This is a genomic window from Mycobacterium sp. AZCC_0083 (assembly GCF_014202335.1).
Classification (GTDB): Bacteria; Actinomycetota; Actinomycetes; order Mycobacteriales; family Mycobacteriaceae; genus Mycobacterium.
Window position 1 is genome coordinate 1 of record NZ_JACHGP010000016.1, and the last position, 56,284, is coordinate 56,284.

Sequence of the window (56,284 nt, forward strand, 5' to 3'; positions counted from 1 at the left end):
TCTACAACACCGGGCGTCCGCACCAAGGGCTGCCCGGGCGTGTCACGCCACTGGTCGCGTGGGAAGCGACCCCCAAGGCTGATCCACCCCGACCCCGACTTGACCGGCCGGTCTACGAGGTGCCCGTCCCGAGCCGATCCCAGTTCCCCCGCGCGCAGCCGCCCACTGATCTGCCCGCCGGCACACGGGTCAGAACGATGACTACAGCCGGGACCATCACGCTGGACTCAGTCACCTACAAACTCGATGCGCAACGCGCCTTTCACCAGGTCCTCGTCGTCAGCGAAGGCGACACGATCATCATCACCGACCTACAGGGCGAGGTCCTCGCCGAGCACACCCGACCCGCACCCGGCACCAGCTACGTCGGCAACGGCCAGCCCCGCGGCCCACGCCCCAAAACCGAGGAAACCGTCACCGAAGTCCTGACACACCCACCGTCACCGATCTCCTGATGCAGAACTGTCACCGATGTCCCGAGACATCACACAGTCGATCGGCTACCACGGTCAGCCCGTCCAAAAGGCGTTCCGCCGGGTCGATCCGCCGATCGCCGTGTTCGTCGACCTGACGGTGGTGTTCCCGCGCGAACCGCACCGCGCGGGTGGGTACAACCCGGCGGGCCTGCAGATGCACACGATCGTCGACGGCCGGCTGAGCTGCTGGGGTCTGTGCGAACAGGGCTATTGGTGGGGATGGGTGACCTATGAGGTGGCCTACGGCACGCAACGCCGGTCCGTCACGCACTGGATCCCTGCGTGGACGCTCAAGCGCGCCGCCCGCTGATCCGTCACTAGGTTGGAGACATGGCTCGCACGTACGCCACCGCGAATGCGGTTGGCCTTCCCGAACTGATCGACTTCGTCCGGCCGCGGCACCACATGGTCCTGACCACCCATCGCGCCGACGGCTCGTTGCAGAGTTCGCCGGTGACCGGGGGCGTGGACGACGCGGGCCGAATCGTGATCGCCAGCTATCCGCAGCGGGCGAAGTCGGCCAACCTGCGCCGCGATGCCCGCGCCAGCGTGACGGTGTTGTCCGACGAGTTCAACGGCCCCTACGTCCAGGTCGACGGCGACGCCGAAGTGGTGCTGCTGCCGGACGCCGTCGAGCCACTGGTCGACTACTTCCGCGCCATCGCAGGGGAGCACTCCGACTGGGACGAGTACAGGCAGGCGATGGTCGATCAGGGGAAGCGCCTGATCAGAGTTACCCCCACCCGATGGGGACCGGTCGCAACGGGAGGGTTCCCGCCGGCCTAGCCGTCAGGCCGGCTCCAGCTCGAGCGTCACCGACCCGGCAGGGTCGGCGCGGAACGTGCCCTTGCCGGTCACTCCCTTGAGTTCGTCGGTGCCCGACACGATGCGCAGGGTCGCGGTCGCGGCGCCGTCCTTGAAGTCGCCGTCGTGCAGCAGCACCAGGCTGCCGTGCTTGCCGTGGACGGTGCCCTTGATCCGCTCGATGCCCACGAACGTCGCGGTCTTGTCAGGCGCGTAGGTCATCAACCACTTGGTGGTCGAGGTGGCATCGATGCCACCGGAGTACTTCTTCGCGACCAGGGCCTCGGTCAGTTTCGCGACGCCGACGCCCTCGTCAAACGGTGTCTCGTCCCAGCTCGCGATCTCGAACTCAGCCTTGACTCGTGTCGTCATGATTCCTCGATTCGTCTCCCTGACGGCTGGGGTACCCGCAGGGCACGGTCCGGAATCCACGGGCCGTGCAGCGCGACTACGACGGCGTCGGGGTACCCAGGTGGAGCGCCCCGCGTTGCGGTGGCTAGACCGTCAAACTATAGTCTGGACACATGTCCAGAGCCCTGTCGTCGACTCTGGCCGCGGTGAACTGACCATGCGGATCGCCCTCTTGTCGTACCGGAGCAAGACCCATTGCGGGGGGCAGGGCGTCTACGTCCGCCATCTCAGCCGTGGTCTCGTCGAGCTCGGTCACGACGTCGAGGTGTTCTCCGGTCAGCCCTACCCTGGCGGTCTCGACCCCAGGGTGCGGCTCACCAAGGTGCCCAGCCTCGACCTCTACCGTGAGCCCGATCCGTTTCGCGTTCCACGGCCAAGTGAGATCCGCGATCGCACCGATCTGCTCGAGCTGCTGACCATGTGGACGGCGGGCTTCCCCGAGCCGCGGACCTTCTCCACGAGGGTGGCCAGGATTCTCGCCGAACGTCGCGACGAGTTCGACGTCGTGCACGACAACCAGAGTCTCGGCACCGCACTGCTCTCCGTGGCGGGCCTGGGGCTGCCCCTGGTCGCCACCGTGCATCACCCCATCACGAGGGACCGCGTGCTCGACGTCGCCGCGGCCAAGTGGTGGCGAAAGCCGTTGGTGCGCAGGTGGTATGGCTTCGCCGAGATGCAGAAGAGAGTGGCGCGTCAGATCCCCGAGTTGCTGACCGTGTCCACGACGTCGGGGGCCGACATCGCCGAGGACTTCGGGGTGTCGCCCAGCCAGTTGCACGTGGTTCCGCTTGGCGTCGACACCGAGCTGTTCCAACCGTCCGAGAACCGGGTGCGCAACCGGATCATCGCGATCGCCAGCGCGGACGTGCCGTTGAAGGGTGTCAGTCATTTGCTGCACGCCGTCGCCCGGCTGCGCGTGGAGCGCGACCTCGACGTCCAGCTGGTGTCGAAGCTCGAGCCCAACGGACCGACCGAGAAGCTGATCGCCGAACTCGGGATCTCCGACATCGTGCACAGCTGCAGCGGCATCAGCGACGAGGAGCTCGCCGGGCTGCTGGCGTCGGCCGAAGTGGCGTGCATCCCCTCGCTGTACGAGGGGTTCTCGCTGCCCGCCGTCGAGGCGATGGCCAGCGGGACGCCGATCGTGGCCAGCCGCGCAGGCGCGCTGCCCGAAGTGGTTGGCACCGACGGCGAATGCGCCCGACTGGTTCGCCCAGGGGACGTCGACCACCTGACCGCCGTGCTGGGCGAACTGCTCGACTCGCCGATGGAGTTGCGCCGCCTCGGCGCTGCCGGCCGCCGCCGCGCGGTCGAAGTATTCAGTTGGGAATCCGTTGCCGCGCAGACGGTTTCGGTGTACGAGCGCGCAATGGAGCGGACCAAGACATGTTGACCGTCGACTTCGACCGGCTGGGCGTCGGCCCTGGCACCTCAGTGATCGACGTGGGCTGTGGCGCGGGCAGGCACTCGTTCGAGGCGTTCCGTCGCGGTGCCGACGTGGTGGCCTTCGATCAGGACGGCGAGGGGCTCAACGACGTCGACGCGATCCTGCAGGCAATGCAGGAGCAGGGGGAGGCGCCCGCGTCGGCCAAGGCCGAGGCGGTCAAGGGCGACGCACTCGACCTGCCGTGGGTCGACGGCGCCTTCGATTGCGTGATCGCCTCGGAGATCCTCGAACACGTTCCCGAGGACGAGCGCGCGATCGACGAACTGGTGAGGGTGCTCAAGCCCGGTGGATGGCTTGCCGTCACCGTGCCGCGCTGGCTGCCCGAGAAGATCTGCTGGCTGCTGTCCGATGAGTACCACGCCAACGAGGGCGGCCACATCCGGATCTACAAGGCCAACGAGCTGCACGACAAGATCGCGCGGTGCGGGATGAGCTTCGACCACAGCCACCACGCGCATGCGCTGCACTCGCCGTTCTGGTGGCTGAAATGCGCAGTGGGCGTTGACAAGCCGGACCATCCGGTGGTCAGCGCCTACCACAAGTTGCTGGTGTGGGACATGATGGCGCGGCCGTGGCTGACCCGCAACGCCGAAGCTGCGCTCAACCCGCTGATCGGCAAGAGTGTCGCGCTGTATTTCCAGAAGCCGGCGGCCGGCATTTGAGGGCTCACGAGATCCCCGGTGTCCCAGGTGTTCTGACACCTGCGCAGTGCCTGCAGACCGCGGAGTCCATCGCCGCGACCCAGGAGTCCACCGGTGCGCTGCCCTGGTTCGACGGTGGCCACACCGATCCGTGGGACCACGTCGAGAACGCGATGGCGCTCACTGTCGCCGGGCTGTGGGAGCCCGCACGAGCGGCGTACCACTGGTGCCGCAACGTCCAGCGCGCAGACGGGTCGTTTCCGATCCAACTGCGCAACGGCGTCATCGAGGACGCCAACAGCGACAGCAACTTCTGCGCCTACGTCGCCACCGGCGTCTGGCACCACGTGCTGATCACCAGGGACCGCGCATTCGCCGAGGCGATGTGGCCGGTGGTGAGCCAAGCCATCGACTTCGTGCTTACCATGCAACTCGACGGTGGTGAGATCGCCTGGGCCAGAAGTGATTCGGGAATTCTGCCCGAAGCGCTACTGACCGGTTGCGCCAGCATCTACCACAGCATCCGGTGTGCACTGGCGCTGGCGACCTACCTCGGGGAGTCGCAACCGGAGTGGGAGGTCGCAGTCGGCAGCCTTGGCCACGCGATCGCCGAGCATCCGGAGTCGTTCCTGCTCAAGGACACTCACTCGATGGAGTGGTACTACCCGGTGCTCGGTGGCGCAGTGCGCGGTGCCGCGGCCAGGGCGCGCATCGACGCCCGCTGGGACGAGTTCGTGGTGCCGGGTCTTGGCATCCGGTGCATCGACCACCGGCCATGGGTCACCGGCGCGGAGACCTGCGAGCTGGTGATGGCGCTCGACGCCATGGGCGACTCGGTCCGCGCACACGAACAGTTCGCGAACATGCACCACCTGCGCGAGACCGACGGCTCCTACTGGACCGGCCTGGTGTTCGCGGACGGCAAGCGCTGGCCCGTCGAGCGCACCACCTGGACCGGTGCGGCCATGATCCTCGCGGCCGACGCGCTGTCGTCCACGACGCGGGCCAGCGGCATCTTCCGCGGTCGCGATCTACCCCGCGGTTTGGAAGGCGAGTTCGACTGCGCCTGCGCGGCCAGCGAACGGTAGCTCAACCGCCGACTGTGCGGGTTGTCGTCGAGAATTCGCCGGCTTTCGCGCCAAACCCACACACTCGGCAAGCCACGCGGGTGGGTACTTTTTGCGTCCAGTCAGGTCGGATCGCTCGGTAGGGGCGCCGACGGCTCGAGGGGCGGCACCGGGTCGCAGGGTGAGACGGGCAGCTCCGGCGACCGTTAACCGTCCGGCGCGAACTCGTCAGCGGATTCGACCGGGCCCGGCTCCTCAACCGGCGCTTCGGGTTCGGGCTCGTCCGCGGCGTCCGCGGGTTCCTGCTCCTGCGGCGTCTCCACAGATGACGCGGCGGGCGCGGTGGCGACGTCCGCGGTCGGTGGAGCCGGTGCCGGTGCGGCGGGTTGACCGTCGATCAGTAGCCCGGTTCTCGCGCTGCCCACCAGGATTGCCCATCGGCCTCCCGGTTCAGCCGAACCCAACCGGCACGCGACCTGACGGCTTCCCGCCGCCCAGCTGGCCGCGCTGATCGGTGTGTAGCGCACGGTCAACGACGTCGCAGCCGCGGAGTCGGGAGGCAGATAGGCCGCCGTCGTGGCCGCACAGCCGTCGCGAACCACGTCGTCCTGAGCGGCGATCGCGGGCGGCGGTCCGGTGAAGACGTCGGCCAGGCTGACCGCCCCGGTGATCTCCATCGAGTGTGGCGCGGCGCAATCCACCGGCACGTCGGTCGCCTTGCCGTCCAGAATTCCGAGGCACGTCCCGGCGGGCCAGATCGCGGATTGGTCGAGGTCCCGCACCCTGCCCTGAAACGTGCTCGATGCTCCGGGATGGCTCAGCTGCAGGCCACACAGCAACAGTCCACCCGATTGGGGTTGGGGTCCGGCCGGCGACCAGACCATGCCGACGCCGAACTTGCCCTCGGGGTCGAAACGGCTTCCCAGATAACGGTTTACCGCAGCAGGGCAGACGTCCCGGAAGACCCGATCGAGGTGGGCGGCGGGGTCGGCGCCGGATGCGTCGGTCAACGTGTCGATCTCGACGGCATCGGCCACCTCGAACAGATGGTCACCGCGGCAGTCGACGGCAGCAGGTCGGTCGGGTTCTCCCGACGGCCAGGTCAGGCAGTCACCGCTTGTCGCGTGCGTGGCGAGCGCGCGGGCAGTTGCGGAGTCGTGATCGTCCAACTGCAGGGCGATGGCGATCGAGCCGGCAACGGTGATGGCCGCGACGACGATCAGCAGCATCAGCATGCGGAATCGCGGTGATCCGACGAACCGGGGCGGCGGCGAATCGGCCTGCGCCTGGGCCATCGCGGTCACGACTGCCTCGGCGACGGACCGGACCTCGTGCGTAGCGAATCCACCGGGCAGTACCAGGGGCTGGGTCGGGGCGTCCACTACGTCCCGCCTGCGCGACGTCACCGCGTCATTGTGCGCTGAACTTCGTCGCTTTACCACTGGAGCAAAGATTGTTCATCTCGCTGACCCGGTGAGACACGGTCCTAGCAATGATTCATCCGCGAATACGTTCGTAGCTAGGTGCCCAACGCCTCGCCCGGCGTGCCCGACGTCCGCTCCAGCAGGCGCATCGAACCGGTGGCGGCGACCTCTCGGAACGCACCGGTGTCCAGTGCGCGACGGTAGATGCGGTACGGCGCCTGCCCGCCGTCGTTGGGGTCGGGGAATACGTCGTGGATGACGAGCGCACCACCGACGGCCACCCACTTGGCCCAGCCGTCGAAGTCCTTCTGCGCCGCCTCGTCGGTGTGGCCTCCGTCGATGAACACGAACTGCAACGGGGTTCGCCACGACCGCGCGACGAGAGCGGACTTGCCGACGACGGCGATCACGTTGTCGTCCAGTCCCGCTGCGTCGAGGGTGTGACGCAGGGTTGGCAGCGTGTCGAACAGTCCGGTCACCGGGTCGACCATCGAGGTGTCGTGATACTCCCAGCCGGGCTGGTGTTCCTCGGAGCCGTGGTGGTGGTCGATGGTGTAGACGAGGCCACCCGTCTGCTGCGCGGCGGCGCCGAGCAACACCGTCGACTTGCCGCAGTAGGTACCGATTTCGACGCCGACGCCGTCACCCAGGTAGCGCAGCGCCGCGTCGTACAGTGCGCGACCCTCGTCGGCGGGCATGAATCCGATGACGTCCTCGGCGAGCGTGAACAGGCGCGCTGCAGCGCTCGGCAGGTCGGTGTCGGTGGGGCTCATGCGGGCCAACTTACCGTTGCCGGTATGCCCGGGTTGTAGTAGCGTCCGGACACGTGTCCGATCCGGCCTTGGAGTCGACTCGGCGCCGTCTGACCGCCAAGCAGGCCGACACCGTCGAGCGGCTGGGCAAGGCCGCGGTCGAGCTGCTGAACAGCGAGGGCTTCGCGGGTCTCACGGTGCGTCGGGTGGCCACGGAGGCGGGTGTCGGCGCAGCCACGGCCTACACGTACTTTTCCTCCAAGGAACACCTCGTCGCCGAGGTGTTCTGGCGCAGGCTTGTGGCTTCACCGCCCGCCGCGCACGACTCCGGCGATCCCGCCACGCGCGTCACCGACGTTCTACGCCACATCTCACTGTTGGTCGTCGACGAACCGGAGTTCGCCGGTGCGGTCACCACCGCCCTGCTCGGCCGCGATCCCGACGTCGAGGTGTTGCGCCAGCGGATCGGCCGCGACATCCGTGATCGGCTGAGTTCCGCGCTCGGACCCGACGTGGATCCGGACGTCATCGACTCGCTGGAGATGCTGTACTCGGGCGCCCTGGTCCGCGCCGGGATGGGGTACGCGTCCTATCAGGACATCGCCCGCCGACTGGAGAAGTCGGCGCGACTCATGCTGGGCTGACGCCGGCTCCGACGATGGCGATCCCCGCGATGTAGGCGGGCTCGCTGATCTCGTGAAGGTCGCTGCCGCGTTCGACCACCTGCGCGGTCAGTTCCCGCAACCCACCCAACAGGATCAGCGCGAGGGGGCGAGATATGGGTGACAGCCCCGCACGCCGGAATCCTGGGCTGTCGGTGAGTACCACCAACATGTCGGTGAGCTGTTCCATGGCGATGCGGTGCAGCGGCTGAGCGACCGCCTCGAGTGCGGGCGCCTCGCGGATCCAGCTCAGCGTGATGGCAGGCCGCTGCGAGATGTGATCGACGTAGGCGCGGACGGCGCTGCGGATCTGCTTGTCCCACTGGGCATCTGGATCGACGGAAGCCTGGATTGCGGTGATCAGCGCGTCGTTGTTGGTTCGCAGGAGCTCGACGAAGCACTCCTCCTTGCTGGCGAACTCGCCATAGAAGGTGCGCTTGGAGGTCTTGGCATTGCGGACGACGTCGGCGACGGTGGTGTCCCGGTAGCCGCGCTCGACGATCGATTCGGCGAGGCCGTCGAGCAGCCGCTGGCGGAAGGCGTGCGCACCGGAATCCGCCTTGGCGGCTTCGATCACAACGGACGACATGCCGTCACCTCCAAACCCTTGCGCGTGTGCGGTACCAAGCGGTACCGTACAATACGAGCCGATGGTACACCGTAGTACCACCAAGTGGGTTGGAGAGTCCTGTGAGCCAAACGACCATCGATGAAGCTTCCACGGCAGCCTTGACCCGCGCCGTGAATCTTCCGCCCCGGCCGCGTCTTCCCAAGCTCGTGCAGGCCGTCGGGTTCTCGGTGTCGCGGCGACGGACCGTGGACTACATCGCCCGCAAGCATGGTGACGTGTTCACGCTCGACCTTCCGGTATTCGGCAAGACCGTGATCGTCGCCGAACCGCTGCTCGCCAAGCAGCTGTTCACCGCCAACATCGACGACGTCGGCAACATCCAGCCCAATCTGAGCCGGATCCTCGGGTCCGGCTCGGTGTTCGCGCTCGACGGCGCGGACCATCGTCGGCGCCGCAAGCTGCTGACCCCGCCGTTCCACGGCAAGAGCGTCAAGAACTACGAGAAGATCTTCGAAGAGGAGACGCTGCGCGAGTCCGCGACCTGGCCAGAGGGGCAGGAGTTCGAGACCACCGAACCGATGATGCGGATCACGCTCAACGCCATCCTGCGCGCGGTGTTCGGCGCCGACGGCGAGCAGCTCGACGAACTGCGCCGGATCATCCCGCCGTGGGTCACGCTGGGCTCGCGCCTGGCGGTGCTGCCCGTGCCGTCGCGGACGTACGGCCGGTACAGCCCATGGGGCAGGCTCGCCGCGTATCGGCGCAAGTACGACGCCGTCATCGACCGACTGATCGACACGGTGAAGGCCGACCCCGACTTCGAGGCTCGCGACGACGTCCTCACGCTGCTGCTGCGAAGCACCTACGAGGACGGCTCGGCGATGTCCCGCCGCGACATCGCCGACGAGTTGCTTACGCTGCTGGCTGCCGGCCACGAAACCACGGCGTCCACGTTGGCCTGGGTGTTCGAGCGCATCATCAGGCATCCCGACGTGCTGGCCAAGCTCGAGGCCGAGGCAGCGACCGAGGAAAACGAGTACCGCCAGGCCGTCATCCTCGAGGTGCAGCGGGTCCGCACCGTCATCGACTTCGCAGGCCGACACGTGTACGCACCGACATTTCAGTTGGGCGACTGGGTGATCCCCCGCGGCTACTCGATCGTGGTCCCCATCGCGCACATTCACGAACGCGAGAACGACTACGCCGATCCGGACCGCTTCGACCCGCAGCGCTTCGTCGGGAGCCGGCCGTCGTCGTCGTTCATCCCGTACGGCGGGGGTACCCGGCGCTGCGTCGGTGCGGTGTTCGCCAACGTCGAGATGGACGTGGTGCTGCGAACGGCATTGCGGCACTTCGCAATCGACACCACCACCGCACCCGACGAGAAGGTGCACTCCCGTGGCGTTGCCTACACGCCCGCCGCAGGCGGCCGCATGATGATGCGCCGCCGCGTCACCCCGCTGGCCTGACGGCGCGAACAGACGCAAAAGGCCCTGAATCGGCCCGAATGAGGGCGTTTTCTGTCTGCTCGCGAAGGAGGTGACTAGTTGGCCGCCGTCTCGCGCTTGGGCAGCTTCCAGCCCGCCCGCGGGAAGTGGCAGGTGTACCCGTTCGGGTACTTCTCCAGGTAGTCCTGATGCTCGGGCTCGGCCTCCCAGAAGTCCACTGCAGGAGTCACTTCGGTGACCACCTTGCCCGGCCACAGGCCGGATGCCTCGACGTCGGCGATGGTGTCCAGCGCGACGCGCTTCTGCTCGTCGTCGGTGTAGAAGATCGCCGATCGGTAGCTGGTCCCGACGTCATTGCCCTGGCGGTCCTTGGTCGTCGGATCGTGGATCTGGAAGAAGAACTCGAGAATCGCGCGGTAGTCGGTCACCGCGGGGTCGTACTCGATCTCGATGGCCTCGGCGTGCCCGGGATGGTTGCGGTAGTTGGGGTGGTCGTTCTTGCCGCCGGTGTAGCCGACGCGCGTCGCCACCACACCGGGCTGCTTGCGGATCAGGTCCTGCATGCCCCAGAAGCAGCCGCCGGCCAGGATCGCGGTCTCGGTGTTCGTCATGCCTGTGCCTCCTGGTTTGAAGTGTTGAATTCCCCGGTCGCTTCGCTCTGCCCACCGAAGAGCGTCTTGTACTCGCCGTAGCCCTCGGTCTCGAGGTCGTCGAGGTGGATGAATCTCAGCGAAGCGGAGTTGATGCAGTAGCGCAACCCACCCGCCTCACGCGGCCCGTCGTTGAACAGGTGGCCGAGATGGCTGTCGCCGTTCGTCGACCGCACCTCGGTGCGCACCATGAACAGCGAGCGGTCGCGCTTCTCTGTGACGTTGGTTGCCCCGTCGTTGCCTCTGATCGGTTTCGTGAAGCTCGGCCAGCCGGAGCCGCTCTCGAACTTGTCCGTCGAGGCGAACAACGGCTCGCCGGAGACCACGTCGACGTAGATGCCCGGTTCGTGGTTGTCCCAGTACTCACCGGTGAACGGACGCTCCGTGCCGTTCTCCTGGGTGACCTGGTACTGCTCGGGTGACAGGGCCTGCACGGCCGCGGGGTTCTTGTTGTATTCCTTCGCCACTCGTCCTCCTAGTGTTGGCACTTCTATAACCGCGGGTGCCGTTTAGAAGTTCCTCCGTCACGGGCGTCCGCGCACCTCGTCGACAACCGTCACGATTTGGTCAGCAATGGCCTGCGGTTGGTAGAGCATCTGATTGTGCCCCGTGCCCGGCACGATGACGTTCGTGGTGCCGAGCGCGGCGGCCAGCAGGTCGTTCGCCTGGTGGACCTGGGCCTGGGTGTAGTTGTCCGGCTTCAGTGCGGCCGGCGCCGGGAACTTGTCTGCACTCAGCACGATGGCGGGCACCCGCGGCAGCGGCGGTGCGGCGGCGATCCTGTCGAATGCGTCGTCGGCAAGGATGGTCTCGTCCCCCGGATCGGCGACCTGGGCGTCGGCGTTGAAGGTGCTGTTCTGATCGGGCCTGCCGACGGTTCGCAGGAACTCCGACGTGGGTTCGGTGAAGACCATCCCGCTGACCAGTTCCGGCTGGGTGCGCGCGAGCAGGTCGAGGACCAGCCCGCCGTACGAGTGCGCGACGAACACCATCGGCGTCGGAAGATGTGCCGCCGCAATCAGATTCACCACGTCGTCGACGTCGGACTGCACGGTGTGGGGCTGGGGGATGGGCGTCGAGCGGTCGCTGCCGTCCGGCCTGGTGTTGGGCCTGTCGTAGGTGCAGATCCGCGTCGTCTCGGCCACCAGCGGCTGTGCCGAGATCGGACTGGGGCCCAGCTTCGCTTCCTCGATCACGTCATACGGCGACGAGCGGATCGGGTCGCCGGGCGGGACGGCGGCGTTCCAGGCGTCGGCGTAGCTCCCCTTCCCCGGGATGACGAACACCGTCGGCGCCCCTTCGCCCTGGCAGTTCAGGAACAGGCTGCGGCCATCGCCGAGGTCCACCAGACCCGCGGTGTCGTCGGCGTGTGCGAGGGGCGGGCCGAGGGCCATGGCCGCGACGGCGAGCAGGACCGCGAGGGGAATCCTCATGCGGGTCGACGTTACGGTGGCCGCTCGACAAAGGACGGTAGAACGTGTTCTAGTTCTGAATGTGACGGGTAGCACTTTCAGCCGCGACGAACTGGCAGACGCATTCGCTCGATTCGAGGCAACGGTCGCACGGGCCGCCGAGACGCGCGACTGGGATCCCTGGGTCGACCAGTACACCGACGACGTCGTCTACGTCGAGCACGCCGCGGGAACCATGCGCGGCCGCGAACAGGTGCGGCCCTGGATCTGGCAGACCATGGAGAGCTTCCCCGGCAACTACATGACGTCGTTCCCGTCGCTGTGGAAGGTGATGGATGAAGCGCGAGGCCGCATCATCTGCGAACTGGACAACCCCATGCGCGACCCCGGTGACGGCACGATCATCACCGCAACCAACATCTCGATCGTGACGTACGCGGGCGACGGGCTGTGGAGCCGCCAGGAGGACGTCTACAACCCGTTGAGGTTCGTCTCCGCGGCGATGAAGTGGTGCAAGAAGGCCAAGGCGCTCGGCACGCTGCCCGATGAGGCGGAGGCGTGGATGCGGCAGGTCGCGCCATGACCGCACTCGTCATCGGCGCGAACGGATACCTCGGCTCGCACGTCACCCGCCAGCTCGTCGCCGACGGGCAGGACGTCCGGGTGATGGTGCGGCCGAACGCCACCACGATCGGCATCGACGATCTGAAGGTGACGCGGTTCCTCGGCGACATCTGGGACGACGACGTGCTGCGCGAGGCGATGGCCGGTTGCGACGTCGTCTACTACTGCGTCGTCGACACCCGTGGCTGGCTGCGCGATCCGTCGCCGCTGTTCCACACCAATGTGGACGGCACCCGAAACGTGCTTGAGGTCGCCAAGGGTGCTGGACTCAAGCGCTTCGTCTTCACCAGCAGCTACGTCACCGTCGGGCGCAAGCGGGGCCGGGTGGCCACCGAGGACGACCCGATCGTCGACCGGGGTCTCACGCCGTACGTGCGGTCGCGGGTGCAGGCCGAGAACCTCGTCATGCAGTACGCACGTGACCACGGGGTGCCCGCCGTCGCGGTGGGCATCTCCACGACGTACGGCAGCGGCGACTGGGGCCGCACCCCGCACGGTGCGATCATCGCGGGCGCGGCGTTCGGCAAGCTGCCGTTCGTGATGAAGGGGATCCAGCTGGAGGCAGTCGGAATCGACGACGCCGCACGGGCGATGATTCTGGCGGCCGACAAGGGCCGCGTCGGCGAGCGCTACCTGATCTCGGAGAAGATGATCACCAACGCCGAGGTCGCCCGCATCGCCGCGGAGGCGGCAGGCGTACCGCCGCCTGCGAAGACCATCTCGATGCCGGTGGCGTATGCGATGGCGGCGCTCGGCAGTGCCAAGGCCCGGCTGAAGCGCACCGACGAACAACTCTCGCTCGACTCGCTGCGGCTGATGCGCGCCGAGGCCCCTGTCGACTGTAGCAAGGCCAGACGCGAACTCGGTTGGCAGCCAAGGCCCGTCGAGGAGTCGATCCGCGAGGCGGCCACGTTCTGGGTCGGCCTGCGCGAGGCCAAGCGCAAGAGCAAGCAGGCCGGTTAGCCGAGTCCGAGCGGCGTTGGCCTCCAACGCCATTCGGTTGAACGCCACGCCGGGTAGTGTTCAGTGAATAGACCCCGCGATCAGCATCGGACTAGCGTCGGATGACATGACCGACAAACTGCACGTCGACCTCAGCGGAGCACCGCAGACGATGCTGGCGACGTTCTATGCCAAGGCGCTCGACGCCGGCCTCCCCGACCCGATCCTCGGCGACCGGTTCGCGAAGGAGATCGTCGACCGCATCGACTACGACTGGAAGAGAACCTCGATCACGGCGGCCAACTCGCCGTCGGTGACGACGAGGTCCGCGCACTTCGACGACTGGGCCCGCCAGTTCCTGGCCGTGCACCCGAAAGCTGTTGTGCTGCACCTGGGGTGCGGTCTGGACAGCCGGGTGTTTCGGGTCGACCCAGGGCCCGACGTGGAGTGGTACGACGTGGACTACCCCGAGGTCGCCGACCTGCGCAGGCAGCTCTACCCGGCCCGCGATCACTACCACGTGATCTCGGCCTCGGTCACGGACCCGGCCTGGTTCGCCGACATTCCCAGAGACCGCCCGATCCTGATGGTCGGCGAGGGCCTCACCATGTACCTGACCGAGGCGGACGGCGTGGCGCTGCTGCGCCGAGTGGTCGACCACGCACCATCCGGCGAGTTGCAGTTCGACGCGTTCAACACCTTCGGCATCAAGTCGCAGTGGATGAACCCCGTGGTGCGCCGTTCTGGGGCGACGCTGCACTGGGGCATCGACGGGCCCGCTGACGTCCTCGACAAGGTGCCAGGTACGCGGCTGCTCACTTGGGTGTCGGCCATCGAGCAGGACACCTTCAAACAGTTACCCGGGTATTACCGGTTGATGGTCAACGTCATGTCCAGGGTCAAGGTGCTGCGCTACATGGCGCAGTACCACCGCTATGCGTTCGGCCCCGTCAACGCCTCGATGACCTCGCCGTAGAGCCGCGCCTTGATGGCGCCCATCGTCGGTCCCGCCTTCGCGGCCCGCTCCTGCGCCCGCGCGACGGCGATGTCGAGGATCTCGTCCTCGGTGCCGACACCCGCGACGATGCCGGCGGCGTGGGCCTCCTCGCCGCCGTAGCGGCGCCCCGTCGTCATGGACTCGTGGGCGGTCTCGATCGGCAGCCTGGCGCGGATCAACGCGTTCATGCCAGGTGTGAAGGGAATGCCGAGATCGACCTCCGGCAGACAGAAGTAGCCACGGTCGGACCGCATCACGGCGAGGTCGTGCGCCAGCGCCAGCATCGCGCCCGCCGCGAACGTGTGCCCCTGCAGCGACGCCACGATCGGCGCAGGGAACGCCAGCACCCGCGCGAACAAGGCGTGCACGCCGCGCAGGTTGGCTTCTGCGGCATCGGGATTGGCGCCCATGAAGTCGAGGTCGAGGCCGTTGGAGTAGAACTTCCCGACCCCGGTGGTGACCACGGCCTTCGGTCCTGGCGCAGCGTCGACCTCGTCGAGAGCGGCGTTGATGGCCGCCAGGCGGTCGGGATGGAATCGGTTCTCGTCGTCGCCGAGGGTCAACACGAACACATCGCCGCGACGGTGCAGGCCGGTCATGGGCTGATTACACCACGCGCGAATTGACCGTTGACCGGTGCTGCAGAATCGTTCGGTGCCCACCCCGTTCGCGCCGACCCCGCTCAACGGTCACGTCTCGCATTGGCACGACGAAGTGTCGCGCAGCAGGCCACCACTTCCCGGCGACCGCGACGCCGACGTCTGCATCGTGGGTGCCGGATACACCGGACTGTGGACGGCGTACTACCTCAAGCGCGCCGACCCGCATCTGCGCATCGTGGTGCTCGAGGCGGAGTTCGCAGGCTTCGGCGCCTCTGGCCGCAACGGTGGCTGGTTGTCGGCGCTGGTGCCCGGCGACCGCAACGCGATGGCCCGCCAGCATGGCCGCGAGGGCGTGGTGGCGTGGCAGCGGGCACTGATCGAGTCCATCGACGAGGTCATCGACGTCGCCGCGCGGGAGGGCATCGACGCGGGCATCGTGAAGGGCGGCACGCTCGACATCGCGCGCAACCGGGCGCAGGCCAGCCGTCTCGCCGCCTCGTTCGAGGAGGAGCGCAGTTGGCAGGTCGACGGTATCGAGCCGTTGACGGCCGACGAATCGGCGAGGCGCATCGGGTTCTCCGGTGTGGTGTCGGCGTACTTCAATCCGCACTGCGCGCGGATCCAGCCTGCGCGGTTGGCCCGCGGACTCGCCGACGCCGTCGAGCGGCTCGGCGTCCCGATCTACGAAGAGTCACCGGTCACCGAGATCAGTCAGGGCCGCGCGGTCACGAGGTCCGGCACGGTCAGCGCGCCCATCGTGCTTCGCGCCACCGAGGCATTCACCGCCGCACTGCCGGGCCTGCGCCGGCGCTGGCTGCCGATGAACAGCTCGATGATCGCGACCGACCCGATCAGCCCCGAACTGTGGGCGAGCATCGGCTGGAATGGCCGCGAGACCGTCGGCGACGCCGCGCACGGATTCTTCTACGGCCAACGCACCGTCGACGACCGCATCGCCATCGGTGGCCGCAGCGTGCCGTACCGCTATGCGTCGCGCACCGACGTCCGCGGCCGCGTTCCCGAGCGCGCCATCGGGCAGCTGAGCCGGGTGCTGCACGACGTGCTGCCCCAGGTGCGCGACGTGCCGATCGCCCACGGCTGGTGCGGCGTCCTCGCGGTGCCACGCGACTGGGCGGCGTCCGTCGTGCTGGACCGTGCGACGGGGCTTGGCTGGGCGGGTGGCTACGCCGGGCACGGGGTAACGGCGACCAACCTCGCCGGGCGCACGCTTGCCGATCTGGTCCTCGATCAGCGGACCCGGCTCACCGAACTGCCATGGGTCGGCCACCGGTCGCGCAACTGGGAGCCAGAGCCGATGCGGTGGCTTGGCGTGCGCGGCCTCTACATCGCGTACGGGTTGGCCGACCGACACGAAGCCGGTGGCCGCGCCACGACGTCGCCGATCGCGCGCATCGCGGACGCGATCACGGGCAAGCCCTAGGGCGCCTCGGCCTTGTCCTTCAGTCGCTGCAGCGTGAGCTTGATGTGTTCGGCGTTGGTCGTCGGGCGGTCCATCACGCCCGTGGCCACACCGCCTGGCTTCACGAACCAGCCGGGGCGGTGATCCCACATCTGCTCGGTCACATGACATCCGCCATCCGCAGGAGCGATCTCGTAGCGCCAATGTGAGACCGGGATCCCGAGGTAGGAGACGTCGAAGGCGAATGCGCTGCCGGGTTCGGCGTCGGTGACCGTGCACACGGTCGTCCATCGGCGGATTCCGTTGCGGTTCGTCCCCTTGAACACTGCTCCGGGAGCGGCCTTGTCCCCCTTTCGCCACTTCATCACCGTCGCCTCCTCGGCCAGCGACGACAGTGTCGGCAGGTCGGTGATGAGGCCGTACACCTCGCCGCAGGGGGCGGAGATGCTGACGGAGGCTTGCGCGCAGGCCGGACCTGGTTCATTCATGCGGCGATCGTAGTGAGCGGGCGCGGAATCCGGGGCGGGTCCGCGGACGTTGGGTTCTGTATGACCGAGCGCACCGTGTTGCTTCCCACCGCCGAACATCCGATCACCATCACCCCGACCGGCAAGCACGTCACCGTGCGGGTCAACGGTGAAGTGGTCGCCGAGACCGACGCGGCATTGACGCTGCAGGAGTCGACGTACCCCGCCGTGCAATACGTACCGCTTGCCGACGTCGTCGGTTCCGCGTTGCGTCGCAGTGACAACACCACCTACTGCCCGTACAAGGGCGAGGCGAACTACTACCACGTGGTCACTGGGGCGAGCGAAGCGACGGGGAAGGACACCGTGGGCGGCGACACCGTCGACGACGCGATCTGGACCTACGAACAGCCGTACCCGGCCGTCGGCGAGATCGTCGGTCACGTCGCGTTCTACGCCAACAAGGCCGACGTCACGGTCGGTTAACCTGGGGCGATGCCCAGCTCCGCCAGCGTGACCTTCGGCGGACCTGCAAGCCCGTCGATGACACTGTCGCCGTTGCGGCGCGGTCCTGGTGACCCCTGCTACCAAGTCGTCGACGGTGCCATCTGGAAGACCAGCCTGATGGCCAGCGGTCCGGTCACCGCCAGGATCGCCGCGGCGGCGCGCAACGTCGTCGAGTGCGAGGCGTGGGGCGACGGCGCCGACGAGTTCTGCACGCGACTGCCCGCCATACTCGGCGTCCACGACGACGCGACGGGGTTTGCGCCCGTCGAACCGACCATCGCCGAGGCCCATCGCAAGGTGCCGCACCTTCGGCTCGGACGCACCGACCGGGTCCTCGAAGCACTGATCCCTGCCGTCCTCGAACAGCGCGTGTCGGGCAAGGACGCGTTCCGTGCGTGGCGCCTGTTGGTCACCAAGTACGGCAGCCCAGCGCCAGGGCCGACGCCCGTGCGGATGCGGGTACCTCCGTCGGCCGACGTGTGGCGGCGCATCCCGTCGTGGGAGTTTCACCTCGCCAACGTCGACCCCAGCCGGGCCCGAACCCTGGTCGGATGCGCGCAGCGCGCCGAGTCCCTCGAACGGCTTTCCGGCCGTTCAGCCGAGGAGGCGCGCACCGCGCTGATGTCGCTGCCGGGTGTCGGGGAGTGGACCGCGGCCGAGACCGCGCAGCGCGCGTTCGGGGATGCCGACGCACTGTCGGTCGGCGACTACCACCTGTCGAACGTGGTCGGGTCCACCCTGCTCGGGCATCGGATCGACGACCCGGAGATGATCGAACTGCTCGAACCGTTGCGCCCGCATCGGCACCGCGCGGTACGGCTGCTCGAGGTCAGCGGATTGGCCCGCAATCCCCGGTTCGGGGCTAGGCAGGCCATCCCGGATCTGCGCGCCCTCTAATCACCCAAACGAGCGGCGACCCAGTCGACCAACGGACGGGCGGCCTTCCAGTCCGCACGGACGGCGTCGACGAGCTCGGCGGTATGGATGACCGGCTCGAACCCGTAGTCCTTCCCGATCGTCAGGGATCGGTGCCGGAGGAGGTCGATGCGTGGGTGGTCGGCGTCGTAGCCGCGCGGTGAGGTCTTGAGGCGGTCTCCGCCGACGGTGAAGCCCGCCCGCTTGAGCTTGGCCAGGATCTTGCCGAGTTGATCGCCGGTCAGCTCGTTGGCGATCGAGGCCCGGATCCGGCCGAGGTCCGAAGCGCTGGCCTCGTAGAAACCCGCTCCTGAGCGGAAGCCGCGCGCGGAGATCTCGACGTACCACCCGCAGGCGGGACCGGCTGCGACGAAGGCGCCCTGGTGTGTCTTGTAGGGCGTCTTGTCCTTCGCAAACCGGACGTCGCGGAACGGCCGGAAGATCTTGGCGTTGCCGAACTGCGGCTCGAGCGCAGTGACCAGCGCCGTCATGGGTGCTTTCACGCTCGCCTGATAGACGTCCTTGTGCGCCTCCCAGTACGACTTGGTGTTGTCCATCTCCAGGTCGTCGTAGAAATCGAGCGCAGCCTCGGTGAAACCGGTGAACCCGAGTGGCGACTCCGTCATCCGGCGAGCGTAGCGATGTGTAGCCCCGCGCCGACCCGGGTAGGCCTCCTCGTGAGCAATCACAAAGGAGTCACCATGCCAGGATTCACCGTTCCCGGAATGTCGGACAAAGATGGCCGCGAGGTCGCCGACCTACTGCAGAAGCAGCTCAGCACCTACAACGACCTGCACCTGACCCTCAAGCACGTGCACTGGAACGTCGTCGGCCCGAACTTCATCGGCGTCCACGAGATGATCGACCCCCAGGTCGACCTGGTCCGTGGCTACGCCGACGAGGTGGCCGAACGCATCGCGGCACTCGGGGTATCCCCTCAGGGCACCCCAGGCGCGATCCTCAAGGACCGCACGTGGGACGACTACTCGGTCGGCCGCGACACCGTGCTGGCCCACTTGGCCGCCCTTGACTTGGTCTACACGGGGATCAACGAGGACACCCGCAAGGCCATACACCGGCTCGAGGATCTCGATCTGGTGTCCCAGGACATTCTGATCGGCCACGCCGGCGAGCTGGAGAAGTTCCAGTGGTTCGTGCGTGCGCATCTGGAGAGTGCGGGCGGTCAGTTGTCGAACAAGGGCGCCGCGACCGAGAAGCAGGCTGCGCGAAGCGCGAAGAAGAAGACCCCGGTCAAGTAGTCGGCCGGAAGCGGGCCCGCATCCCGGTGGGGGGTGCGGGTCCGACCTCGCCGTCAGTTGACTGCCCCGAGGGCGTCGTCGCGGACCGGCCGGTCGGCCAGTTCCTCGTTGCGGCCGAACAGGAACGGGTAGGCGATCCCGGCGATCGCCGCGCCGATCAGAGGTGCCAGCCAGAACACCCACAGCTGGGCGGGCGCACCGGCGCCGTTGAAGAAGGCGACGGCGGTGGACCGCGCGGGGTTGACCGACGTGTTGGAGATCGGGATCGAGATGAGGTGGATCAGCGTCAACGTCAGCCCGATTGCCAATCCCGCGAAGCCCTTCGGAGCGCGATCGTCGGTGGATCCGAGGATGACGAGCAGGAACACACCGGTCAGCACGATCTCCGCAACGACCACCGCGAGAAACGAGTAGCCGCCGGGCGAGTGGTCGCCAAAACCGTTGGCGGCCATGTTGCCGGTGGCCGTCCAGCCGTCCTGCCCCTTGGCGATCACGTAGATCACCAGGCCGCCGACCACGCCGCCGACCACCTGGGCCACCCAGTACCCGGGCACGGCCCGCCACTCGACCCGCCGGGCCAGCGCGGCACCGAGGGTGACCGCGGGATTGAAGTGCCCGCCCGAGATGGTGCCGAACGCATACACGCCGGTCAACACCGTCAGGCCGAATGCCAGTGAGACACCGAGGAATCCGATGCCCACTGACGCGCCGTCGGAGACGAACTTGGCGGCGAACACGGCACTGCCGCAGCCTCCGAGGACCAGCCAGAATGTTCCGATGAACTCCGCGGCCAGTCGATGCGACATCGTGGGTGCAGTCATAGCGGTAACCTCCCTTGGCATCTGTCGTTGAGTTGCCAGTGACGCGAGGGTCGCACGTACTCAGCCGGTTTCGGCCGGTCGTGGCCGAATCAGCCCCCGATCGTGACCCGCCGCTACCAGCGCGTTACTCGCCCATTGCATGCGCGTCGACGGGATTGTTGCGCGTCACGATGAGCGGATCGGCCTTGGTGAAGGGGAATTCGGGCAGATCGTCGATGTGCACGTTGAACGTCGCGGCGAGGACTTCGCGCGAGTAGGCGCTCGCCGACGCCCGGTAACCGATGTCGCCAGGGGTGGTCTGATCGAAGAAGATCGCGAAGTGCATGTCGGGGGCGTCCACCACCTCGATGTGGTGCGGGTAGGCACGCGGGATGAAGTAGACGTCGCCCTCCTTGAGATGCCAAGTATCAAGTGTGCCATCGGGATCCATCACCGTCATGCGCGCCGACCCCTCGTGGACGTAACCCATTTCGGCGGTGATCGGATGCCAATGGGGTTCGCGCATCCCGTCTTCGCGGATGCGTAGCGAGTACATCGACAAGTCCTTCAGCGCGGGCCAGAACTGCAGGCGGGCCAGCCGGGCGGAGCCGACCGCGATTCCGATCGGCGGGCTCTGCGCCTCGACGGCGAACTTGTGCGGGTCGTCGAAGTGCGCGCTGGCCGGGACCACGGGATCGCCTGCGCGGGCGGCGAGCCTGCGATCGACGGTGTTGCGGCGCATGGTGGCGAAGTCGGACGCGGGGAGGTCGTACGTGTTGCCAAGAACCGCGTCGGTCATTGCGCCGAAAGCCGCTGCCAGACCGAAGTCCTCGGGCCGCTCGCTGCGAAACGCGAGGATGAACTCGGCGGGTTCGTCGCCGATGTTCTCGATGTGGTGCAGCGAGCCCGAGTCGATGTGGAACATCTCGCCGGCGCTGACCGTGAAGCTGGAGAACTTGCTGGACGTGTCGAGTACGGACACCAGCGAGGTGCCCGAGACGCAGTAGGTGAGTTCGTTGCAGTCCGCATGCCAGTGCGGCGTGCGCATTGCGCCCGGGTTGACGACGATCCGCTTGATCGACATGCCGGACAGGATCGGGAGGGTGTCGGCCGTTACCCGCCTTATCGAGCCGAGGTCGTTCTCCTCGACGATCTCGCCGTTGATCAATGACGTGGCATGTCTAGTTGTCATGACTAAACGCTAACCGCGACCGCGGTCCTCGATGGACGCTTCGTCGGGCATTCGCGCTCGAAGGCTGTCATAGATTGGCGGCGATCCCAGGACGTTGGCGACGAGCACGGCGGCAGCGGTGGCGGCCATCATGGGCACGAGCACCTCGGTGGTGGCCGTCATCTCGACCACGAGGACCAACGCCGTCACGGGCGCACGCACGGTGGCGCCGAAGAACGCCGCCATGCCGACGAGCGCCATCGGTACCGCCAACTGCGTTGCGTCGTCGGGCCACACGGCGTTGAAGCAGCCGATGAACAGCAGTCCCCACAGCGCGCCAACGGCCAGCAGCGGTGCGAACAGTCCGCCGGGTACCGGAGCCGAGTACGAAAGGGGGCCCGCGACGAACCGCACCGCGAGGATTCCGATGATGGCGGAGACAACGAGGTGCTGTCCGCCGAGGATCAACTGTGTCAGGTTCTCTCCGCCGCCCACGGAGAGCGGGTAGACGAACATCGCCAACCCGACGATTGCACCGATGACGCTAGCCTTCGCCAGGGATGGGATTCGGCGGATCGCAGCGACGTGGTCGAGGAACCACAACACCAACCCGTTGTAAACGGCACCCAGGCATCCGGTCAGCAAACCGAACACGACGAAGAGGGGTAACCATGCGAGTGCCGGAGGGCCAATGGGTTCGACGTGGAAATCGGCATGGTTTCCCAGCAAGAGCCGGGAGCACGCGACGGCCGTCGCAGCCGAAAAGAGCGTCGCGAGAACCGTTTTGACCCGAAACGACTTGGTGACCTCTTCGAGGGTGAACAGGGTGCCGCCGATCGGCGCGTTGAACGCGACCGCAAGGCCTGCGCCACCCAACGCCGTCTGCATCATCCTGACTTCGGAATCGGGTAGCCGGGCGCGCCGTGCCGCTTCGGCTCCGATCGCCGCACCCATGTGCACCGTTGGCCCCTCGCGGCCCAACACGAGCCCAGATCCGATGCTCAACACGCCACCGATGAACTTCGCGGGCAGCAGTCGGATGAGCGGCGGTCGCGCGTCGCCGAGAAACACCGCCTCGACGTGCTGGATACCGCTCCCGGCCGCCAGCGGCTCCCACCGCACGATGAGGGCGGCCAGTGTCGCGCCGGCTGCGGCGGCGGCCATGGGCACCAGCCAACCGGGCCCCGGCAGCGCGTGAGCCCAGTCGACGAGGTCGATGCGCAGATCGTCGGCTGTCTGCAGACACCAGCGGAACGCGCCGCCGACGAACCCGATGAGCACGCCGGCGACGATCGCCGTCACGCAGATGTGTACCGAGCCCCGCATCGAATCGTCGGGCTGACTGGGACCTGCCGTCGGTGCCGTCATCGTGCTGTGCGACGTTACCGGGCTGCCGTCCTCAAGGAAGCCACGGCGAGTTTGGCGATCAGGGGTATCGCACGGCGTTGGTATATACCCCCCAGGGGTATATAGTGACGTCATGACCGAGGTCAACCACACGCAGCACCAGACGCACGCCGAGCACGGGCATGAAGGCCACGAGCACGAAGGTCATGGCGGTCACGGGGGGCATGCCGGTCACGTGGCCCAGTTTCGTCGGCTGTTCTGGATCATGCTGCTGCTGGCGGTCCCGACGGTGGCGTTGTCGCCGATGTTCGCGATGATCCTCGGCTACGCGGTGCCGGATGTGCCCGGCGCCCAATGGGTGTCCCCGGTGCTCGGCACGGTGATGTACGCGTGGGGCGGCAGGCCGTTCCTCACCGGCGCGGTCAGCGAAATCCGCTCCCGCGCACCGGGAATGATGCTCCTGATCGGGCTGGCGATCACCGTGGCGTTCGTGTCGTCGTGGGGTGCGTCCCTTGGCGTGTTGAACCACGGGCTCGACTTCTGGTGGGAACTCGCGCTGCTCATCGTGATCATGCTGCTCGGCCACTGGATCGAGATGCGGTCGCTGGCGCAGACCACGTCGGCGTTGGATTCGCTGGCCGCGCTGCTGCCCGACGAAGCCGAGCGCGTCACGCCAGGGGCACCGAGACCGTCGCCCCCGCCGAACTGCGGGTGGGCGACGTGGTGATCGTCCGCCCTGGCGGCAGCGTGCCCGCCGACGGGCGCATCACGCAGGGCAGCGCAGAGATCGACGAGTCGATGGTCACCGGCGAGTCCCGCCCGGTCCGGCGAGGCGTCGGCGACGCGGTCGTCGCCGGCACCGTCGCGACCGATTCGGGGATCCGCGTCGAGGTCACAGCGGTCGGCGCCGACACGGCTCTGGCAGGCATCCAGCGACTGGTCACCGAGGCGCAGAACTCGTCGTCGCGCGCGCAGCGCCTCGCCGACAAGGCGGCGGGCTGGCTGTTCTGGTTCGCGCTGGGATCGGCGGCCATCACGGCGGTGGTGTGGACCTTCGTTGGCAGCCCAGAGGACGCCGTCATGCGCACCATCACGGTGCTGGTGATCGCCTGCCCGCACGCGCTCGGTCTGGCCATCCCGCTGGTGGTGTCCATCGCCACTGAGCGGGCAGCGCGGGGCGGGGTGCTGGTGAAGGACCGGCTGGCGCTGGAGAGCATGCGCACGGTCGGGGCTGTGCTGTTCGACAAGACCGGCACGCTGACCAAGGGGCAGCCTGCGCTCAGCGCGGTGGTCGCGGTGGACGGCCGCTCCGAAGACGACGTGCTGGCGCTCGCCGCCGCTGCCGAGACGGACTCCGAACACCCGTTGGCGCGGGCGATCGTCGCCGCGGCCCGCCGCAGGAACATCGCCGTGCCCAGCTCGGCCGACTTCACGTCGTCGCCGGCGGTCGGCGTCACCACCACGGCGGATGGCCATGTGGTGCGGGTCGGCGGGCCGCGGCTGCTCGCCGAAGCCGGCCAGGCCGAGCTCGAGACGGCCGTGGCGTGGCACGCCGAAGGGGCCATCGTGCTGCACGTTCTGGTCGACGGCGTCGTGGCAGGCGCGCTCGCGCTCGCCGACGAGATCCGGGAGGAGTCCCGGCAGACCGTCGACGCGCTGCGGCGGCTGGACATCGAGGTCGTCATGATCACCGGCGACGCGGAACCCGTCGCGAGGTCGGTCGCGGCCCAACTCGGCATCGAGCGGGTTTTTGCAGGGGTGCGGCCGGAGGACAAGGCGGCCAGGGTGGCCGAATTGCAGGCCGAGGGATTGACGGTCGCGATGGTGGGTGACGGCGTCAACGACGCACCAGCATTGGCCCGCGCAGACGTCGGTATCGCGATCGGCGCTGGCACCGACGTCGCCATCGGTTCGGCCGGCGTGATCCTGGCCAGTTCGGATCCGCGCTCGGTGCTGTCGACCATCCTGCTGTCCCGGGCGTCCTACCGAAAGATGTCGCAAAACCTTTGGTGGGCAGCCGGATACAACCTGATCTCGGTGCCGCTGGCGGCCGGGGTGCTGGCGCCGATCGGGTTCGTGATGCCGATGTCGGTGGGTGCACTCCTGATGTCGTTGTCGACCGTCGTGGTGGCGCTCAATGCGCAACTGTTGCGTCGTGTGGATCTGAGCCCCGAGGCCAGCGTCCGTGCGCTCGATCGTGCCCGTCTCTAAGAATCCGGCTAGGCTTTCCGGCAAACTACGGAATGAGTATTCATCCAGCACTGAACACCGACTATGCGCGACAGCAAATTATGAGCGTCGTCGACGGAGTGATGTGGGTCGCACCCCGAAACCGGGCATTTCGAGGCGAGTAAGCGAAAAATCAAGGGCGACAACGTCTTAGCGCTCGAAACCGAGACGACGACGAATGTGGAATCGGTTGGCGTACGCCGTTACTTAGGTTGGGCTAAGTTGGCATGTCAGGCGGTGTTTGTCATATCGTTTCACCACTTGTGGCGAGTGGGACAAAGCCCGTCGTTCAGTGCTGCACTAAAGGCACCCTTCGCCAAGCCGGGCATACGCCGTCGTCGACGGCCGCCATGGACAAAATTGGTGAAGGACGAGGTGGGAATGGCGCCCCAAACCCAAGGGCTGTACAACCCCGCATACGAGCATGACTCCTGTGGTGTCGCGATGGTCGCCGACATGCACGGTCGTCGCAGCCGCGACATCGTGGACAAGGCCATCACCGCGCTTCTGAACATGGAGCACCGTGGCGCACAGGGTGCCGAACCGAACACCGGCGACGGTGCGGGGATCCTGCTGCAGGTGCCCGACGAGTTCCTCCGGGCCGTCGTCGACTTCGAGCTGCCCGAGGAAGGCTCCTACGCGACGGGCATCGCGTTCCTGCCGCAGTCGTCGCGCGACGCCGCCAGCGCATGCGAGTCCGTCGGCAAGATCGTCGAGGCCGAGGGCCTGACGATGCTCGGCTGGCGCGACGTGCCGACCGACGATTCCTCGCTGGGTGCACTCGCCCGAGACGCGATGCCGACCTTCCGCCAGGTGTTCATCGGTGGGGCGTCCGGCATGGACCTGGAACGTCGCGCCTACGTGGTGCGCAAGCGCGCCGAGCACGAGCTGGGCACCAAGGGACCGGGCCAAGACGGCCCCGGTCGTGAAACCGTCTACTTCCCAAGTCTTTCCGGCCAGACCTTCGTCTACAAGGGCATGCTCACCACCCCGCAGCTGCGGGCGTTCTACCTCGACCTGCAGGACGAGCGGCTGACCAGCGCGCTGGGCATCGTGCACTCCCGCTTCTCCACCAACACGTTCCCGTCCTGGCCGCTGGCGCACCCGTTCCGGCGCGTCGCACACAACGGCGAGATCAACACCGTCACCGGCAACGAGAACTGGATGCGGGCGCGCGAAGCGCTCATCCACACCGACGTCTTCGGGTCCTACGCCGACGTCGACAAGATCTTCCCGACCTGCACCCCCGGCGCATCGGACACCGCGCGCTTCGACGAGGTGCTCGAACTGCTGCACCTCGGCGGCCGCAGCCTGCCTCACGCCATGCTGATGATGATCCCCGAGGCGTGGGAGCGGCACGATTCGATGGACCCCGCCCGGCGGGCGTTCTACGAGTACCACTCGTCCCTGATGGAGCCGTGGGACGGCCCGGCGTCGGTGTGCTTCACCGACGGCACCGTGATCGGTGCGGTGCTGGACCGCAACGGCCTGCGCCCGTCGCGGATCTGGGTGACCGACGACGGCCTCGTCGTCCTGGCATCCGAGGCTGGTGTGCTCAATCTCGACCCGTCATGCGTCGTGCAGAAGATGCGCCTGCAGCCCGGCCGGATGTTCCTCGTCGACACGGCCCAGGGCCGCATCGTCTCCGACGAGGAGGTCAAGGCCGAACTCGCGGCCGACCTGCCGTATCAGGAATGGCTCGACGCGGGTCTGTTCCAGCTCGACGACCTGCCGCCCGGCGATTACATCCGCATGCCGCACCACCGGGTCGTGCTGCGCCAACAGGCCTTTGGCTACACCTACGAAGAGCTCAACATGCTGGTCGCGCCCATGGCGCGCACCGGTGCCGAGGCGCTCGGCTCGATGGGCACCGACACCCCCGTCGCGGTGTTGTCGGCGCGCCCGCGGATGCTCTACGACTACTTCCAGCAGCTGTTCGCCCAGGTGACGAACCCGCCGCTGGATGCCATCCGCGAAGAGGTGGTTACCAGCCTGCAGGGCAACGTCGGCCCGGAGGGCGACCTGCTCAACCCGAACGCCGAGTCCTGTCGGCAGATCGTGCTGAAGCAGCCCATCCTGCGCAACGCCGAACTGTCGAAGCTGATCTGCGTCGACCCCGACCACGAGGTCCGCGGCCACAAGCACGGCCTGCGCGCGGCGGTCATCCGGTGCCTCTACCCCGTCGCACGGGGCGGCCAGGGCCTGAAGGAGGCGCTGGACGACGTCCGCGCGAAGGTGTCGGCCGCCATCCGCAACGGCGCCCGCATCATCGTGCTGTCCGACCGTGAGTCCAACGAATCACTCGCACCGATCCCATCGCTGCTGAGCGTGTCGACCGTGCACCACCACCTCGTGCGCGACCGCACCCGCACCCAGGTCGGGCTCGTCGTCGAGGCAGGCGATGCCCGCGAGGTGCACCACATGGCAGCACTCGTCGGCTTCGGCGCCGCGGCGATCAACCCGTACATGGCCTTCGAGTCCATCGAGGACATGGTGGACCGGGGTGTCATCACCGACATCTCGAGCGACCAGGCCAAGGCCAACTATGTGAAGGCCGCGGGCAAGGGCGTGCTGAAGGTGATGTCCAAGATGGGCATCTCCACACTGGCGTCCTACACCGGAGCTCAGCTGTTCCAGGCCATCGGCATCAGCCAGCAGGTGCTCGACGAGTACTTCACCGGGCTGAGCTGTCCGGTCGGGGGCATCGACCTCGACGACATCGCCGCCGACGTCGCGACCCGTCACGCGCTGGCCTACCTGGACCGCCCCGACGAGCGCGCGCACCGCGAGCTCGAGGTCGGCGGCGAGTACCAGTGGCGCCGCGAGGGCGAGTACCACCTGTTCAACCCCGACACCGTGTTCAAGCTGCAGCACGCCACCCGCACCGGCCAGTACTCGGTCTTCAAGGAGTACACCAAGCTGGTCGACGATCAGAGTGAGCGGTTCGCCTCGCTGCGCGGTCTGTTCAAGTTCCGCGACGACTTCCGTCAGCCGGTGCCGTTGGACGAGGTGGAGCCTGCCGCCGAGATCGTCAAGCGCTTCTCGACGGGCGCGATGAGTTACGGCTCGATCTCCGCAGAAGCCCACGAGACCCTCGCAATCGCGATGAATCGTCTTGGCGGCCGGTCGAATTCGGGCGAAGGTGGCGAGTCCGTCCATCGATTCGAGCCCGAGGAGAATGGCGACTGGCGGCGCAGTGCCATCAAGCAGGTCGCGTCTGGCCGCTTCGGTGTGACCAGTCACTACCTCACCAACTGCACCGACATCCAGATCAAGATGGCCCAGGGCGCGAAACCCGGTGAGGGCGGGCAGCTTCCGGGTCACAAGGTGTATCCGTGGGTGGCCGAGGTGCGGCACTCCACGCCTGGCGTCGGCCTGATCTCGCCGCCGCCGCACCACGACATCTACTCCATCGAGGATCTCGCGCAGCTGATCCACGACCTGAAGAACGCCAATCCTTCAGCGCGCGTGCACGTGAAGCTGGTCTCCGAGAACGGCGTCGGCACCGTGGCGGCAGGTGTCTCCAAGGCACACGCCGACGTGGTGCTGATCTCCGGGCACGACGGAGGCACCGGAGCCACTCCGCTCACCTCGCAGAAGCATGCGGGCGCGCCGTGGGAGCTCGGCCTTGCCGAGACGCAGCAGACGTTGCTGCTCAACGGACTGCGCGACCGCATCGTGGTGCAGGTCGACGGTCAGCTCAAGACCGGTCGCGACGTCGTCGTCGCCGCGCTGCTCGGCGGTGAGGAATTCGGTTTCGCCACAGCGCCTCTGGTGGTGGCCGGTTGCATCATGATGCGGGTGTGTCACCTCGACACCTGCCCGGTCGGCGTCGCCACGCAGAATCCGTTGCTGCGGGAACGCTTCAACGGCAAGCCCGAGTTCGTGGAGAACTTCTTCCTGTTCATCGCCGAGGAAGTGCGCGAACTCATGGCGCAGTTGGGCTTCCGCACGGTCAACGAGATGGTCGGTCAGGTCGGGGCGCTCGATACCAAGCAGGCGGCCGAACATTGGAAGGCCCACAAGCTGGACCTGACGCCTGTGCTGCACGAGCCCGAATCGGCGTTCATGAACCAGGATCTGTACTGCAGTTCACGCCAGGATCACGGGTTGGACAAGGCGCTCGATCAGCAGTTGATCGTGCAATGCCGTGAGGCCTTGGACAATGGGACAACGGTTCGATTTAGCACCAGCATCGCCAACGTCAACCGCACGGTCGGCACGATGCTCGGCCACGAGTTGACCAAGGCTCATGGCGGGCAAGGACTTCCGGACGGAACCATCGACATCACGTTCGAAGGGTCGGCGGGCAACAGCTTCGGGGCGTTCGTGCCCAAGGGCATCACCCTTCGGGTGTACGGCGACGCCAACGACTACGTGGGCAAGGGCCTGTCCGGCGGACGCATCGTCGTGCGGCAGTCGGAGAGCGCACCCGCGGGGTACGTGGCCGAGGACAACATCATCGCGGGCAACGTCATCCTGTTCGGTGCGACCAGCGGGCAGGCATTTCTACGCGGACAGGTCGGCGAGCGGTTCGCGGTGCGCAACTCGGGCGCGCACGCGGTGGTCGAGGGTGTCGGCGACCACGGCTGCGAGTACATGACGGGCGGCAAGGTCGCGATCCTCGGACCCACCGGCCGCAACTTCGCCGCGGGCATGTCCGGCGGCATGGCCTTCGTCTACGACCCGCGGGGCGTGCTGCCGAACAACCTCAACGCCGAGATGGTGGACCTCGAGGAGATCGAGGACGACTCCGACGACTCGGCATGGCTGCACGACATCATCCAGGCTCACGTCGACGCCACCGATTCTGCTGTGGGTCAACGTGTTCTGTCCGACTGGGAGTCCGAACTGAAGCACTTCGTCAAGGTGATGCCGCGCGACTACAAGTCCGTCCTTGCGGCCATCGCAGAAGCCGAGCGCAACGGCGAGAACGTCAACGAGGCGATCATGGCGGCGGCGCGTGGCTGATCCCCGCGGTTTCCTCAAGCACACGCACCGCGAGACCCCGCAGCGCCGGCCGGTCCCGCTGCGCCTTCGCGACTGGAAAGAGGTCTACGAGGACTTCTCCCACGACGTGCTGCAGGATCAGGCTGCACGCTGCATGGATTGCGGAATCCCGTTCTGTCACAACGGCTGCCCCCTCGGCAACCTGATTCCCGAGTGGAACGACCTGGTCTACCGGGACCGCTGGCGTGACGCCATCGAGCGTCTGCACGCCACCAACAACTTCCCGGAGTTCACCGGAAGATTGTGCCCCGCACCGTGCGAGTCGTCGTGCGTCCTCGGCATCAACCAGGATGCGGTGACCATCAAGCAGGTCGAGGTCGAGATCATCGACAACGCCTTCGACAAGGGCTGGGTGGTGCCCCTTCCGCCGGACCGGCTGACCAACAAGAAGGTCGCGGTCGTCGGGTCGGGTCCCGCAGGTCTGGCTGCCGCGCAGCAGCTGACGAGGGCCGGGCACCAAGTCACGGTGTTCGAGCGCGCCGATCGGATCGGTGGGCTTCTCCGCTACGGCATTCCCGAGTTCAAGATGGAGAAGCGCCACATCGACCGCCGCATCGAGCAGATGGAGGCCGAGGGCACGCAGTTCCGGACCGGGGTGAACGTCGGGGTCGACCTCACGGCCGCGCAACTGCGGTTGAACTACGACGCCGTGGTGCTGACCGGCGGCGCGACGGACTGGCGCGACCTGCCGATCCCAGGGCGCGAGCTCGACGGCATTCACCAGGCCATGGAGTACCTGCCGTGGGCCAACCGCGTGCAGAACGGGGACCCGGTTGTCGGCGATGACGGGGAACCGCCGATCACCGCCAAGGGCAAGAAGGTGGTCATCATCGGCGGTGGCGACACCGGCGCAGACTGCCTTGGCACCGCACACCGCCAGGGTGCGGCCAGCGTGCATCAGTTCGAGATCATGCCGCGGCCTCCGGAGGAGCGTGCGGAGTCGACGCCGTGGCCGACCTACCCGCTGATGTACCGCATCGCCTCTGCGCACGAAGAGGGCGGCGAGCGTGTCTTCTCGGTCAACACCGAGGAATTCGTCGGCGTCGACGGGCACGTCACCGGACTGAGGGTGCACGAAGTGGAGATGCGGGACGGCAAGTTCGCCCGCCTGGACGGCAGCGACTTCAACCTGGACGCGGACCTGGTATTACTGGCGATGGGCTTCGTCGGCCCCGAGAAGCCGGGACTGCTGACCTCCCTTAGCGTCGAGCTGACCGACCGCGGCAACGTCGCGCGCAACGACGACTTCCAGACGTCGGTGCCCGGCGTCTTCGTTGCTGGCGACATGGGTCGCGGACAGTCGCTGATCGTGTGGGCGATCGCCGAGGGCAGGGCCGCTGCCGCCGGCGTGGACCGCTATCTGATGGGGCAGACCGCGCTACCTGCGCCGATCAAACCCACCGCTGCGCCACAGCGGTAGTCCAAGCCCGCGATTTCTGCAGTAGGGCTGCTTGTCGTCGACGATCGCGACCACTGCGCAGATCTCGGTGAGATGGCCAGGCGGTCCGAGTCCCAATAACCACTTGAGTCACACTAGAAACATCTGACTTTATTTCGGCGAGTCGCTTGATGTTAGCCAGGTCACAGGTGTCTAATGAAACGCGGGGGTCGTGCCTAGTCTGGCCCCATCGGTGCAGCAATACCGACGCAGGAGAGACGACCGTGCACATCAACCCGCTGTCCCCATCGAAGATGAAGCGTATCGCCTGGTCATATCTTCGCCACCCGGTGAAGTGCCGCGAGTGGCCGGCCAAGCACGAGCGCCTGATCACCATGGACGAACTCCTCCGCTACGGCGTCTGACCCGGAGTCCCGGCTTTCCGCCGGGCCTGGCGATTGTTTGCTTAGGTGCTATATCTACTTATCCGTCAGTAAAAACGTCTTATCCGTCAGTAAAAACGTCGCACCGGCCTGCCCGTTGACATAGGGCTGAGGGCGCAGTGCACCCGTACTTCGTCGCCCTCAGCGCTATCCGAACGCACCAGGCGTTGAGGCGTCAGGACAGCGTGATGCGCTCGCGGCTGCGCGCGGCGTCCCCTGTCACGGCATTGAAGAAGTAGGTCCGCTGGGGAGCCGCGGCGAGGCCGATCCGCGTGCCGGAATCCAACGCGACGTCTGCGGGCGCCTGGACGATCACCCGCGTCTCACCCACCAACGCGGTGACCAGGACGTGGCTGCCGAGCGGTTCCACGAAATCGACGACGGCGGGCACCATTCCGTCGGCGCGGGAGGTGTGCAGCTGCAGATGCTCGGGCCGCACCCCGACGGTCACCGGACCGTCGGGCTCCTGAACTTCCGTCACTGCGGCGCCGCCGACATGAAGGACTCCGGCGCGCACGACGCCAGGCATCAGGTTCATCGGCGGACTGCCCATGAACGCCGCGACGAACGTGTTGGCAGGCCGGTTGTAGATGTCGTCGGTGGTGCCGATCTGCTGCACCTCGCCGTTGGACATCACACACAGCCGATCGCCGAGGGTCATCGCCTCGACCTGGTCATGGGTGACGTAGATGGAGGTGACGGGTAGTTCGCGGTGCAACCGCTTCAGGTCGCCACGCACCTGATTGCGAAGCTTCGCATCGAGATTCGACAGCGGCTCGTCGAGCAGGAACGCCTGCGGTTGGCGCACCAGGGCGCGCCCCATGGCCACCCGTTGACGCTGCCCGCCGGAGAGCTGGCCGGGCTTGCGATCGAGGAGCTCGGTGATCTGCAGAAGGTCTGCGGTCTCGCGAACGCGCCGGTCGATCTCGGCGCGCGGGGTTCTGCGCTGCCGCAGACCGTAGGCGAGGTTTCGATACACGGTCATGTGCGGGTAGAGCGCGTAGTTCTGAAACACCATCGCGATGTCCCGCTGGCCGGGGCTCAGGTGGTTGACCGTCGTACCGCCGATTCTGATCTCGCCCGATGTCGGCTTGTCCAGCCCAGCGAGCAGGCGCAACGCCGTGCTCTTGCCGCATCCTGACGGTCCGACCAGGATCAGGAACTCCCCGTCCGACACCGTCAGATTGAGGCCCTTGAGGGCGGTGACGCCCCCCGCGTAGCGCCGTGTGACGTCGTGGAACTCTACCTCTGCCAACGTCTTTCCCCTCAACCCTTGATACCGGTACTGGCCACCGACTGGACGAAATACTTCTGCGCGCCGACGAACACCAGCAGCATCGGCAGCAGGCTCATCACGTTGGCCGCCATCAGCAGCGGCCATCTGACCCGGTGTGCACCCTGGAAGTAGCTGAGCCCCAACGGAATCGTCATCTGATCCTCGGTGGTGATCACGATCAGCGGCCACAGGAAGTCGTTCCACGACGTGAGAACGGTCAGGGCGGCCAGCGTCGACATCGCCGGCAGGGACAGTGGCAGCACGATCTTGAACAGCACGCCGAGCCGCGAGGTACCGTCGACCCTGGCCGCCTCCTCGAGTTCCACCGGAACCGTCTGGAAGAACTGACGGAGGAAGAAGATGCCGAACGCGGTCGCGAGATTGGGCAGCATCAACGCACCGATGTGGTCGATGCCAAGGCCGGCCCAGACGTTGTCGCCGAACCACTTCACGATCAGGAACACCGGAATCATCGTCACCTGGAACGGCACCATGAGCGTCGCCATCAAGGTGACGAAAAGCGCTCCGCGACCGAGGAATCGGATGCGGGCGAAGGCGTAGCCGGCCAAGCTGCAGACCAGCAGGTTGCTCGCCAGCACCACCAACGTGACGATGCCGCTGTTGAGGAAGAAGTGCCCGAACGGCGCCGCGGCCCAGGCATCCGAGTAGTTCTGGAACCGCGGGCGCTCCGGCAGCAGTACTGGCGGAAAGCTGTTGGCCTCGCCCTCGGTCTCCAGAGAGGTGACGAGCATCCACAGCAGCGGGACGATCAGCAGGAAGGTCATCGGGATGAGGACCAGATGCCATGGGCTGAAGGGCAACCGAAGCTTCGGTATCCGTCGCCCACGTAGCGGCGGCGTCGGGGACGAGGTCTGGGCCGCGGGTACGGGAGTGGCGGCGAGTTCGGCGGTCACGAGTTGTGCACGTGCTTACGGGCGAGCCGGAACTGCACGGCGGTGATGATCAGGATGACGACGAACAGCGCGTAGGCCATGGCTGCGGCGTACCCGGCGTCGAAGTGCACGAACGCCCGGTCCCAGAGGTAGTAGACGATGACGGTGGTGGCGCGAAGCGGCCCGCCGCGGGTGGTGGCGTACACCTCGTCGAACAGTTGCAGCGCGTTGATCGTCAGCCAGACCACCAGGAACAGATTCGCGGGTCCGAGTAGGGGCACGGTGATGGTGCGAAAGCGGGCGAACGCGCCCGCGCCGTCGATCGCCGCGGCCTCGTGTAACTCGGTCGGAACCCCTTGCAGTGCAGCGAGATAGACGATCACCGCGAAGCCGGTCCACCCCCAGATCGTCATCGCGACGATCACGAAGAGGGCCTGCGAAGGGGAGGACAGGAACGGCTGGGACGGCACGCCGACCGCGTTGAGTGCGGCGTTGACGAGACCGTAGTCACGGTCGGTCAGCCACAGGAAGATGATGCCCTGCGAGATGGTCGAGACGGCCATGGTGATGTACGCGGCGGTGCGGTAGACGGAGATGAACCGCAGCGAGCGGTTCATCGCCGCGGCGACGAACAGACCGACCAGCATCGTGCCTGGCACGAACAACGCGGTGTAGATGATGGTGTGCTTGATGGCCTCGGTGAACACCGGGTCGTCAGCCAGCTTCCGGTAGTTGTCGAACCCGACCCATGGCGTCTCCGGCGTGAGCAGGTCGGAATGCTGGAACGACAGTTGTAGTGACATCAGCACCGGCAGCAGACCAAAGATGCCGATCAGCACCGCCGCCGGGCTCACCAGTGCCCACCCCGTCACGCTCTCCGTGCGGCCAAGGCGCAGGAACGATGCCAGCGGTCGTCGTGCGGGGCCGTCGTCGGGCATCTGGTTATTTTCCCGCCAATGCCGCGTCCGCGGCCTGAGCTGCCGAATTCAGAGCGTCAGCAGGCTGATCCTTGCCGAGCATCACCGCCACGACCGCCTGGCCCAACGCCTCCGAGATCGCGGGGTACTGCTCGACCGTCGGCCTGACCTTCTTCACGTTGGACAGGTTCTCGACGAAGGTCGCGCTACCGGGCAGTTGCTCGTTGAGCTTGGCGACGAACGCCTGATCCTGACCCACCGACGTCCGAGTGGGCAGATCACCGGTTCCCAAGGAGAAGGTCTTGACCTGCTCGGGCGCGGTCAGCCACTTCACGAAGTCGATCGCCGCCTGCTTCTTCTTGTCGCCGTTGTCGAACGTCACCCAGTTGTCCGGGCCGGAGATCGTTTGATGGGCGCCGTTCGACCCGCCGAATGTGGGCATCACCTGAACGCCGTACTCGATGTCGGACAGGGAGCCGAGGTCCCACGGCCCGGTGACCAGCATGCCAATCTTGCCGCTGTTCATCAGCTTTGAGCCGTTCTCGTTGGTGGTGTCCAGGTATACCGACTTGTCGGTGACGGCCATCTGCTGCAGCGTGGTCAGCGCTTTGACGCCGGCCTCCGAGTTGAACGTGGCGTGTGTGTTGTCGGAATTGAGGATGTCGCCGCCGGCTTCCCAGAGAATCGGGACGTAGTGCCAGACGGTGTCTTCGCTCCCGTCGGCGGGGATGAGCCAGCCGTACTGCCCCTTCGACGGGTCGGTCAGCTTGGCGGCCGCGGCGCGGAAGTCGTCCCACGTCCAGTTCGCGGTCGGCGGCTCGATTCCAGCGTCGGCGAAGAGCTTCTTGTTGTAGACGATCGCGAGGTTGTCCACCAGGGCGGGCACGCCGACGATCTTGTCCCCGACCGTCGCCGCGGTGCGCTCGGCCGGATAGAAGTCGTCCCACTTCCACTCCGGCTTGGAGACTTCGTCGGCCATGTTGACGACCTGGGGAATCTGGGCGATGTTCGGGGACCACGACCCGAACATGTAGGCGACGTCGGGGGCGCTGCCGCCGCGGACTGCGGTCAGCACCTTCTGCAGCACCAGGTCATTGCTGGAGTACAGCTCACTGACCTGCACGTCGGGATGCTCTTTGTTGTATTGGTCGACGAGCGACTTGAAGACCGTGCCTTCGATGTCCTGATAGCCGTGCCACACCGCGATCTTGGTGGGGCCGGACGATGAGTCTCCTCCGCCGCAGGCGGCGAGGACCAGCGCGAGGGTCGCAATCAATGCGACGCAGAGCCTTTGGCGAATCACGGAGCGAATCACAGTTGGTACTCCTTCACGAGATTGGTGCGCAGGGCTTCGGGTAACAGGTCACCGTGCGCGGCCGCCAGGTCGTCGCACAGTGCCCAGATCTGATCGACGGTCAGCGTGGCGGCCGTGTTGGGGTCGACCATCGCGGCCGCCCGCACCAGGCGCGGGTCGCCGTCCACGGCGGCGCGAACCGCAAGCTCCACCGGGCCGAGGAAGCCACGGTTGAGCGCCGCGCACTGCGGCGGCAGATCGCCGACCTTCATCGGGTGCGCGCCCAGCGAGTCGAGCACGGTGGGGACTTCCACGGCAAGGCCGGAGGGCAGGTTGGTGATCAGCCCGTCGTTGACGACGTTGGCGGAGATGACGCGCACCGTGCCGGTCTCGAGGGAGTGGATGACCTGGGGTGCGTACTCGGTGGACCCGGTGTCGATGCCGAGTGTCGTGGTATCGGCCAATTCCGCACGGACGCGCGCATATTCGGCGAGGTTGGCCTCACTGATCGAGACGTACTCACCGACGTTGATCCGCAGGCGGTCGACCTCCCCGGGGTGATGCAGGTACCACGGGACGTACTCGCTGGAGTGCTCGCTCGTCTCGGTGGGGTAGTAGCCGAGGCGGCGGTACATGTCGACCCGCACCCGGCGGCGTAGCTCCGGATCGGTGGCGATGCGTTGGTCCAGAAGCGGATAGAGGTCTTGGCCGCCACGCTCCCACCGCAGCACCCAGGCCTGATGGTTGACGCCTGCCGACCAGTACGACACCTCGTCGAACGGCACGTCGACCAACTCGCACAGGCCGACCATCGTCCAGTACACCGAATGACACAGGCCGAGAACCTTCAGCTTCGGGGCGACGTGGCCGAGGAACGTGACGTTCATGGCCATCGGGTTGGTGTAGTTGAGCAACCAGGCGTCGGGGCACACCTGCGCCATGTCCTCGGCGATCGCGGCCAGCACGGGGAACGTCCGCAGACCGCGGAAGATGCCACCGATGCCGATCGTGTCGGCGATGGTCTGGTTCAGCCCGTACTTGGCAGGGATCTCGAAGTCTCGCACCGTGGCGTCGTGCATGCCGACCTGGATGACGTTGATGACGTAGTCGGCGCCGTCGAGTGCTCGGCGGCGATCGGTGGTGGCGACCACTTCCGGTTGGGCGCCTGCTGCGCGTGCGGTGGCGTGCGCGATGGCCTCTGCGGTCTCGAGGCGTTCGGTGTTGATGTCGTGCAGGACGACCCGGACGGATCCGAGCTCGGGGAAGGACAGGATGTCTCCGAGCAGCTCGCGGGTGAACTCGACGCTGCCCGCTCCGATGATGACGATCGTTGGCTTCATGCCTGGTTCCTCACGGGTTCTTCGACTGCGGGCGTTAGTGCCTCGCCGCGTTTCTCGTCGCTGTAGACCATCAGCGTCGAGCCGACGAGCGCCAGCACGATGCCGACCGCGTCGTAGGGGGTGGGCAACGTTTGGTAGGCGATGAGCGAGATGACGATCGTCAGCGCCGGGGCGAGCGCATTGGTGGTCGGCGCCACGATGGTGGCCTTGCCGCGGGACAGCGTCATCACCAGGAACAGCGCGCCGACGGCATTGAGGAGCTGCGTCGCCGCCGTCAGTACTGGTGCCTGCCAGGGAAAGTCGGTGGGGATGCCGCCGAGCGAGATCAGGGCGACCGGAATCAGAGCGAGCCCGCTGATCGCCATCCAGCCAAATGTGGTGGCCTCGTTGACGCCGATGGTCGCGGTCTTGCGCATGAAGTAGGCCTGCACGCCCCAGGCCACGCAGATCAGGATCGCCAGCGGCAACCACGGGCCCGTTGAGCCGTCGGAGGCCGCGCTGGTGATACTGAACAGCACGATCGCGGCGAGCGCTGCGACGAGTCCCACTGCCGCCAGTGGGCTGATGCGCTCGCGCAGCAGGACCATCGCCATCACCACCGTGATCGCCGGCGAGATCGACACGATCGGGAAGATGAGGTACGCCGGGCCCATGGTCAGCGCCTGAAATAGCAGCAGCTGGCCACCGGCGCCGGTGAGTCCGATGAGCAGCCCGTAGATCGTGGCTTGGGGCCGCCGGTCGAAGCGCTGGCCGCGCAGCGCAAAGGCGGCCGGAATGATCATCGTCAGCGCCCAGATGCTGTAGATCATCTCGTCGGGGTAGCCGTACTTGGTCGCGGGAAGCGCCGAGAACGCCCCCCACACGCCCCAGAACAGAACGAGCAGCGCAGCGTAGAAGATCCAGCTGCGGGTGCGCGTGGCAGTCGGCGCATCGGTCATGGTGACTTCACCTCTCGGATCATGGTCGGGGCGTTGCGAGTTCGTGCAGGGCACCGCTGGTCAGCGGATGGCCGCTGTGCTTGGCGGCGTAGATGGCCGCACCCACCGCGGGATCGAGCAACGGGGTGTGCAGGTCGAACTTGGCGGGCAGCCTCTGCAGGGCAGCACGAAACAGCGCGAGGAACCCCTCGTCGGAGAACATTCCGCCCGAGTAGGACACCGGTACCGGCTCGTCATCGGCGAAACCGACTAGCACACGGGTGGTTTCGATCAGCGTCGCGAGTTCGTCGGCACCGGCGGCCAGGATGCTCGCGGACGTTTCGTCGTCCTGGCGGGCGGACTGGCAGACCGTGGTGGCCAGGGCGGCGATGGAACTGCGGTTGCCGCCCCACTTCTCGATGACGAGGCTGACGACGTCGAGGTCGCTGGAGATCTGCAGGCGCTCCCTCATCATCTCGTAGAGCGGTCCGCGGGCCAGCCTGCCGTCACTCATCCGGCTGAACGCGTTCAACCCCTGCGCGGCAACCCAATACGCGGAGCCTTCATCGCCGAACAGTTCGCCCCAACCACCGACTCGGTGGCCAGTGCCTTGGCGTTCCCCGTAGGTCATCGACCCGGTGCCGCTGATGACGTTGATACCGTCCTCGCCGGCCAACGATCCGGCCCACCCACAGACCATGTCGTTGCCGCAGCTGTAGCGGTCGTGCCCGAGCACCCCGTGCGGGACGGCGTCGAGCTGCTTGATGTCTCCGCTGGCCTCGCCGTAGCCGGGGATGCCGAAGAACGCCGCGTCGATGTCGGACGTCTCGATGCCGACTTGCCCACAGATGTCGGTGACGCCCTGGGCCAGAACGCGTTCGACGACGTCGAAACCATCATTGAAGTAGTACGAGGTGGGCGCGGTGGCGCGGGCCAGGACGTGGCCGGTGTCGTCGATCAGCGCGAACGCGGTCTTGGACCCTCCACCGTCAACCCCGAGATAGTGAGCCATCGTTCCGTCACCTGCCCATCGGATAGATCTTCACGCCCCGCACGACGCGACTGACTTCGCCTGCGGGGAAGGGGTTGTCCGGCGTCTTGCCGTACTCCAATGAGGTGAACAGCGCGAGGTACTGCGCGAACACCAAGTACGCCAACGCAACCGACGAGTCGTCGAGCCCGCTGAGGCCGGGAAGAACGATGGCGTGTCCGAGCTCCGAGGGGATCGGTTCCGCGCTGATCACCGTGACGCTGTCGGGACCGAGTTGGTGGCGGATCTCGGCGATGATGTCGAGGTCGTAGCGACGGGTGTAGGGATCCGTCGAGACGTACACCAGGACGAGTGTGTCGCCGTCGAGTACCGACTTCGGTCCGTGCCGGAACCCAAGGGGCGAGTCGAAGTACGTCACGACCTCGCCTGCGGTCAATTCCAGTAGCTTGAGCGCTGATTCACGCGCAAGTCCCTCCAACGGTCCGCTGCCGAGGTAGACGAACCGTTGCTTCTTCGACTTCGCGAGCGCCCGGATGTCGGGCTGGAGATCGACGACGTGCTCGGCGGCGAGAGCGAGGGCGACGGCATCGGATGGCTCAGTCGACGCCAGCATCAGCAAGCACGACAACAGCATCGAGGTCAGGCTCGAGGTCATCGCAAAGCCGCTGTCGTTGGTGCGCTCCGGCATGAAGACGACGAGCGAGTTGGCGCGGTCGCCGTGCGTACGGCCGAGCTCGCCGTCGCGGTCACAGGTGAGGATGAGATGCCAGACGTCGTCGACGAGTTCGTCGGCCAGTTCGGTGGTCGCGACGCTCTCGGGGCTGTTGCCCGAGCGGCCGAACGACACCAGCAGTGTCGGGGTGTGGGGCTCCAGGTAGTCGAGGGGACTGGCGACGATGTCCGTGGTCGCGACGGCGTCGACGCGGCGGTGGAGATGGCGTCGAAGCGCGGGGGCGGCGATCTCCCCGGCGAACGCCGAGCTGCCCGCTCCGGTCAGGATGACCCGAAGGTCGGGGCGGCCCGCGACGTCGCGCAGGAACTCGGCAGCACGCTCGTCGGAGCGGGCTGCGACCTCCCGCCACGCATCGGGTTGTTGCCCGATCTCGAGAATCGTTGCGCCGCCGTCTTCTTGGGCGGAAATGGGGGTGCTAATCATCGACCTCTCCAGTAGTGCTGCATGCACGGGCGTAGGGGCGCAGGGCGTCGCGTACCCGGTCGACGACCAGGGCCTGCGCAGTGGAATCGAGCCTTCCGGTGCGTATCCGGTCGTATTGGATGGGCAGAAACTGGCTGATCAAGGGCAACGGTATGCCCGTTCGATCGAGGTTGGCCAGCAGGATCTGGCGCGCAGCGTCGATCTCATCGACGGCCCAGTAGTAGCGCAGGCGATCGCTGTAGCTGTAGCGGCGGGCGGTGCGCTGGGCGAGCGGACTATTGCTTCCCCCGTCGCTTCGCTCGCCCCGGCTGCTTCCCCCGTCGCTTCGCTCGCCCCGGTCCTCGTAGTAGCCCTGCCAATGGGTGGGATCGGCCAGCATGCGGCGCTCGATGACATCGATCAGGTTCGATCGCGACGCCTGCGCGACGAGCTCCGACTCGATGTGGGCGAGCGCGAACAGTGCCTCCCGCATCGCGAATGTCAGTGCGGGACCGACCTTCAGGATGGCCCAGTGGTCCTCCACCAGCTCGCGCAGTTGGGCCGAGCGTTGGTAGTCGGTGGAGTGCGCCTCGAACACCAGGTTGTCCTCGGTGTCGAGGACGTGACGCAGCTCGGCGGTGGCGTCGCGCTGATAGTCGATGACCGCTTGGTGGTCGAACTCGACACCGGGCTGCACCACCAGCGCGACGACGCGAGGCCACACCTGGTCGAGGTCGAGCTCGGCGAAGGCCGCACGGTGGGCACCGATGGTGCGCCGAGCTCGGTCGGCAGGCGTGGGGGTGAGCTGGTGCAGCGTCTCGTGCGCGCCGCCGGGGACGGGTACCTCGGTGCCGATGACGTACACCGGGGCGTCGATCCCTGCGCGGTGCGCGGTGTCTTCGGCAATCCGTAACAGCCTGGCAGTGCGGCTTGCGACTGTCTCGTCGGGCAGGACCGCGGGGTCGTCGGCGCACGACATGCTGCAGTCCAGGTGGATCTTGGTGTATCCGGCCTCGATGTAGCTGGCGATCAGCGCCTCGGCCTTGGCCATTGCGGCGCTTGCGGATTCGCGCTGCCAGCGGTTCGGACCGAGGTGATCACCACCGAGCACGACGCGCTCGCGTCCGAAACCCGCCTCGTCGGCGATTCCGAAGACCAGGTCGCGGAACTGCGCGGGGCGAAGGCCGGTATAGCCGCCGAACTGGTCGACCTGGTTGGACGTCGCTTCGATCAGGACGTAGCCTCCGTCGGCGTCGGCCTGTTCGATGGCCGCCTGCACGACGGTCGGATGCGCCGAGCACACCGAGTAGATGCCGACGGCTTCGCCGGCCTTGTGCCGACTGATCGTCTCGGCGAGCGGATTCGCCTGCAGTGCAACACTCATCGCGCAACACGCTCCCCAGCGACCGTCAGACACAGCTGGGCCACGGCGTCGCTGATCGCCTGTCGGCCCGCGGTGAGGAACGCACGGGGGTCGTTCGTGGTGGGAGTGAGCGACTGGCGGACCGCACCCGTGTAGGCGACGTTGAGTGCGGTTCCGACGTTGACCTTGTTGATGCCTGCGTGGATGGCGAGGCGGAGCTGGTCATCGGGAACGCCCGAAGAGCCGTGCAGGACAAGGGGTATGGCGACGGCCGCGGCGAGGCTGTCGATCAACTCGACGTCGAGCGTGGCGTCGCGGGTGGTCATCGCGTGCGAGCTGCCCACCGCAACGGCCAGACCGTCGACCGCGGTCTCATCGACGAAGGCCGCCGCCTCGTCCGGATTCGTGCGAGCGCCCGGCGCGTGCGCATCCTTGCGCTGGCCGTCCTTCCCGCCGACCTCGCCGAGCTCGGCTTCCACCCACAGTCCCGCCGCGTGGGCGCGCTCGGTGAACGTGCGGGTGCGGTCGACGTTGTCCCGGTAGGGCAGGTGAGCGGCGTCGACCATGATCGAACTGGCGCCCAGGTCGGCGGCCGTCTCGATGGCTCCGTCGATCAGCGTGACGTCCTGGAAGTGGTCGAGGTGGATCGACAGCGGAGCCGAGGAGTGTGTGGCGATCTGCGCGCAGGCCGCGAGCAGCGGCGCGATTCGGCCACCGTGGAACCGGACCGTGTTCTCGCTGAGCTGCAACACCGCGGCGACTCCGGCCCGCTCGACCCCGTCGGCAATGCCCTCGGCGTGCTCGAGGGTGATCACGTTGAACGCGAGCACGGCGGTGTCCGTCTCGGCGGCCGACGCGACCAGGTCGCCGGTGGAGGCAAGCGTCACGGTGCCACCGGCATTCTCGGTCTTGGCGTCTGGAGCATGCGTCGATCATGAGAAGATCGCTCAAAGCGCGCAATGCCAAGCGGCGAAACGCTCAGGAAAACTGACTGTTTCCACTCCCGCAGATCATGGTCTCAAGGAGTCTTCAACGATGTCGATCAAGCGCACCGACCGCATGCGCGAGGTTCTCGCCCTGCTGCGCGACCGCGGGGAGGTCACCTCTCACGTGCTGCAAGGCGAACTGCGCGTGTCGGCCGCCACACTGCGCCGCGACCTCAGCGAGCTCGAAGATCAAGGCCTGCTGGTGCGGACCCACGGCGGCGCCCGGGCGCTGGACCCGAGTGGCAGCGAAATCCCCGTGCGGCTACGCGATCACCGGATGATCGCCATCAAACGCCGGATCGCCCAGCACGCAGCTGCATTGGTGCCGCCCGGCCCTCAGGCGGTGGCGCTGACCGGCGGTGTTACCACCGGCGAGGTGGCCAGGGCGCTGAAGGGCAGGCCCACCATGACGATCGTGACGAACTCGCTCACGATCGCGGCCGACTGCGCCGTCGACGCGCACATGAAGGTGATCATGACAGGAGGGCTGGTCAGGGCGAATTCCCTCGAGGCAGTTGGCCCGATGTCCGAGCACGCGTTCCAGGTCATCACCGTCGGCACCGCGATCCTCGGTGCCGACGGGATGTCCGCCGAAATCGGGGCGACGACCTTCGACGAGGCCGAGGCCCGCACGTCGATTGCGATGGCCGCCAACGCTCAACGCGTCGTGGTCGCCGTCGACGGTTCCAAGATCGGCAAGGTCACCTTCGCGAAGATGGTCGCCCTGAGCGACATCGATCATCTGGTGACCGACTCAACCGCCGACCCCCAACAGCTGGACCGGATCGCCGCGGGCGGCGTCCGCGTCCACGTGGTCGACGTCGGAGATACCTGAGCGTTACGCCTTGGTCAGGCCCGAGTCCCGAATCGCCTCGGCGAGCGGCTCCAGCACGACCGGGTCGTACGGCGGCGGCAGATAGATGATCGCGAGATCCAGACCTTCCTTGCCGAGCGCCCCGGCCTCGTCGACCACCTTGGCGTAGTCGCGGTCCGCGCCGAGTCGGACGTGCGAGGAGAGGGTGATCTCCTTCGGATCGCGGCCGATGTCCGCGCAGCGGGCGTGGAGCACGTCACGCTTGTGCGCGAACTCCTCGGGCGTGCCGCCGACGAAGTTCCAGTGGTCGGCGTACTTCGCGGTCAGAGGCAGGGTGCGCTTCTCGCCGCTGCCACCGATGCAGATCGGCGGGTGCGGCTGCTGCGGCCCCTTCGGCTCGTTGCGCGCGTCCTTGAGCTGGTAGTACTTGCCGTCGAAGGTGGTGGTCTCGTTGCTGAGCAGGCTGGTCAGCACCTCGCAGGCCTCCTCGAAGCGGTCGAACCGCTCCTTGATGGTGCCCAGCTCGATGCCGTAGGCGCCCGATTCCTCCTCGTTCCAGCCCGCGCCGATGCCGAGCTCGAGCCTGCCGTTGGAGATGACGTCGAGTGCCGCCGCCATGTTGGCCAGCACGGCCGGGTGCCGGTAGTGGATGCCGCTGACCAGCACGCCGACGCGCAATCGCTTGGTGGCCTGCGCCAGCGCGGTCAGGGTTATCCAGCCCTCAAGGCACGGGCCGGTGGAGTCCGAGAAGATCGGATAGAAGTGGTCGAAGGTCCAGCCGGACTCGAAGACGTCGATGTCATCGGCGGTCTGCCAGATCGGCAACATGTCGGACCAGGTGGTGTTTTGCGGGGATGTTTTGAAGGCGAATCGCACTCGATCAAGCCTAGACCCGCAACCTGCGATGTGCCGTGCGATGACTTTTCCCAGTGGTCCAGGTCGGTATCGGCATGATCGACATGACCTCGGCTTGTATGAATACGACCTCCGTCCTGGCAGCCCTGAAGGATGACGAACTCGACATGCGTACCCCGTGCGAAAAGCTGTCGCTGCGTGAGCTGGTCGCCCACGTCGGCGGACTCGGCGTGGCGTTCGCCGCGGCCGCGCGAAAGGACCTCGGTGAATTCACCGACTCGCCACCAGGAGAAGGCGGGTACCAATTGGACGGCGACTGGCGGGCTCAGTACCCGGCCAATCTGGCCGCGCTCGCCGAGGCCTGGCGCGACCCGGGAGCGTGGGACGGCATGACGCGCGTTGGCGGCGTGGACCTTCCTGGTGAGGTGTGCGCAATGGTCGCACTGACCGAGGTGGTCGTGCATGGGTGGGACGTCGCGCGATCCACCGGGCAGGACTACGACGTCGACGACGAGGTCGCCGAGGCACTGCTGGCACACATCGCGTCGTTCGCTGCGGAGGGACCGGTGGAGGGGTTGTTCGGGCCGGCCGTCGCGGTCTCCGACGATGCAGGGGCATTCGATCGCGCGATCGCGCTCAGCGGACGTGACCCGCGGTGGCGGGTCTAGCCCTCACACTGGAAGGCATGGACCCCGTCGCGGCGCTGCGCGAGATCGCCTACTACAAGGACCGGGCTCGCGAGGACTCGCGCCGCGTGATGGCCTACCGGAATGCGGCGGACACCGTCGAGAGACTCGACGACGCCCAACGCGAGAAACACGGCAAAGCCAACAGCTGGCAGTCACTGCCGGGGATCGGCCCGAAGACCGCCAAGGTCATCGCGCAGGCGTGGTCGGGTCGTGAACCCGACACACTCGTCGAATTGCGCGGGGCGGCAACTGATCTGGGCGGCGGCGAGATCCGTGCGGCGCTGAGGGGTGACCTTCACCTGCACTCCAACTGGTCGGACGGATCGGCGCCGATCACGGAGATGATGGCCACCGCCAAGTCGCTCGGACACGAGTACTGCGCCTTGACCGACCACTCGCCCCGGCTGACCGTCGCCAACGGCCTTTCCCCGGAACGGCTTCGGAAGCAACTCGACGTGATCGACGAGCTGCGGGAACGGTTCGCGCCGATGCGCATCCTGACCGGCATCGAGGTCGACATCCTCGACGACGGCAGCCTCGACCAGGAGCCGGAACTGCTGGAGCGCCTCGACGTCGTGGTGGCCAGCGTGCACTCGAAGCTGGCGATGGATGCGGCCTCGATGACCCGGCGCATGGTGCGGGCGGTGTCCGAGGGCTACGCCGACGTGCTCGGGCATTGCACGGGCAGGCTGGTGGAAGGCAACCGAGGGACGCGTCCCGAGTCGAAGTTCGACGCCGAGAAGGTGTTCACCGCTTGCCGTGATCACGGCACCGCGGTGGAGATCAACTCACGACCGGAACGCCGCGATCCGCCGACTCGGCTGCTGACGCTGGCGCTGGAGATCGGCTGCGACTTCTCCATCGACACCGACGCGCACGCGCCAGGGCAACTCGACTTCCTCGGTTATGGTGCCCAGCGCGCGCTCGACAACGACGTGCCCGTGGACAGGATCATCACGACCTGGCCCGTCGAACGACTCCTCGAGTGGACCGCGGCTCGCCCGTGAGCTCCCTCGGGATCGACACGATTTCGACCATTCTGGCCGCGGGACTGATCTTCCTGCTGGCCCTTGTCCTGGGCATCTGGAAGTACCGGCAGATGGCCACCTCGGAGAACCACCTCGCCCACCCCTACGTCGACATCGCTCACCGGGCCGCGCTGCTCTATTCGTTCGCCACCGTGCTGGTGGCGGTCTTCGTCGAGCTCAGTGCCTGGCCGACGTGGGTGAATCTCAGTGCGGCCATGGTGCTGGTGTTCTTCTTCGTCGCCGCGATCTTCGAGTACATCGTCCACGGCATCCGGCGCGACACCACGAATCAGTTCGAGCACCCGACCTCTGCGCTCACTGTGGGCATGATCGCGTTGATCATCGGCGAGGTTGGCGGCTTCGCCGTGCTGCTCGCGGGATTCGTTGCGGGACAGTTAGTCTAGTCGAGCAGCCCTAGCGCGGGAGCAAGCGCACGGGCCGCGGCGAGCCCGGCAGGCTGATCCGCGTCGTGCAGCACGGTCAGGTGTACGTGGTCGGCACCCGCCGCGTGCAACTGACGAGCTCGTTCGGCGACGTCGTCGGGGCCGCCCCGGGCGACGAGCGTGTCGATGAGGCCGTCGCTCAAACTCGTGATGTCGTCATCGGTAAAGCCCTGCCGGAGCAGTGATTTGACGTATGCGGGCAGGCCGCACAGGAACGTCAGTGGCTGGCGCGCTGTTGCCCTGGCGGCATCGGCGTCGCGATCCAGAACGGCGTACAGGCCCACCGACAGTATGCGATCGGGACCAAGCCGCTGCCGCGCCGACGCAACGTAGTCGGGGACGAGCAGCGCAGGCATGGCTCCGGCGAACCGGTCCCGCGCGACGTCGAGTGCACGTGGCCCGAACGCGGCCAGGATGCGCCGGTGCGCCGGTATCGGATGGTCGGCGCCGTCGAGGCGGTCGACGTAGTCGCCAAGGGCCGCGAGTGGCCGCTCCGAGTGCGGTGACCCGAGGCCCACCAGAAGCCGGCCCGGCGCAACGGCTTCCACCCGGTGGAACAGTGCAGTCACCGACGCGGCGTCGAATACGTCAGGAGGGATGATCGCCGACCCGACGACGGCTCGCTCGGTTGCTCGGATCAGGTCGGCAAGCCGTTCGAGTCGGTCGAGTTGACCGCCGACGATCCACAGAGTGGTGAATCCGAGTTGCTCGAGCTGGCCTGCGGAGCCAAACCCTTCGGGATCGACCGTCAGACCAAAGCGTCCCAGTTGCATCGCGACCATGCGGCCAACGGTATGACCTCAATCGTCGTTGAGGTCAAGCGGTGTCCTAGCTTGGCGCCACCAGCGACATCAATTCGGTTCCGTCGTCGGAGGTACGGACAAGCGTGTCGCCGATCCTGGTTATTCTGGCCAGGGATCCCGCGGGCCTCGGGATCGACCAAACCCTGTCGCAGGTAGCGAGGTCGTAGGCCATGGCCAGGTTGGCGGATTTGATGTCTCGCGGTGCGCCCACGAACACCGAACCGTCGGTGCCGAGGTAGCCGTCGATCATGTCGAATGCGCACGGCTTGCCCTCATCGCCCGTGCGCAGATCGTAGGACTGAAAACGTCCTTCGTCGGTGGGGGTCTTCTCCCCGATCCAGAGCGTGGTTCCGATCAACTGCATGCCGTACGGCGGGTCGCCGGACACGTCGAGCAGTTTGTCGCCACTGGGACCGTAGATTCCGAAGCTGTCGCTCTGCACGATCGCCGTGACGTTTCCTGTCGTGCCACCGACCCGTTGGCCGTCGATGCGCGTTTTGTTCGTGAGTCTGCCTACAGTGTCGAAGAATTGGATGAACGACTGCCCTAGGTGCTCGCTGAACTCGGCCGCGAAGCCACCGTCGAAGTCGCCCCACGACCCCATGTCGGCGCCTTTGGGGAACTGAGGGGAGAGGACCCTGCCATCCTGGAGAGAGAACATCGTGACCGGGCCCTCGCTCCTTCCCCCTTGAAACCCGATGTCGCCGATGTGAATCGCGACGACGCCTGCGCCGGGGACGAACCACGTGGTCTCACCATGCGGTCCCACGCCGTAGAGGCCTTCGCCCTTCGTTGCAGCGATCAAGTAGTTGCCGAACTGTGCGGCCTTGAGCTTGCCGGTAATGAGGCGCACGTTGGTCGGCCCGTTGTAGGTCAGTACGCCGCTCTGCCCGTCGATGACCCAGGCGGTGGCTGCGGTTTGATCGTCGGAAATGCACACCACCGCAGCTCCGTTGAGGAAGCAACGCGGCATGTCAGCTGAGGAATTCAGCTTGACGGACGGAAACAGCCGGTGGCCGTTGGTGGCGTCCACGCCGATTAGCCACCACTGAGGTGTGGTCTGGCCTGGGCTGCTGACCAACAAATAGGTGCGGGGCGGCGTGTTGGTGACAAGACTTGGCAACCAAGGAGCGTCCAGGGTGGCGATCGTCGACCCGGGGGGCAATCCCAAGTCGGCGACGTTCGTCTTCCAGCCTGGAGCGGGGTGCACCTTCATGGACGACAGGAGTGCTTCCTTCGGCGGCTGCCACCTGGAGCGTGCCCAGTACTCGGCGCCGCCGGTGAACCACCATCCGACGGCGCCGGCGATCACAACGACAACGACAACGACAAGTGCGCCGATGAGCAGTGGCCAGCGACGTCGCCGGCCACGCTGCGATTGTTCGATCAAAGGGGTCAGTCCTCGTGTGCGTACCGGGTGGCGAAGATCTGCGCCTTATCGGCGAGCACCGTCTCAGCGGTCGGGAGCCCAAGCTCATGCTCCGCGTAGCTACGCGCGGTCAACGGATCTTCCCCCATCTGTTGCATCATCCCCGAGACGAGCAGGTGTTGACCGGCGCGGGCATTCTGACTTGCGAGCCGGGCAATCAGTGAAATCTCTTCGGCCAGTTGACTTTCAGTCATGTTGCACACTTGGGGTGCCAACGTAACCTGGATGGGTCGGCCGTCCAACAGTGCAGTGGCCGACACCGTGCCCGGTGGGTTCGTCACTGTGAAGAAAATGGTCTGGGGCCCAGGTTCCTCATCGTCGTCCGGGAGGACCGCGTCCAGACCAACGTCGACGTAGTCGGCGACGGCGGGTGGGGAGAAGTCGAGCGCATCCAGCATCGACTCAGCGGGGCTGTGGTCGTCCTCGTCGTCGTCCCACGAATCGTCGGACCAGTTGCCATTCATTAGGTCTCGCAAGCGTTGATGGCATCGGCACCGGCGGCGTCGGTGTGGTCGTACCGTGCGGCAGCAGCACTAAGTTTCTCGCCCAACTCCGTCGAGACCTTGAACAATGCACTTCCAGCGGCCCGGCGTGCCTCCTCTGCCGCGGATACGGCGAGATGGGTTGCCTCGCAGACCATTCCATGTGTGTCTTGCACGTTGCGTGCCGGATCAACGATCGACCGGTTCGCGCCGGTGATCTTATTGACCGACTCCTGCTGTCTCTCCGCCAGATGCCGAATGTGCTCGGTCAGGACGCCCAGGTTCTTCTCTTGATCAGTGGACACGAGGTTCCGTTCGTCGTCAGCGGGGAGCGCCAGGCGCTGGCGCTCCATATGGGGTGGCGGGTGCTTGAACCGTGGGCTCCTCGGGCTCTGGCACGGTGTATTGCGTTTCGGGCTTCGACCGCGACGGCAGCTCCATAGGGTCGTCCTTCCCCGGTAGCGGCGTCACACCGGGTTCGGAGCGCGGGAGACTCGCCTCGCCATTCATTGGTACCGGGAAGACCTCGCCGGCGCCGCAGGGGTCCAAGGGGGTGCCGGACGTGTCCTTCGCAGCGCCCCCATAGCGCTCCGACGCCTTGCCAATGCGGTCCGCGTTCTCGAGAGAATTCTTGACCAAAACTGCCATCGTGACGCCGGCCGTATCCAATGCTCCTGCTGCGGCGGCACAGTCCATCGCGAACTTGAGGGCGGCGGTTGGCGGAGTCAGGTTCATCGCCGCCGTCGCCAAGTCGTATTTGGTGAGCGTGTCCGATGCATCGTTGAGCGTCTGTCGGGTGCGGTCGACTTGACCGGCCTCGGTATCGAGGTGGCCGGCGATCTCGGCGTCCGCGGTCTGCACTTCTGAGGCAAGTCGTTTGTGCGATGCATTCGTCGCGTTGTAAACCTGCGCGGCGGTGCCATTCCACCGATCCTCGTGGGGCTCAGCATGGATGAGGGTCTCGACGACGTTTTCCAGGCGCTTGCTCGAATCTCGGAATTGCTCGCCGGTGTATGGATCTCCGGAGCCCGTCGTCGCCTTCATGCCCGCAATCGCTAGCTGTGCAGCCGCTATCACCTTGGATTCGGCGAGCTTCATTACCGGGTTCTTCTCGAGGAAGGTTGGGACGGGGCCCAAGTTCGCGCCGAGGCTACCCAGGCCAAGCGCGATGTCCTTGCCGTCGCCGAGGACCTTGCGGCCGTCGACCATAGCCTGTCCGATGTCGCCCGTGGCGACGTGACCCACCAGGCTGGGCACGTCGGTTGCGACGCCCGCGATGCCGGTGATGAGGTCGATAGGGGTGGCGGCCTCGACCTTGTCGAGCACCTTTCCCACTTCATCTAGAAAACCCATGGCCCCCCTTGCGCGCCGTCAAAAAGCCTAACAGCGCTCCGCGGCGGTATCGGACGGGAATGTCTTGAGCGAAGCCGGCGATCAGTCCGGCAGCATCGGCATCTCCAGGCCAGGGTCGCGGCCGAGCAGAACGCCCCGCATGACCGCCGCGTTGCCGAACCTCTGCCGCACCTCGTCCATGGCGGCGTCCAACGCCACCACGTCGTTGACGGCTTCGAACGGCAGCTCCAACTGCTGGGCGCCGTCTCGGTCGATGTTGGACACCGCGAACCCCACCAGGGTCAGGCCCCGCTCGGCGATCAGCGGGCCCGCCGCGGCCACCAGCTCCCGCGCCGCGGCGAGGATGGCGTCGGTCGACGCGGTCGCGCGCGCCATGGTGTGCGAGCGCGTCACCCGGCTGAAGTCGTCGAACCGCAGGCGCAGCACGACGGTCCTTCCGGTGCGCCCGGACTTGCGCATCCGGCGGGTGATGCGGTCGACGAGGTTGATCACGACGGCGTCGATCTCGCTGTCCGACATGGTGTTTCCGGCCCGGCCGAGCGCCCGCTGCGCCCCGACCGAGCGGCGCCGCACGCCCGTCACCACCCGGCGCCGGTCGACGTTGTGCGACAGCGCGAACAATTGGTGGCCCATGCCACCGCCGACCATCGAGTCCAGCATGGCTTCGCTGAGCTCGGCGACGTCGGCGACGGTGTAAATGCCGTGGCCGTGCAGCTTCTCGGCGGTCTTGGCGCCCACGCCCCACAGCCTGCGGATCGGCAGCGGATGCAGGAAGGCCAACTCGCGGTCCGGGGGCACCAGGAGCAAGCCGTCGGGCTTGGCCTCCTGGCTGGCGACCTTGGCCAGGAACTTGGTGCGTGCGATGCCCACGGTGATGGGCAGGCCGACGCGGTCGCGGACGTCAACCCGCAGTTGCGCCGCGATCTGCACGGGGGTGCCCGAGACCCGCGCGAGCCCGCCGACCTCGAGGAAGGCCTCGTCGACCGACAGCGGCTCGACGAGGGGAGTGGTGTCGCGGAACACCTCGAACACCGCATCGCTCGCCTGCGAGTACGCCGACATCCGCGGCGGCACGACGATGGCGTGCGGGCACAGGTGCCGCGCCTGGCGACCGCCCATCGCGGTGCGCACGCCGTAGGCCTTGGCCTCGTAGCTGGCCGCGAGCACGACGCCGCCGCCGACGATCACCGGTCGATTGCGCAGCGCCGGGTCATCGCGCTGCTCGACCGATGCGTAGAAGGAGTCGAGGTCCGCGTGCAGGATCGTGGCACCGGACCCGCTTCGCTGCCGCCCACCGGACACGAACATATGTTCGCATACCGGTGCGACGAATCAGCGGGCGTTGCGGCGAACATCGTCCGCTCGTTCATCAGATTTGGGGAGATGGCCAGGTCTTGCGCCGGAATGGCGTCCGGTGCGGCACCCTTGTCCCGCGCTGCCAGGATCGACGTGGTCGTGCATTCGATCCACTTCTGCATGAACGTCGTCCACGTCGTGTGCACGGTGTCGTCTCATGTTTTGTCGGTAGGGGCATCGCCTTATTCCTGCAGGGTGAGTCGAAGCGCCCGCAGTGCATAGTGCAGCCTCGACTTCACGGTGCCTTCGGTGATGAGGAGATCGTCGGCGATCTGCGCGGTAGTCCACTCGAGGTAATACGAGCGCACGATCACGGCGCGGTGCTGCGGCGACAGCTGCGCCAGTGCCTCGCCGATCAGCTGCCGGTCCAGCACGCGTTGACCTCGTCCGAACCGGCGCGCTCGGGTGTACCCGAGAGGCCAGGCTCGCAGGCTTCGCCACGGAACCCCAAACTGCGGCGCTTGTCGACGATCATGTTGCGGGCGACCGTGACTGGGCACGCACGCTCCGACCTCTTGCTGTCGTCGAATACCTCGGGGTGCCGTGCTCGTCGTAGAGCGCGCGCATCGATGTGGCACCCACATCGTTCATCCGGTCTCCGATACAGCAGGTGAAATATAGCCGTAGCGGCGATGTTTCACCGATCGCCGCCACAATGACACTTAGTGGGCATTCAACGGGTCGCGAGTGCGCGACAGCGACCTGTTTCGAATGCGGAGTTGCATGATGCCGAGGCTAGACAGTCCGTCGGCAATGGCGGTGCGATAGCCCCGCGCTGCGCGTTATTTGGCTAAAGGTTCTCGTTTGGCGAATGTCGTTGTAATCGGGATATGCGACCACGTCGCATAGCGTGGATCCCTGGCCGGATAACGCGGAACTGTGGGGTAGCCACGGGAATGTTACCAGCCACTAGCTTAGCCTCGCACCCATGGAGATCGAAGGCCGAGGGTGGTAACGATGCGCCAGGGTCCAAGGAAAAGGCCTGTACGGCTTGTCAATTCGCCAGCGACGCTTCTCGGGATGAGGACCCCGTTCCGGGCACTTGATCGGAGAATTCCCAATGCACGTTGACCCGGCACTTTGCGACGCCGACTTGGCGCCGGGCAGCGCACCGAGTGCCTGCTGGACGCCGGACTTGCCGCCACAAACTGAAGGCGTGCAGTACCTGGGGGCAGACGACGTCGTTGGGCGACTCGTGGACCGGGGTGCATGCGACGCAGATCTGATTCTGGCCAGGGCCGGCCTGTTCCAGGGAGTCGAGCGCAGCGCGGTATCCGCGCTGACCAAGCAACTGCACCCGGTGGACTTCCCGCGTGGGCACACGGTGTTCGCCGAAGGTGAGCCAGGCGATCGGCTCTACGTCATCATTTCGGGCAAGGTGAAGATCGGTCGCCGGTCACCGGACGGCCGGGAGAACCTGCTGACCATCATGGGCCCGTCGGACATGTTCGGCGAGCTGTCGATCTTCGACCCCGGCCCGCGGACTTCGAGCGCCACCACCATCACCGAGGTGCGCGCCGTGTCGATGGACCGCGACGCGCTCAAGGCGTGGATCAAGGATCGCCCCGAGATCGCCGAGCGACTGTTGCGGGTGCTGGCTCGCCGGCTGCGCCGCACCAACAGCGACTTGACCGATCTGATCTTCGTCGACGTGCCGGGGCGGGTCGCAAAGAAGTTGCTGGGTTTGGCGCAGCGGTTCGGCACGCGGGAAGGCGATGCGATGCGCGTCACGCATGACCTGACACAGGAGGAGATCGCCCAGCTGGTCGGCGCCGCACGCGAGACCGTGAACAAGGCGCTGGCCGACTTCGCCCACCGCGGCTGGATCCAGATCGAAGGCAAGAGCTTGCTCATCTGCGACTCCGAACGCCTCACCAGGCGGGCTCGTTGAGAGCGGGCCAGAGGGGCTTGGCTCGAACTGTGCTGCGCGCAGTTCGATCTCGCTACAGGGCGCGAAGCGGGCACACTCACGGGCGCGCGAGTGTGGCTTCCGGATGCTGTGAGTTCAGTGCGCAGAGTGCAGGACGTGCAGCGGTGTTTCGCCGAACATCGCCTTGTGCGCGGCAGCGAACCGGCCGAGGTGGCTGAATCCCCAGCGGTGTGCGATTGAGGCGACGGTGACTTGAGAGGGATGCCCCGAGCGTAGATCCCGGTGCGCATGGCGGAGTCTGACCGTCCGGAGATATGCCATGGGTGACATGTCCAAGTGTCGGCGGAATCCCTCCTGCAGGGTTCGCACGCTGATGTTGCACTGCCTCGCCAGCGTCGCGGTGGTCAGCGGCATCTGGGGGCAGGTTTCGATGATGTCCATCGCGTCGCGGACCGCGGTCGGTCGGGCCGGCTCGGCGGGCGCGTCAAGCGCGTCGCGGTGGGGATGGTGGGCCACGACCAGGAAGCCATGAATCAGGCTTTCCACCAACGGGTCCCAGACGAGGGGATGCCTCAACAGACCATCCGGGCGCTCGAGCTGACGACTCACCATCAGCAGTAGCCGCACCCAATCCTGGACAGCGCTCGTGTTGAGCGGCAGTGCCGCGTCGAAGGCGATCAGGGAATCCACCCGGCGGCCGACCAGTCTCTCCAGTGCTCTATCGACGGCGACTTGGTCGATCTTGACCGCGAGATGGTGGCTGCCAGCGGGCCATCGGTCTATCACGATCTCCGCGTCGGGCCGGTATACCGAGGCCCGGGTGGGAGTCGAGATCACGTACTGCCCACAATGCCGCGCTTCCAGCCGGCCTTCGAGGGGAATGCAAACGTGATAGCTGGCTCGAGCCTCATCGAAGCGCATCGCAACGTCGGTCTGATAAGTGACCTCTCCCACGGTCAGTGGACCCACGCTGGTGACCCGTTGGGTGAGGCCGAAGCTCTTCGATGGCCCGAGCAACCGGAGCCGGTGTGGGTAGTAGGCGGCCTCGCAAATGTGAATCGCCTGCTCGGGCGAACGCGTCCGGAACCACGGATCGGGCTGTGCGTTCGAGGTAGACCCACTCGTCGCCGTCCGCATCTCCATGTGTCTCCTTGATGGGTCGCGCCACATGTTCGTTCCTTCGAGCATTGCTGGCTGGCGCGACGGTGTCGTTCCTGCTAGCACCTATCCCGCGATTCCCGCCAGCGTCACTTCGGATGGAACGCCAGGCGCCGATTACGTCAGCCGGCGGCCAGCGGGGTCGTTGGCGAAGAACTGGATGTGGCCGGGCATTGGGCGGAGGTGGGTGCGCGCGCCGCGCTCGGGTGGTTTGCGCCAATCGGCACGGGCGATGATGGGTTCGTCGGCGGTGGTGTTATGGGGGCCGGCAACCACGCGGCCGTAGATGAAGGCGTCGGAGCCGAGTTCTTCCACCATTTCGACTTCGATTTCGACGCCGAGGCCGTCGACGTCGAAGTGCTCGGGACGGATGCCGACGCCCACTTCGGCCGCGGTGTCAGCGATCTCGCGTGGAACCGGGATGATCCAATCGCCGAGGGAGACCGATCGGTTGACAATCGGCAGTGTAAAGAGGTTCATCGGGGGAGAACCCATGAAGCCGGCTACGAAGGCATTGACAGGGGCGTGGTAGAGCTCGCGTGGGGCGGCGCATTGTTGCAAGACTCCATCGCGCAGAACGGCGACGCGGTCGCCCATGGTCATGGCTTCGACTTGATCGTGGGTGACGTAGATGGTGGTAGTGGCGAGTTGGCGCTGCAGCGTGGAGATTTGGGTGCGGGTCTGTACCCGCAGTTTCGCATCAAGGTTGGACAAGGGCTCGTCCATCAGGAACACCTGAGGGCGACGAACGATGGCCCGGCCCATTGCCACGCGCTGACGCTCTCCACCGGACAGGTCCTTGGGTCTGCGGTCGAGGTGGGGCTCGAGGTGGAGCAACCGGGCGGCGTCGAGGACGCGCTCGCGGATGTCGACCTTGGGCACCCTGGCCACCTTCAGCGCGAAACCCATGTTCTGTGCCACCGTCATGTGCGGGTACAGCGCGAAGTTCTGGAACACCATGGCGACATCGCGATCCTTGGGATCGACGTCGGTGACATCGCGCGCGCCGATGCGGA

Annotated in this window: 55 protein-coding genes and 3 pseudogenes (1 of these 58 cut by a window edge); 24 read left to right on the forward strand and 34 right to left on the reverse strand. The window is 66.7% G+C overall.

The genetic code is table 11. The features are described 5' to 3' along the window. From HNP02_RS42290 to HNP02_RS31910, 3 genes and pseudogenes are all read left to right on the forward strand, one after another. A pseudogene (locus HNP02_RS42290) lies at positions 1–455 on the forward strand (IS481 family transposase); the annotation flags it as partial. A 16-nt stretch (positions 456–471) separates the two neighbouring features. Further along, the gene (locus HNP02_RS31905; RefSeq protein WP_184444671.1) at positions 472–786 is read left to right on the forward strand and encodes a hypothetical protein; all 315 of its coding nucleotides are present in this window, start codon (positions 472–474) and stop codon (positions 784–786) included. Between the two features lie 20 nt (positions 787–806). Then, a complete protein-coding gene (locus HNP02_RS31910; RefSeq protein WP_184444672.1) occupies positions 807–1,262 on the forward strand; it encodes a PPOX class F420-dependent oxidoreductase in 456 nt (151 codons plus the stop codon). 3 nt (positions 1,263–1,265) lie between these two features. Here HNP02_RS31910 and HNP02_RS31915 read toward each other — a convergent pair whose 3' ends face one another. After that, on the reverse strand, positions 1,266–1,652 hold the full coding sequence (locus HNP02_RS31915; protein WP_184444673.1) for a DUF3224 domain-containing protein: 387 nt from the start codon (positions 1,650–1,652) through the stop codon (positions 1,266–1,268). 196 nt (positions 1,653–1,848) lie between these two features. Here HNP02_RS31915 and HNP02_RS31920 point away from each other — a divergent pair, with 196 nt between their 5' ends. From HNP02_RS31920 to HNP02_RS31930, 3 genes are read left to right on the forward strand one after another with little or no spacing between them, the layout of a single operon-like run. Further along, entirely contained in the window at positions 1,849–3,084 is a 1,236-nt protein-coding gene (locus HNP02_RS31920; RefSeq protein WP_184444674.1) for a glycosyltransferase family 4 protein, read from the forward strand. Continuing rightward, positions 3,078–3,800 carry a class I SAM-dependent methyltransferase gene (locus tag HNP02_RS31925; protein ID WP_184444675.1) on the forward strand — a complete coding sequence of 241 codons (723 nt, stop codon included), beginning with the start codon at positions 3,078–3,080 and terminating at the stop codon, positions 3,798–3,800. The genes HNP02_RS31920 and HNP02_RS31925 overlap by 7 nt, the downstream gene beginning before the upstream one ends. Beyond that, positions 3,797–4,867: a prenyltransferase gene (locus HNP02_RS31930; RefSeq protein ID WP_184444676.1), complete on the forward strand. Its 1,071-nt coding sequence runs from the start codon at positions 3,797–3,799 to the stop codon at positions 4,865–4,867. The genes HNP02_RS31925 and HNP02_RS31930 overlap by 4 nt, the downstream gene beginning before the upstream one ends. A gap of 185 nt (positions 4,868–5,052) precedes the next feature. Here the strand turns inward: HNP02_RS31930 and HNP02_RS31935 are convergent, their stop codons facing one another. Together HNP02_RS31935 and HNP02_RS31940 are read right to left on the reverse strand one after the other, a co-directional pair. Continuing rightward, positions 5,053–6,252 (reverse strand): septum formation family protein, encoded by a 1,200-nt coding sequence (locus HNP02_RS31935; RefSeq protein WP_184444677.1) that lies wholly within the window; start codon positions 6,250–6,252, stop codon positions 5,053–5,055. Between the two features lie 113 nt (positions 6,253–6,365). Then, positions 6,366–7,043, reverse strand: coding sequence for a class I SAM-dependent methyltransferase (locus HNP02_RS31940; protein WP_184444678.1), 678 nt, complete (start codon positions 7,041–7,043; stop codon positions 6,366–6,368). A 53-nt stretch (positions 7,044–7,096) separates the two neighbouring features. Here HNP02_RS31940 and HNP02_RS31945 point away from each other — a divergent pair, with 53 nt between their 5' ends. Further along, positions 7,097–7,666: a TetR/AcrR family transcriptional regulator gene (locus HNP02_RS31945; RefSeq protein ID WP_184444679.1), complete on the forward strand. Its 570-nt coding sequence runs from the start codon at positions 7,097–7,099 to the stop codon at positions 7,664–7,666. On the opposite strand, the gene HNP02_RS31950 is transcribed toward HNP02_RS31945, so the two are convergent. After that, positions 7,653–8,273, reverse strand: a complete 621-nt coding sequence (locus HNP02_RS31950) for a TetR/AcrR family transcriptional regulator (RefSeq protein ID WP_184444680.1) — start codon at positions 8,271–8,273, stop codon at positions 7,653–7,655. The genes HNP02_RS31945 and HNP02_RS31950 overlap by 14 nt on opposite strands. An 89-nt stretch (positions 8,274–8,362) precedes the next feature. On the opposite strand from HNP02_RS31950, the gene HNP02_RS31955 reads away from it, so the two are divergent. Continuing rightward, positions 8,363–9,724: a cytochrome P450 gene (locus HNP02_RS31955; protein ID WP_184444681.1), complete on the forward strand. Its 1,362-nt coding sequence runs from the start codon at positions 8,363–8,365 to the stop codon at positions 9,722–9,724. A 74-nt stretch (positions 9,725–9,798) separates the two neighbouring features. Here the strand turns inward: HNP02_RS31955 and msrA are convergent, their stop codons facing one another. The 3 genes from msrA to HNP02_RS31970 are packed head-to-tail and all read right to left on the reverse strand — an operon-like array spanning position 9,799 to position 11,786. After that, complete coding sequence (gene msrA, locus HNP02_RS31960) at positions 9,799–10,314, reverse strand: peptide-methionine (S)-S-oxide reductase MsrA (protein WP_184444682.1); 516 nt, start codon at positions 10,312–10,314, stop codon at positions 9,799–9,801. Further along, positions 10,311–10,820: a peptide-methionine (R)-S-oxide reductase MsrB gene (msrB, locus tag HNP02_RS31965; RefSeq protein ID WP_184444683.1), complete on the reverse strand. Its 510-nt coding sequence runs from the start codon at positions 10,818–10,820 to the stop codon at positions 10,311–10,313. Before msrB ends, msrA begins: the two co-directional genes overlap by 4 nt. Before the next feature lie 57 nt (positions 10,821–10,877). Next, entirely contained in the window at positions 10,878–11,786 is a 909-nt protein-coding gene (locus HNP02_RS31970; RefSeq protein WP_184444684.1) for an alpha/beta fold hydrolase, read from the reverse strand. A gap of 61 nt (positions 11,787–11,847) precedes the next feature. Between HNP02_RS31970 and HNP02_RS31975 the strand changes: the two genes are divergently transcribed. From HNP02_RS31975 to HNP02_RS31985, 3 genes are all read left to right on the forward strand, one after another. Next, positions 11,848–12,348, forward strand: coding sequence for a nuclear transport factor 2 family protein (locus HNP02_RS31975; protein WP_184444685.1), 501 nt, complete (start codon positions 11,848–11,850; stop codon positions 12,346–12,348). After that, positions 12,345–13,352: an NAD-dependent epimerase/dehydratase family protein gene (locus tag HNP02_RS31980; RefSeq protein WP_184444686.1), complete on the forward strand. Its 1,008-nt coding sequence runs from the start codon at positions 12,345–12,347 to the stop codon at positions 13,350–13,352. Before HNP02_RS31975 ends, HNP02_RS31980 begins: the two co-directional genes overlap by 4 nt. Before the next feature lie 106 nt (positions 13,353–13,458). After that, positions 13,459–14,307, forward strand: coding sequence for a class I SAM-dependent methyltransferase (locus HNP02_RS31985; RefSeq protein ID WP_184444687.1), 849 nt, complete (start codon positions 13,459–13,461; stop codon positions 14,305–14,307). Here the strand turns inward: HNP02_RS31985 and HNP02_RS31990 are convergent. Further along, entirely contained in the window at positions 14,265–14,927 is a 663-nt protein-coding gene (locus tag HNP02_RS31990; protein ID WP_184444688.1) for an enoyl-CoA hydratase-related protein, read from the reverse strand. The genes HNP02_RS31985 and HNP02_RS31990 overlap by 43 nt on opposite strands. A gap of 55 nt (positions 14,928–14,982) precedes the next feature. Here HNP02_RS31990 and HNP02_RS31995 point away from each other — a divergent pair, with 55 nt between their 5' ends. Continuing rightward, on the forward strand, positions 14,983–16,371 hold the full coding sequence (locus HNP02_RS31995) for an FAD-binding oxidoreductase (RefSeq protein WP_184444689.1): 1,389 nt from the start codon (positions 14,983–14,985) through the stop codon (positions 16,369–16,371). On the opposite strand, the gene HNP02_RS32000 is transcribed toward HNP02_RS31995, so the two are convergent. Next, complete coding sequence (locus HNP02_RS32000) at positions 16,368–16,838, reverse strand: SRPBCC family protein (RefSeq protein WP_184444690.1); 471 nt, start codon at positions 16,836–16,838, stop codon at positions 16,368–16,370. The genes HNP02_RS31995 and HNP02_RS32000 overlap by 4 nt on opposite strands. A gap of 60 nt (positions 16,839–16,898) precedes the next feature. On the opposite strand from HNP02_RS32000, the gene HNP02_RS32005 reads away from it, so the two are divergent. Both HNP02_RS32005 and HNP02_RS32010 read left to right on the forward strand, forming a co-directional pair. Then, positions 16,899–17,303 carry a DUF427 domain-containing protein gene (locus tag HNP02_RS32005; RefSeq protein ID WP_184444691.1) on the forward strand — a complete coding sequence of 135 codons (405 nt, stop codon included), beginning with the start codon at positions 16,899–16,901 and terminating at the stop codon, positions 17,301–17,303. 9 nt (positions 17,304–17,312) lie between these two features. Further along, the gene (locus HNP02_RS32010) at positions 17,313–18,221 is read left to right on the forward strand and encodes a DNA-3-methyladenine glycosylase (protein WP_184444692.1); all 909 of its coding nucleotides are present in this window, start codon (positions 17,313–17,315) and stop codon (positions 18,219–18,221) included. Here the strand turns inward: HNP02_RS32010 and HNP02_RS32015 are convergent. After that, positions 18,218–18,865, reverse strand: coding sequence for a DUF2461 domain-containing protein (locus tag HNP02_RS32015; RefSeq protein ID WP_184444693.1), 648 nt, complete (start codon positions 18,863–18,865; stop codon positions 18,218–18,220). The two genes, HNP02_RS32010 and HNP02_RS32015, sit on opposite strands and share 4 nt — an antisense overlap. Positions 18,866–18,940: 75 nt before the next feature. Between HNP02_RS32015 and HNP02_RS32020 the strand changes: the two genes are divergently transcribed. Further along, complete coding sequence (locus HNP02_RS32020; RefSeq protein WP_184444694.1) at positions 18,941–19,498, forward strand: Dps family protein; 558 nt, start codon at positions 18,941–18,943, stop codon at positions 19,496–19,498. A gap of 53 nt (positions 19,499–19,551) precedes the next feature. On the opposite strand, the gene aqpZ is transcribed toward HNP02_RS32020, so the two are convergent. The 3 genes from aqpZ to HNP02_RS32035 all read right to left on the reverse strand — a co-directional run bounded on the left by aqpZ (position 19,552) and on the right by HNP02_RS32035 (position 22,837). After that, the gene (gene aqpZ / locus HNP02_RS32025) at positions 19,552–20,319 is read right to left on the reverse strand and encodes an aquaporin Z (RefSeq protein ID WP_184444695.1); all 768 of its coding nucleotides are present in this window, start codon (positions 20,317–20,319) and stop codon (positions 19,552–19,554) included. A gap of 124 nt (positions 20,320–20,443) precedes the next feature. Continuing rightward, positions 20,444–21,490 (reverse strand): cupin domain-containing protein, encoded by a 1,047-nt coding sequence (locus HNP02_RS32030; RefSeq protein WP_184444696.1) that lies wholly within the window; start codon positions 21,488–21,490, stop codon positions 20,444–20,446. Positions 21,491–21,499: 9 nt separating this feature from the next. Continuing rightward, entirely contained in the window at positions 21,500–22,837 is a 1,338-nt protein-coding gene (locus HNP02_RS32035) for a ClC family H(+)/Cl(-) exchange transporter (protein WP_255507200.1), read from the reverse strand. Positions 22,838–22,949: 112 nt separating this feature from the next. Here HNP02_RS32035 and HNP02_RS32040 point away from each other — a divergent pair. From HNP02_RS32040 to HNP02_RS32055, 4 genes and pseudogenes are all read left to right on the forward strand, one after another. Then, positions 22,950–25,027, forward strand: a pseudogene (locus HNP02_RS32040) (heavy metal translocating P-type ATPase). Between the two features lie 399 nt (positions 25,028–25,426). Further along, positions 25,427–30,016 carry a glutamate synthase large subunit gene (gene gltB, locus HNP02_RS32045; RefSeq protein ID WP_184444822.1) on the forward strand — a complete coding sequence of 1,530 codons (4,590 nt, stop codon included), beginning with the start codon at positions 25,427–25,429 and terminating at the stop codon, positions 30,014–30,016. Further along, entirely contained in the window at positions 30,009–31,475 is a 1,467-nt protein-coding gene (locus HNP02_RS32050) for a glutamate synthase subunit beta (protein ID WP_184444697.1), read from the forward strand. The genes gltB and HNP02_RS32050 overlap by 8 nt, the downstream gene beginning before the upstream one ends. A 242-nt stretch (positions 31,476–31,717) precedes the next feature. Continuing rightward, positions 31,718–31,858, forward strand: coding sequence for a hypothetical protein (locus tag HNP02_RS32055; RefSeq protein WP_184444698.1), 141 nt, complete (start codon positions 31,718–31,720; stop codon positions 31,856–31,858). 193 nt (positions 31,859–32,051) lie between these two features. Here the strand turns inward: HNP02_RS32055 and HNP02_RS32060 are convergent, their stop codons facing one another. From HNP02_RS32060 to HNP02_RS32105, 10 genes are read right to left on the reverse strand one after another with little or no spacing between them, the layout of a single operon-like run. Then, positions 32,052–33,131 (reverse strand): ABC transporter ATP-binding protein, encoded by a 1,080-nt coding sequence (locus HNP02_RS32060; protein ID WP_184444699.1) that lies wholly within the window; start codon positions 33,129–33,131, stop codon positions 32,052–32,054. Between the two features lie 11 nt (positions 33,132–33,142). Continuing rightward, a complete protein-coding gene (locus HNP02_RS32065) occupies positions 33,143–34,066 on the reverse strand; it encodes a carbohydrate ABC transporter permease (RefSeq protein WP_309241764.1) in 924 nt (307 codons plus the stop codon). After that, positions 34,063–34,983 (reverse strand): carbohydrate ABC transporter permease, encoded by a 921-nt coding sequence (locus HNP02_RS32070; RefSeq protein ID WP_184444700.1) that lies wholly within the window; start codon positions 34,981–34,983, stop codon positions 34,063–34,065. The genes HNP02_RS32065 and HNP02_RS32070 overlap by 4 nt, the downstream gene beginning before the upstream one ends. A 4-nt stretch (positions 34,984–34,987) precedes the next feature. Then, on the reverse strand, positions 34,988–36,277 hold the full coding sequence (locus HNP02_RS32075) for an ABC transporter substrate-binding protein (RefSeq protein ID WP_309241765.1): 1,290 nt from the start codon (positions 36,275–36,277) through the stop codon (positions 34,988–34,990). After that, a complete protein-coding gene (locus tag HNP02_RS32080) occupies positions 36,274–37,596 on the reverse strand; it encodes an alpha-glucosidase/alpha-galactosidase (protein ID WP_184444701.1) in 1,323 nt (440 codons plus the stop codon). Before HNP02_RS32080 ends, HNP02_RS32075 begins: the two co-directional genes overlap by 4 nt. Continuing rightward, positions 37,593–38,534: a DMT family transporter gene (locus tag HNP02_RS32085; RefSeq protein ID WP_184444702.1), complete on the reverse strand. Its 942-nt coding sequence runs from the start codon at positions 38,532–38,534 to the stop codon at positions 37,593–37,595. Before HNP02_RS32085 ends, HNP02_RS32080 begins: the two co-directional genes overlap by 4 nt. 19 nt (positions 38,535–38,553) lie before the next feature. Further along, complete coding sequence (locus tag HNP02_RS32090; protein ID WP_184444703.1) at positions 38,554–39,525, reverse strand: N-acetylglucosamine kinase; 972 nt, start codon at positions 39,523–39,525, stop codon at positions 38,554–38,556. 7 nt (positions 39,526–39,532) lie between these two features. After that, the gene (locus HNP02_RS32095) at positions 39,533–40,660 is read right to left on the reverse strand and encodes an SIS domain-containing protein (protein WP_184444704.1); all 1,128 of its coding nucleotides are present in this window, start codon (positions 40,658–40,660) and stop codon (positions 39,533–39,535) included. Continuing rightward, positions 40,653–42,023 (reverse strand): class II D-tagatose-bisphosphate aldolase, non-catalytic subunit, encoded by a 1,371-nt coding sequence (locus tag HNP02_RS32100; RefSeq protein WP_184444705.1) that lies wholly within the window; start codon positions 42,021–42,023, stop codon positions 40,653–40,655. The genes HNP02_RS32095 and HNP02_RS32100 overlap by 8 nt, the downstream gene beginning before the upstream one ends. Then, the gene (locus HNP02_RS32105; protein ID WP_184444706.1) at positions 42,020–42,889 is read right to left on the reverse strand and encodes a class II fructose-bisphosphate aldolase; all 870 of its coding nucleotides are present in this window, start codon (positions 42,887–42,889) and stop codon (positions 42,020–42,022) included. Before HNP02_RS32105 ends, HNP02_RS32100 begins: the two co-directional genes overlap by 4 nt. 148 nt (positions 42,890–43,037) lie before the next feature. On the opposite strand from HNP02_RS32105, the gene HNP02_RS32110 reads away from it, so the two are divergent. After that, entirely contained in the window at positions 43,038–43,823 is a 786-nt protein-coding gene (locus HNP02_RS32110) for a DeoR/GlpR family DNA-binding transcription regulator (RefSeq protein ID WP_184444707.1), read from the forward strand. A 3-nt stretch (positions 43,824–43,826) separates the two neighbouring features. Here HNP02_RS32110 and HNP02_RS32115 read toward each other — a convergent pair whose 3' ends face one another. Beyond that, positions 43,827–44,678 (reverse strand): LLM class F420-dependent oxidoreductase, encoded by an 852-nt coding sequence (locus HNP02_RS32115; RefSeq protein WP_184444708.1) that lies wholly within the window; start codon positions 44,676–44,678, stop codon positions 43,827–43,829. 74 nt (positions 44,679–44,752) lie between these two features. Between HNP02_RS32115 and HNP02_RS32120 the strand changes: the two genes are divergently transcribed. From HNP02_RS32120 to HNP02_RS32130, 3 genes are read left to right on the forward strand one after another with little or no spacing between them, the layout of a single operon-like run. Continuing rightward, entirely contained in the window at positions 44,753–45,325 is a 573-nt protein-coding gene (locus HNP02_RS32120; RefSeq protein WP_184444709.1) for a TIGR03086 family metal-binding protein, read from the forward strand. A 17-nt stretch (positions 45,326–45,342) separates the two neighbouring features. After that, positions 45,343–46,353 (forward strand): PHP domain-containing protein, encoded by a 1,011-nt coding sequence (locus tag HNP02_RS32125; protein WP_184444710.1) that lies wholly within the window; start codon positions 45,343–45,345, stop codon positions 46,351–46,353. After that, on the forward strand, positions 46,350–46,778 hold the full coding sequence (locus HNP02_RS32130) for a hypothetical protein (protein WP_184444711.1): 429 nt from the start codon (positions 46,350–46,352) through the stop codon (positions 46,776–46,778). Before HNP02_RS32125 ends, HNP02_RS32130 begins: the two co-directional genes overlap by 4 nt. Here the strand turns inward: HNP02_RS32130 and HNP02_RS32135 are convergent. The 8 genes and pseudogenes from HNP02_RS32135 to HNP02_RS32165 all read right to left on the reverse strand — a co-directional run bounded on the left by HNP02_RS32135 (position 46,775) and on the right by HNP02_RS32165 (position 52,874). Continuing rightward, positions 46,775–47,599, reverse strand: a complete 825-nt coding sequence (locus tag HNP02_RS32135) for a TIGR03620 family F420-dependent LLM class oxidoreductase (RefSeq protein WP_184444712.1) — start codon at positions 47,597–47,599, stop codon at positions 46,775–46,777. The two genes, HNP02_RS32130 and HNP02_RS32135, sit on opposite strands and share 4 nt — an antisense overlap. 46 nt (positions 47,600–47,645) lie before the next feature. Next, on the reverse strand, positions 47,646–49,010 hold the full coding sequence (locus HNP02_RS32140) for a hypothetical protein (RefSeq protein ID WP_184444713.1): 1,365 nt from the start codon (positions 49,008–49,010) through the stop codon (positions 47,646–47,648). Positions 49,011–49,015: 5 nt separating this feature from the next. Beyond that, positions 49,016–49,513, reverse strand: coding sequence for a YbaB/EbfC family DNA-binding protein (locus HNP02_RS32145; protein WP_184444714.1), 498 nt, complete (start codon positions 49,511–49,513; stop codon positions 49,016–49,018). Then, a complete protein-coding gene (locus tag HNP02_RS32150; RefSeq protein ID WP_184444715.1) occupies positions 49,513–49,836 on the reverse strand; it encodes an ESX-1 secretion-associated protein in 324 nt (107 codons plus the stop codon). The genes HNP02_RS32145 and HNP02_RS32150 overlap by 1 nt, the downstream gene beginning before the upstream one ends. A 16-nt stretch (positions 49,837–49,852) precedes the next feature. Beyond that, positions 49,853–50,884 carry an EspA/EspE family type VII secretion system effector gene (locus tag HNP02_RS32155; RefSeq protein WP_184444716.1) on the reverse strand — a complete coding sequence of 344 codons (1,032 nt, stop codon included), beginning with the start codon at positions 50,882–50,884 and terminating at the stop codon, positions 49,853–49,855. Between the two features lie 81 nt (positions 50,885–50,965). Then, positions 50,966–52,186 carry a DNA polymerase IV gene (dinB, locus tag HNP02_RS32160; protein WP_375373728.1) on the reverse strand — a complete coding sequence of 407 codons (1,221 nt, stop codon included), beginning with the start codon at positions 52,184–52,186 and terminating at the stop codon, positions 50,966–50,968. Further along, positions 52,069–52,362, reverse strand: coding sequence for a hypothetical protein (locus HNP02_RS44155; protein ID WP_375373734.1), 294 nt, complete (start codon positions 52,360–52,362; stop codon positions 52,069–52,071). Before HNP02_RS44155 ends, dinB begins: the two co-directional genes overlap by 118 nt. A 60-nt stretch (positions 52,363–52,422) precedes the next feature. After that, positions 52,423–52,874 (reverse strand): annotated as a pseudogene (locus HNP02_RS32165) (sigma-70 family RNA polymerase sigma factor). 561 nt (positions 52,875–53,435) lie between these two features. Here HNP02_RS32165 and HNP02_RS32170 point away from each other — a divergent pair. Then, the gene (locus HNP02_RS32170) at positions 53,436–54,131 is read left to right on the forward strand and encodes a Crp/Fnr family transcriptional regulator (protein ID WP_375373735.1); all 696 of its coding nucleotides are present in this window, start codon (positions 53,436–53,438) and stop codon (positions 54,129–54,131) included. Positions 54,132–54,245: 114 nt separating this feature from the next. On the opposite strand, the gene HNP02_RS32175 is transcribed toward HNP02_RS32170, so the two are convergent. Continuing rightward, positions 54,246–55,253: an AraC family transcriptional regulator gene (locus tag HNP02_RS32175; RefSeq protein WP_184444719.1), complete on the reverse strand. Its 1,008-nt coding sequence runs from the start codon at positions 55,251–55,253 to the stop codon at positions 54,246–54,248. A 132-nt stretch (positions 55,254–55,385) separates the two neighbouring features. Continuing rightward, a protein-coding gene (locus tag HNP02_RS32180; RefSeq protein WP_184444720.1) for an ABC transporter ATP-binding protein crosses the window boundary here: on the reverse strand, positions 55,386–56,284 show its 3' portion. The gene runs 184 nt beyond the window's last position; only the last 899 of its 1,083 coding nucleotides appear in the window; the start codon falls outside the window, past its right edge; it ends in the stop codon at positions 55,386–55,388.

Coding starts and splice junctions, on each gene's coding strand:
- HNP02_RS31905 (WP_184444671.1), top strand. CDS start 472: ATGTCCCGAGACATCACACAGTCGATCGGCTACCACGGTCAGCCCGTC.
- HNP02_RS31910 (WP_184444672.1), top strand. CDS start 807: ATGGCTCGCACGTACGCCACCGCGAATGCGGTTGGCCTTCCCGAACTG.
- HNP02_RS31915 (WP_184444673.1), bottom strand. CDS start 1,652: ATGACGACACGAGTCAAGGCTGAGTTCGAGATCGCGAGCTGGGACGAG.
- HNP02_RS31920 (WP_184444674.1), top strand. CDS start 1,849: ATGCGGATCGCCCTCTTGTCGTACCGGAGCAAGACCCATTGCGGGGGG.
- HNP02_RS31925 (WP_184444675.1), top strand. CDS start 3,078: ATGTTGACCGTCGACTTCGACCGGCTGGGCGTCGGCCCTGGCACCTCA.
- HNP02_RS31940 (WP_184444678.1), bottom strand. CDS start 7,043: ATGAGCCCCACCGACACCGACCTGCCGAGCGCTGCAGCGCGCCTGTTC.
- HNP02_RS31950 (WP_184444680.1), bottom strand. CDS start 8,273: ATGTCGTCCGTTGTGATCGAAGCCGCCAAGGCGGATTCCGGTGCGCAC.
- msrA (WP_184444682.1), bottom strand. CDS start 10,314: ATGACGAACACCGAGACCGCGATCCTGGCCGGCGGCTGCTTCTGGGGC.
- HNP02_RS31970 (WP_184444684.1), bottom strand. CDS start 11,786: ATGAGGATTCCCCTCGCGGTCCTGCTCGCCGTCGCGGCCATGGCCCTC.
- HNP02_RS31980 (WP_184444686.1), top strand. CDS start 12,345: ATGACCGCACTCGTCATCGGCGCGAACGGATACCTCGGCTCGCACGTC.
- HNP02_RS31985 (WP_184444687.1), top strand. CDS start 13,459: ATGACCGACAAACTGCACGTCGACCTCAGCGGAGCACCGCAGACGATG.
- HNP02_RS31990 (WP_184444688.1), bottom strand. CDS start 14,927: ATGACCGGCCTGCACCGTCGCGGCGATGTGTTCGTGTTGACCCTCGGC.
- HNP02_RS32000 (WP_184444690.1), bottom strand. CDS start 16,838: ATGAATGAACCAGGTCCGGCCTGCGCGCAAGCCTCCGTCAGCATCTCC.
- HNP02_RS32005 (WP_184444691.1), top strand. CDS start 16,899: ATGACCGAGCGCACCGTGTTGCTTCCCACCGCCGAACATCCGATCACC.
- HNP02_RS32010 (WP_184444692.1), top strand. CDS start 17,313: ATGCCCAGCTCCGCCAGCGTGACCTTCGGCGGACCTGCAAGCCCGTCG.
- HNP02_RS32015 (WP_184444693.1), bottom strand. CDS start 18,865: ATGACGGAGTCGCCACTCGGGTTCACCGGTTTCACCGAGGCTGCGCTC.
- HNP02_RS32020 (WP_184444694.1), top strand. CDS start 18,941: ATGCCAGGATTCACCGTTCCCGGAATGTCGGACAAAGATGGCCGCGAG.
- aqpZ (WP_184444695.1), bottom strand. CDS start 20,319: ATGACTGCACCCACGATGTCGCATCGACTGGCCGCGGAGTTCATCGGA.
- HNP02_RS32030 (WP_184444696.1), bottom strand. CDS start 21,490: ATGACAACTAGACATGCCACGTCATTGATCAACGGCGAGATCGTCGAG.
- HNP02_RS32035 (WP_255507200.1), bottom strand. CDS start 22,837: ATGACGGCACCGACGGCAGGTCCCAGTCAGCCCGACGATTCGATGCGG.
- gltB (WP_184444822.1), top strand. CDS start 25,427: ATGGCGCCCCAAACCCAAGGGCTGTACAACCCCGCATACGAGCATGAC.
- HNP02_RS32070 (WP_184444700.1), bottom strand. CDS start 34,983: ATGCCCGACGACGGCCCCGCACGACGACCGCTGGCATCGTTCCTGCGC.
- HNP02_RS32080 (WP_184444701.1), bottom strand. CDS start 37,596: ATGAAGCCAACGATCGTCATCATCGGAGCGGGCAGCGTCGAGTTCACC.
- HNP02_RS32085 (WP_184444702.1), bottom strand. CDS start 38,534: ATGACCGATGCGCCGACTGCCACGCGCACCCGCAGCTGGATCTTCTAC.
- HNP02_RS32090 (WP_184444703.1), bottom strand. CDS start 39,525: ATGGCTCACTATCTCGGGGTTGACGGTGGAGGGTCCAAGACCGCGTTC.
- HNP02_RS32095 (WP_184444704.1), bottom strand. CDS start 40,660: ATGATTAGCACCCCCATTTCCGCCCAAGAAGACGGCGGCGCAACGATT.
- HNP02_RS32100 (WP_184444705.1), bottom strand. CDS start 42,023: ATGAGTGTTGCACTGCAGGCGAATCCGCTCGCCGAGACGATCAGTCGG.
- HNP02_RS32110 (WP_184444707.1), top strand. CDS start 43,038: ATGTCGATCAAGCGCACCGACCGCATGCGCGAGGTTCTCGCCCTGCTG.
- HNP02_RS32120 (WP_184444709.1), top strand. CDS start 44,753: ATGATCGACATGACCTCGGCTTGTATGAATACGACCTCCGTCCTGGCA.
- HNP02_RS32125 (WP_184444710.1), top strand. CDS start 45,343: ATGGACCCCGTCGCGGCGCTGCGCGAGATCGCCTACTACAAGGACCGG.
- HNP02_RS32135 (WP_184444712.1), bottom strand. CDS start 47,599: ATGGTCGCGATGCAACTGGGACGCTTTGGTCTGACGGTCGATCCCGAA.
- HNP02_RS32145 (WP_184444714.1), bottom strand. CDS start 49,513: ATGAATGGCAACTGGTCCGACGATTCGTGGGACGACGACGAGGACGAC.
- HNP02_RS32155 (WP_184444716.1), bottom strand. CDS start 50,884: ATGGGTTTTCTAGATGAAGTGGGAAAGGTGCTCGACAAGGTCGAGGCC.
- HNP02_RS44155 (WP_375373734.1), bottom strand. CDS start 52,362: ATGCAGAAGTGGATCGAATGCACGACCACGTCGATCCTGGCAGCGCGG.
- HNP02_RS32175 (WP_184444719.1), bottom strand. CDS start 55,253: ATGGAGATGCGGACGGCGACGAGTGGGTCTACCTCGAACGCACAGCCC.